The sequence below is a fragment of the Variovorax pasteuri genome (assembly GCF_051216435.1).
GTDB lineage: Bacteria > Pseudomonadota > Gammaproteobacteria > Burkholderiales > Burkholderiaceae_C > Variovorax.
Map to the genome: position 1 here is coordinate 1,007,455 of NZ_JBPJZS010000001.1, position 55,053 is coordinate 1,062,507.

Sequence of the window (55,053 nt, forward strand, 5' to 3'; positions counted from 1 at the left end):
GCCGACCCGGCCATGGTGCGCAGCCTGTTCGAGCGCGCCCTGCGCATCGCGGGCGACCGCCTGTGGTGCGGCCATTTCCACGACACGCGCGGCATGGGGCTGGCGAATGTGTACGCGGCGCTGGAGGTCGGCATCACGCGCTTCGACGCCTGCCTGGCCGGCATCGGCGGCTGCCCGCATGCGCCCGGCGCCAGCGGCAACGTCGACACCGAAGACCTCGTCTTCATGCTCCAGAGCATGGGCGTGGCCACCGGCGTCGACCTGCCGAAACTGCTCGACCTGCGCCGGCGCGTGGCCGGTTGGCTCGACGGCGAGACGCTGCAGGGCACGGTGTGGCGCGCGGGCTTTCCGAAGACCTTCGCGGTTGCGCAAGGGGTCGCGGCATGAGCACGGCAACCAACGAGGAAAAACGCCTGCCGCTGGCCGGCGTCCGCGTGGTGGAGTTCACGCACATGGTCATGGGCCCGACCTGCGGCATGGTGCTGGCGGACCTGGGCGCCGAGGTCATCAAGGTCGAGCCCATCGACGGCGACCGCACGCGGCACCTGCTGGGCGCGGGCGCGGGCTTTTTTCCCATGTTCAACCGCAACAAGAAGAGCATCGCCCTCGACCTGCGGCACCCGCAGGGCCTGGAAGCCGCGCTGCGCCTGTGCGCCACGGCCGACGTGGTGGCGCAGAACTTCAAGCCGGGCACCATGGACAAGTACGGCCTGGGCTACGCCGCACTCGGCAAGCTCAACCCGCGCCTCGTCTATGTGAACCACACGGGCTTCCTGCCCGGCCCGTACGAGCACCGCACGGCGCTCGACGAGGTGGTGCAGATGATGGGCGGGCTGGCCTACATGACGGGCCGGCCGGGCGACCCGCTGCGCGCGGGCACCAGCGTGAACGACATCATGGGCGGCATGTTCGGCGCCATCGGCGCCATCGCCGCGCTGATGCAGCGCGCCGAGACCGGCAAGGGGCAGGAGGTGCAGTCGGCGCTGTTCGAGAACAACGTGTTCCTGGTCGGCCAGCACATGCTGCAGTACGCCATCACGGGGCAGGCCGCAGCGCCGATGCCCGACCGCATCTCGGCCTGGGCGCTGTACGACGTGTTCACCGTGAAGGACGGCGAGCAGATCTTTCTGGCCGCGGTGAGCGACGCGCAGTGGAAGACCTTCTGCGACGCGCTGGGCTTCGCCGACCTGAAGGCCGACCCGGCGCTGCTCACCAACAACGACCGCGTGCGGATGCGCCCGACGCTGCTGGCCGACCTGCGCGCGCGCCTGGCGGACCGGTCGGCGGCGGAACTGTCGGCGATCTTCGAGGCCAGGGGCCTGCCCTTCGCGCCGATCGTGCGGCCGCAGGATCTGTACGACGATCCGCACCTCAAGGCCACTGGCGGGCTCGCGGACATCCGCCTGCCGGACGGCGAGCGTGCCGGGGAAATGGCGCAGACCACGCTGTTCCCGATCACGCTGGGCGGCGACCGGCTCGGCGTGCGGCTGCATCCACCGACGCTGGGCGAGCACACGCGCGAGTTGCTGGCCGAGCTGGGCTATGCACGCGAGCAGGTGGACGCCCTGCACGCCGATTCAGCCGTGGCCTGAGCTGCGCGCCACGATTCTTCCGAACACAAATAAAGAGAGACAAGACCATGAATCCCACACTTCCCTCGATGAACCGCCTGAACCGTCGCACGGTACTCGGCTTCGGCGCGTGCGCCGCCGCCGTGGCCGCCTGCCCCGCGCTGGCGCAGGGTTCGGACAAGCCCATTCGCTTCATCCTGCCGATCAGCGCGGGCTCGGGCGTCGACACCATCGTGCGCGCCGCCTCGGTGGCGCTCGGCAAGGCCTTCGGGCAGCCGGTGGTGATCGAGAACCTGCCCGGCGCGGGGGGCATCACCGGCGCGGCCGCCATCGTCAAGGCGCCGCCCGACGGGTTCACGCTGGGCATGGTGTCGAACAACCACGTGATCAACCCGGCGGTGTTCAAGAAGATGCCCTTCGACGCCATCAACGACATCACGCCCATCAGCGTGGTCGGCGCCACGCCGCTGGTGCTGGTGGCCAACCCCAAGCTGCCCGCGAAGAACGTGCCCGAGCTGGTGGCGCTGCTGCGCGCCAGGCCCGGCGGCTACAACTACGCGTCGTCGGGCAACGGCACCATCATTCACCTGGCCGGCGAGATGTTCATGGACGAGGCCGGCGTGAAGGCGCGGCACATTCCCTACAAGGGCACGGGCCCGATGGTGACCGACATGATCGGCGGGCAGGTCGAAATGGGCGTTGTGGCCCTGCCGGCGGTGCAGCCGCACATCAAGAGCGGCGCGCTGCGCGCCATCGGCCTGTGCGGCGCCACACGCTCGCCGGCCGCGCCCGACATTCCGACGATCGCGGAGCAGGGGCTGCCGAACTACGCGGTCGAAGGCTGGTTCGCTGTGATCGGCCCGCCGAAGATGCAGGCGGCGGACATCCAGCGCGTGCACGATGCCGTCGCCGCTGCGTTCACGAGCGCCGAAGTGAGCGAGGCGATGGACAAGCAGGGGAACGTCATCAAGCCGACGACGGCGGCGCAGGCGGCGGCGTATTTCCGCAGCGAGGCTGCGCGCTACGCGGCGTTGGTGAAAAAAGCGAACGTGGTGCTGGAGTGAATGCCTTGCTCCTTCCCCTCCCGGGGGAAGGCTGGGATGGGGGCAAGCGGCCTTCGATTAGGCGCAGTGTTGTCGCGGAAGCCGTCGTGCCCCCACCCCAGCCCTCCCCCGGGAGGGGAGGGAGAAACACAGGCGCTTGAAGGTTCTGGGTCTTGCTCCTTCCCGGGGGAAGGCTGGGATGGGGGCAGGCGGCCTTCGATGAGGCGCTGCGTTGTCGTGGAAGCCGTCGTGCCCCCACCCCAGCCCTCCCCCGGGAGGGGAGGGAGAAACACAGGCGCTTGAAGGTCCTGGGTCTTGCTCCTTCCCCTCTCGGGGGAAGGCTGGGATGGGGGCGAGCGGCCTTCGATGAGGCGCAGTGTTGTCGTGGAAGCCGTCGTGCCCCCACCCCAACCCTCCCCCGGGAGGGGAGGGAGAAATACCAAAGGCCCTATGCCGGGCCTACCGCGCGGTACAACGCCCGCACGAAATCCGACTGCGTGATCATTCCCGTCAGCCGCTTCTCGCCGTCGATGATGGGAATGTGGTGGTGTCCGCCCTCGGAGAACAGCGGCACGAGGTCGACCACGGGCCGGTCGGCGCTGGCCACGCGCACCTGGCGCGTCATGATCTGGCCGACCACCTCGGGCTTGTCTGACATCACGGTGCGCGTGGCGCGGATCAGGTCGCGCAGCTTGCCCGCAATGCCTTCGTGGTGCTGCAGGTCGAGCTGCCGGAAGAAATCGGCCTGCGTGACGATGCCGACCACGCGGCGCGTGCGGTCGGTGACGGGCAGGGCCTTGATGCGGCGCTCGTGCATCATCGCCCAGGCCTCCTGCAGCGGCGTGCCGAACTCCACCGACACCGGCGCCGGCGACATGATGTCGGCGCAATGCAGCGTGCCCAGGCGGCGCTTGTACGACTCCAGCTCGGTCTGCTGGATCAGCGACTCGAGGTCGTCGCGGCTGATGTCCAGCACCTGGTTGTAGCGGGCCAGCACGGCATCGATGTCTGCCTGGCTGAAGCGCGCGTCGGCCGCCGGTGCGCGTGCCACCTGCACGTGCGGATAGCGGCGCCCCGTGAGCGAGTTGTAGGCCACGCCCGCCAGCACCAGCAGGAGCGAGTTGGTAAGGACGGGGAAGAGGGCGGACGAGAACTGCGTGGTGTGCGTCAGCACCGCCAGCAGCGCCGCCGCACCGCCGGGCGGGTGCAGGCAGCGGGCGCCGAACATGAGGCCGATGGCCAGGGCCACGGCCACCGCGCCCGCCGTGGCGGGCTCGGGAATCCAGTTGGCGCAGGCGATGCCGACCAGCGCAGACAAGGTGTTGCCGCCGATCACCGCCCAGGGTTGCGCGAGCGGGCTCGCCGGCACCGCGAACACCAGCACCGCGCTGGCGCCCAGCGGCGCGATCAGCCAGACGCTGGCATGCAGCGGACCCGCCAGCCAATGCGACAGCAGCGCCGTGACCAGCAGGCCGAGCCCGGCGCCAGCAACGGCGCGCACACGTTCACGCGCATCGACGGTGGTGCGGCCCGGCAGCCAGGCGCGGGCATGGGCCAGGAATGCATCGAACCGCATCGCCGCGTGCCCTCCGTTGTCAGCCTTCGTGGGCCACCCGCCGCCCGATCTCGGGCCAGCGGCCGTGCAGCCACACCCAGGCGACCAGGCCGATGACCAGCATGCTCAGCGAGGTCAGCGCCAGCGCGAGCGTCGAATGCATCACCAGCGGCGCAATGGCACCGGCCACCACGCCGTTGGCGGTGGAGCCGATCACGGCCTGCAGCGACGAGGCCATGCCGCGGCGCTCGGGATGCAGGTCGAGTACCAGCAGCGTGACCACCGGCACCATCAGCGCCCAGCCGAAGGCGAACACCGCCAGCGGCCACAGCGCCCACGCCACGTGCGCGTCGAAGAAGAAGTTGGCCACCACGTTGACCACCGAGGTCACCAGCATGATGAGGAAGCCGTCGCGGATCTGCCGCTTGGGCGCCACCTTGCCGGCCATGCGCCCGCTGGCGCGCGCGCCCAGCATGATGCCGCCGATGGTCAGCAGGAAGAACCAGAAGAACTGCTGCGGCTGCAGCGCCAGGTGGTCGCCCAGGAACGCGGGCGCGGCCAGCACGTAGAGGAACATGCCGTTGAAGGGCACGCCGCTCGCAAAGGCCAGCAGCAGAAAGCGCGGGTCGGAGCACAGGTCGCGGTAGCCGCGCATCAGGTGGCGCACCTGGAACGGCTGGCGGTGGTCCTTGTGAAGGGTTTCGGGCAGCAGCTTGTAGTTGGCCGCGAACAGCACCACGCCCACCGCCACCAGGAACCAGAACACCGCGTGCCAGCCCGCATGCACGAACAGGAAGCCGCCCACGATGGGGGCGATGGCCGGCGCCACGCCGAAATAGATCGTCACCTGGCTCATGACCCGCTGCGCCTCGGCGGGCGGGAACATGTCGCGGATCACCGCGCGCGAGACCACGATGCCGGCGCCCGTCGACAGGCCCTGCAGGCCGCGGAACAGCACCAGCTGCGTGATGTTCTGCGACAGCGCGCAGCCCAGCGAGGCGATGGTGAACACGGCCAGGCCCCACAGCACCACCGGCCGGCGCCCGAAGCTGTCCGACAGCGCGCCGTGGAACAGGTTCATGAACGCGAAGCCGAACAGGTAGGCCGAGAGCGTCTGCTGCATCTCGGCCGGCGTCGCGCCGATCGACTGCGCAATGCCCGAGAAGGCCGGGATGTAGGTGTCGATGGAAAAGGGCCCGAGCATGCCCAGCACGGCCAGCAGCACGGCAAGCGCCCAGCGCGGGGCCTTCCAGAGTTTGTCTGCGTCGGGATTCATGGAAAGGCAGCTCCGTTGTACGTGTGGTTGTGTCGTCTGCAAAAAAGAGAGCGCCCGCCGCCCGTGTGAGGGGCAAGGCGGGCGCTTTGGCTTCAGCGAACCCGGATTACAGGGTGTCGATGAAGCTGCGCAGCTTGTCGCTGCGGCTCGGGTGCTTCAGCTTGCGCAGCGCCTTGGCTTCGATCTGGCGGATGCGCTCGCGGGTCACGTCGAACTGCTTGCCGACTTCTTCCAGCGTGTGGTCCGTGCTCATCTCGATGCCGAAGCGCATGCGCAGCACCTTGGCTTCGCGCGGCGTGAGGCTGTCCAGGATGTCCTTGACCACGTCGCGAAGACCGGCCTGCATCGCGGCTTCGATGGGCGCCGTGTTGCTGCTGTCTTCGATGAAGTCGCCCAGGTGCGAATCGTCGTCGTCGCCGATGGGGGTTTCCATGGAGATCGGCTCCTTGGCGATCTTCATGATCTTGCGGATCTTGTCTTCCGGAATCTCCATCTTCGCGGCCAGGATGCCGGCGTCGGGCTCGAAGCCGAACTCCTGCAAATGCTGGCGCGAAATGCGGTTCATCTTGTTGATCGTCTCGATCATGTGCACCGGAATGCGGATGGTGCGCGCCTGGTCGGCAATCGAGCGGGTGATGGCCTGGCGGATCCACCACGTGGCGTAGGTCGAGAACTTGTAGCCGCGACGGTATTCGAACTTGTCGACCGCCTTCATCAGGCCGATGTTGCCTTCCTGGATCAGATCGAGGAACTGCAGGCCGCGGTTGGTGTACTTCTTGGCGATGGAGATCACGAGGCGCAGGTTGGCCTCGATCATTTCCTTCTTGGCGTCACGCGAAGACGATTCGCCTTCGTTCATGCGCTTGTTGATGTCCTTCAGCTGGGTCAGCGGCACCACCACACGCGACTGGATGTCGGCCAGGCGCTGCTGCAGTTCCTGCACCGGCGGAATGTTGCGCGCGAGCACGGCGCTCCAGGGCTTGTTGGCCGCGGCCTGCTTCTCGACCCACTTCAGGTTCAGCAGGTTCGACGCGATGCGGTTGCCGTTCTTGTCGTAGCCGCTGAAGTCGCGGATGAACTCGTCCTGCGGGAAGCCGCACTTGTCCACGATGATGCGGCGCAGTTCGCGTTCCTTCTTGCGCACGTCGTCGACCTGCGTGCGAACCAGGTCGCACAGCTTCTCGATGGTCTTGGCCGTGAAGCGGATGGTCATCAGCTCTTCGGACAGGGACTCCTGGGCCTTGACGTACGCGGGCGTGCCGTAGCCTTCCTTGTCGTAGATCTTGTGGACCTTCTCGAACATGCCGGCGATGCGGTCGAAACGCGCGAGCGCCTCGTTCTTGAGTTCTTCGAGCTTCTTGGTCAGGGCCTTGGAGCCGCCCTTGCCGTCGTCGTCGTCTTCCTCGTCGAACTCGTCGAAGTCTTCTTCGGCCACGTAGTCGTCGGCCTCGTTGGGGTTCGAGAAGCCGTCGACGATGGTCGAGATGACGACCTTGCCTTCGCGGATTTCAGCAGCCAGGCGCAGGATTTCGGCGATGGTGGCGGGGGAGGCCGAAATGGCTTCCATCATGGCCATCAGGCCGCCTTCGATGCGCTTGGCGATTTCGATTTCGCCTTCGCGCGTCAGCAGCTCGACCGTGCCCATTTCGCGCATGTACATGCGAACCGGGTCGGTGGTGCGGCCGAATTCGCTGTCCACCGTGGACAGGGCCGCTTCGGCTTCTTCCTCGGCTTCTTCCACCGTGGTGGCGGTGGGCGCGGTGTTGTTCAGCAGCAGGGTCTCGGCGTCGGGCGTCTGCTCGTACACCGCCACGCCCATGTCGTTGAGCATGGTGACCACGACTTCCATGGTCTCGGCGTCGACCAGCTTGTCGGGCAAGTGGTCGGAAATTTCGCCGTGCGTGAGGTAGCCGCGGGTCTTGCCCAGCGTGATCAGGGTCTTCAGGCGCGAGCGGCGCTTGGCCAGGTCTTCTTCGGAGAGCACGGTCTCGTCGAGGCCGAACTCCTTCATCAAGGCGCGTTCCTTCGCCTTGCTGATCTTCATGCGCAGCGGCTTGACCTTCTCTTCGGTCGTCGTGGCCGCGACGGGCTCGTCACCGGCAATGTCTTCTTCGATGTCCGACAGGTCGATGTCGTTCTCGGGCGCGTCCTTGTCGGCCTTGGGCTTGCGGCCGCGCTTGGCGCCGGTGGCGGGCGCGGCGGCGCCGGCGGCCTTGGGCGGGCGGCCGGCTTTCTTGGCGGCTGGGGCGGCTGCCTTCTTGGGATCGTCGAGAGAGGTCGATTTCGTGGGCACGGTTTTCACTTTCGTTGCGGCTGCCGCTTTGGATGCGACGGCACCCGTCTTAGTTGCTGGCTTGGCGCCGGCTTTCAACGGTTTTTCTGCTGCGGGCTTGGTGGCGACGCTTTTGGCAAGTGAAGGAGCAGGCTTCTTTGAACTGGGCATACGACCTCGTTACGGAAAGAAAAGACAAGCGAAATCACAGGCGCACCGTCACACGGACGGCGCCACCACAGCCCGTGCACAGGCACGGACTAAAACAATTGGGAAAGAGGAATTAATTCCTCAACAGGCAAGATGTCGGGCGAACATTTGGTGTGCAGTCCTTGCGGTTATTGACCCTTTCCGCCGGAATTTACCGGTGGAGTGCGTTGCGCTGAGGGTCGGCCCGGAGGTGCTGCTGTCGCTCTTGCCTAATTTCGCCAGTTGCGAAGCCCTACATTATAGCCCGTTGCGAAAATTTCAAGTGGTTTCTGCACCGGAAGAGCGAATGCGTGCCCGCAATTCGAGCCGCCGGGTCTCCAGCGCCTTGTAGCGCTCCAGGGCTTTCGGGTCCTTGCCGACGGCGGCGATGGCCTCGCTTTGCTGGGCCTTGAGGCGGTCGTCGAGCATGAAATCGAGCACGCTGGCGAGCTCGCGCGCGGCTTCGGCCAGGTGTTGGGCCTCCTCGCCCTCGGGCGCGGGGCCGGCCTCGGACACCGACATCAGCCGCTCGGCCAATGCTTCGAAATCCATCTCGCGCATGCCTTCGCGCAGCGCCGCCCACGGCTGCACGCCGTGTTCGTGCAACTGGCTGTCCAGCCAGGTGAAGAGCGCGCCGTGCGCGCCGGGCAACTCGCACAGCATCACGTGGAGCTCGTGCGACAGCGCATCCCACTGCGCCATGTTCGACAGCAGCAGCCGCACCGCGACGTCCGGGCGGCTCGGGGGGGCGCCGCGCCCGCGCAGGGGTTCGATGGGCTCCTCGAACTTGCCGCCCCAGCGCTTGCCCTTGACGAACTTGCGCTGCTGGAACTTGGGCTTGCTATCGCTTTCATAGCGCGACGGGTCGTACTCCTGCGGCGGCGGCATGTCGGGGTAGTGGTCGTCGCCGCTCCCGCCGTCGTAGCCGCCGGGCTCGTTGTGGCGCTGCTGCGCGGGCGCGCCGCCGGCCTTGCGCGGGCCGGGCGTGGACGCCCACAGGTCCGACAGTGCCGGCGCGTCGAGCTGCACCAGCGTTGCGATTTCGCTCAGCAGTTGCCGCTTGAGCGCGCCGTCGGGCATGGCGCTCCACAGCGGACGCACGTTGCTGGTCATGTGCGCGCGGCCTTCGGCGGTGGTCAGGTCGCAGCCTTCGCGGGCGGCCTCGAGCATGAAGCGCGACAGCGGCGTGGCCTCCGCGACGAAGCGGGCGAAGGCCTCGGCGCCGTGTTCGCGAATGAAGCTGTCGGGGTCGTGCTCGGCCGGCAGGAACAGGAACTTGATGCTGCGCACGTCGGTGGCGTAGGGCAGGGCGCCGTCGAGCGCCTTGCGCGCGGCGCGGCGGCCGGCGGCGTCGCCGTCGAAGCTGAACACCACCGACTCGGTGAAGCGGAAGAGCTTTTGCACATGCTCCGTCGTGCACGCGGTGCCCAGCGTGGCCACCGCGTTCGGAAAGCCGAGCTGGGCCAGCGCCACCACGTCCATGTAGCCCTCGGTCACCAGGGCATAGCCGCGGTCGCGGAAGGCGGCGCGCGCCTCGTACAGGCCGTAGAGTTCGCGGCCCTTGCTGAAGACGGGGGTTTCGGGCGAGTTCAGGTACTTGGGCTTTTCGTCGCCCAGCACGCGGCCGCCGAAGCCGATGCATTCGCCCTTCACGTTGCGAATGGGGAACATCACACGGTCGCGGAAGCGGTCGTAGCGCTTGGCCTCGGCTTCGCTGAGCTGGCCTTCCTCGTTGTTGACGATCACCAGCCCGCTTTCGGCGAGCAGCGGATCGTCGTAGTCGGGGAACACGCTGGCCAGCGAGCGCCAGCCGGCCGGCGCGTAGCCGATGCCGAACTGCTTGGCCACCTCGCCCGAGACGCCGCGGCCCTTGAGGTATTCGATGGCGCCCGGCGCCTGGCGCAACTGCTTGCGGTAGGCCTCGCCGGCCTTTTCGAGCACGTCGGTCAGCGTGGCCTGCTTCTGGCGCTGGGTGGCGGCGCGGGCGCGCTCGGCGGGGGAGGCGTCGTCCTCGGGCACCTGCAGGCCGTACTGGCCGGCCAGGTCGTGCACCGCTTCGACGAAGCCCATGCCCGCATGCTCGATGAGAAAGCCGATGGCGTTGCCATGCACCCCGCAGCCGAAGCAGTGATAGAACTGTTTGGTCGGGCTGACGGAGAAAGAGGGCGATTTCTCGCCGTGGAACGGGCACAGCCCCATGAAATTGGCGCCGGCCTTCTTCAACTGCACATAGCGGCCGACGATTTCGACCACATCGGCGCGCGCGATGAGTTCCTGGATGAATGAAGCGGGGATGGTCATGTAGGCGAAGAGCGGCAAATCATACGCAAGCGGCGGCATGCCTGCGGGCCGACGGCATACTGAAAGCGTCCGAAATCCACGCAAGACGATGCCCAACCCCCTGCAACACGCCGCGCCGCTGCTGCGCCACCCCCTGCGATTCGGCTGGGAGGCGCTCAAGGAATTTCGCGCCAACCAGGGGCTTTTGCTTGCGGGCGCGGTGGCCTACTACGCCTTGCTGTCGATCGTGCCGCTGCTGATCGTGAGCGTGATTGCGCTGTCGCACGTCATCGACCAGGCCGAGTTGCTTCGCACCATCGGGCAGTACCTCGGGTGGCTGCTGCCGGGCCAGTCGAAGGCCATCGTGGCCGAGCTGTCGAGCTTCCTGGACCACCGCGACGTGCTCGGGCCGGTGTTACTGGTGACCATGATCTTCTTCAGCTCGCTGGCCTTCAGCGTGCTCGAAAGCGCGATGGCGGTGATCTTTCACCACCGCAAGGCCGACCACAAGCGCCACTTCCTGGTGTCGGTGGCCATGCCCTACGTCTACATCCTGTGCCTGTGCGTCGGGCTGCTGCTGGTCACCTTGGTGTCGGGTGCGCTGCAGCTGGTGGGGCGGGAAAGCGTCGACCTGCTGGGGCGCAGCTGGTCGCTGTCGGGCATTTCGGGCCTGTTGCTGTACCTGCTGGGGCTGGGCGGCGAGGTCTTCATGCTGACCTCGCTCTACCTCGTGATGCCGGCCGGGCGCATGTCGCTGCGCCACGCCCTGCTGGGCGGGGTGACGGCTGCGCTGCTGTGGGAGCTCACGCGGCGCGTGCTGATCTGGTACTTCTCGACGCTGTCGCAGGTGAACGTGGTCTACGGCTCGCTCACCACGGCCATCGTGGTGCTGCTCAGCCTGGAGATCGCGGCCACGCTGGTGCTGCTGGGGGCCCAGGTGATCGCGAACTACGAGCGCCTGGACCGCACCGGCAGCGTGAAGCCACCGAAGGGTGAGCTCAGCGGGGAGCCAGTCGAATCGCTCCGTCCAGACGAATCACTTCGCCGTTGAGCATGTCGTTCTCGATGATGTGCTTGGCCAGCTTGGCGTAGTCCTCGGGCGTACCCAGGCGCGAAGGGAAGGGCACGCTGGCGGCCAGTGCGTCCTGCACTTCCTGCGGCATGCCGAACAGCATGGGCGTGCCGAAGATGCCGGGGGCGATGGTCATGTTGCGGATGCCGCTGCGAGCGAGGTCGCGCGCGATGGGCAGTGTCATGCCGACCACGCCGCCCTTGGAGGCGCTGTAGGCGGCCTGGCCGATCTGGCCGTCGTAGGCCGCGACCGAGGCGGTGGAAATGAGCACGCCGCGCTCGCCGGTGGATTCGGGCTCGTTCTTGCCCATGGCGTCGGCCGCCAGGCGGATCATGTTGAAGCTGCCGATCAGGTTGACCGTGACGGTCTTGCTGAACACCGCCAGCGCGTGCGGGCCGTTCTTGCCCACGGTCTTCTCGGCCGGGGCGATGCCCGCGCAATTGACCAGGCCCACCAGCTTGCCGAGTTTCTGCGCGGCGGCCACCACTGCCTGGCCGTCGGCCTCCTGGCTCACGTCGCACTTGACGAAGACGCCGCCGATGTCCTTGGCAACGGCTTCGCCCTTGTCAGCCTGCATGTCGGCGATCACCACCTTGGCGCCGTTGGCGGCCAGCATGCGCGCCGTGCCTTCGCCGAGGCCCGAAGCGCCACCGGTCACGATAAAAACCTTGCCGTCGATCTGCATTGAAAGTCTCCTGAGATGAGGCCGTCATTATCGAAGACGAAAAAAAGGCCCCATCCGAGGATGAGGCCCTGAATTGGATCCGTGAGGACCCAAGGAGACAACTGGTGGTGGTCGGCGGCTCAGCGCTTGCGCGAAGCGGTCGCGGTCTTCGCAGCGGCAACGGCTTGCGACGACACGGCATTGAAGTTGGCTTCGGCGACGTCCGACGCTTGCTTGACGGCCTTTTGAACCGATTCGAAAGCGTTGTTGGCGGCAGCCACGGCGCTCTTCATGACGGCGACGGCGGTTTCCGAACCGGCGGGGGCGTTCTTGGAAGCGCTGTCGACCAGGCCGACGAAGGCTTGCTGGGCTTCAGAGGCCTTGGCTTCGAAAGCCTTGGAGAATTCGGCACCGGTGCCTTGGGCGATGTCGTACAGGTGACGGCTGTAGGCGGCGGTCTTTTCGGCCAGGGGCTGGAACAGGCTGGCTTGCAGCGTCAGCAGTTCTTGTGCGTCCTTGACGCTCAGGGCGGCCTGGGCGGTGCTCTGGGCTTCGGCCAGGGCGGCCTTGGAAGCGGTCACATTCAGTTCGACGAGCTTCTCGACGCCTTCGAAAGCCTTGGTGGTCAGGCCGAACAGGGTTTCGAGGTTTGCTTTTTGGGCGGCGAGGATTTGGTCAGCGGTCAGGGCCATTTGGTATCTCCAGAAGGGATTGAGTGGTCGGGTCACGTTGCGCTGTCTCGCCGTCTATGTTGCGCTGCAGCATGCCTCAAGTATAGGCAGCTGAGTTTTGCGATCAAGGGTTTTTTGCTGCTGTGCAGCAATTTAGAAGCCTTCTTCTAAATTTGGCCGCGTGGCCCAAAAAGGGCGCTGCGCGGGGGTGTCCGGCTGTCTTCAAGGTGGCCCATCCGGCGCAGCCGCCGCTGGCAGAATGCCGCGCGATGAGCGCCACCACCAAACCCACCCCGCACGCGCGCAGCAGCTACCGCGCGTTCCGCAGCATCCCCACGCGCTGGGCCGACAACGACATGTACGGCCATGTCAACAACGTCGTGTACTACAGCTGGTTCGACACCGCGGTGAACGCGTTGCTCATCGAACGCGGCGCGCTCGACATCCACCAGGGCCAGACCATCGGCTTCGTGGTGGAGACACAGTGCAACTACTTTGCGCCGCTCGCCTTTCCGCAGACCGTGGAGGCGGGCATTCGCGTGGCGCAGGCCGGCCGTTCGAGCGTGCGCTACGAAATCGCGCTGTTCGCCGAAGGCTCCGACGTGGCCGCAGCGCAAGGCCATTTCATCCATGTGTACGTGGACCGCGCCACGCAGCGCCCCGTACCGCTGCCCGACGCGCTGCAGCAGGTGGTCGACTCGCTTTGGGTCTGACCGACGCCCCATGACAAACGGCGCCCGAGGGCGCCGTTGTTCTTTTCCGAGGCTTCAGACCCTTACATGGTCTTCTTCATGGCCTTGATGTCGGCCTTGCCCTGGGCCTCGTCGGCCTTGGCCTGCTTCTCGCAAGCCGACTTGGCGTCGCCCTTCTGGTCGTCGCACTTTTCCTTCGCGACTTCGTAGGTGGCCTTCACCTTCTCTTCGGCCACCTTCCGGGCGTGGCTGTCGCTCGGCTGGTATTGCTGCTCGAGCTCGGCCTTGGCGACGTCTTCCTTGCCCTTGGCTTCCTTCTGGCAGACGTCCTTGGCGTTGTCCTTCATCGTGTCGCACTGGGCCTTGGCGACCTTGTAGTCGGCCTCGACCTTTTCCTTGGCGACCTTGTATTCGTCCTTGGTCATGGCGCTGGCTTGCGTGGCCATGAAGCAGGTGGAGGCAAGGGCCATCACGAGGAGATGTTTTTTCATGAGAGTGAGTCCTTCGGGAATTGGATGGAGTTCAGTGGGTCAGGATTGCAGGCGGGGGCGGTGCGCTCAATAGCGCTCGAACCACAGCGCGTCGGGTGTGCGGCCATCGCGCGATTCCCACGCCTTGACCTGCGTTTCAGCTTCGTCGCGGCTGATGCCGTGGCGTTCCTGGATGCGGCCGAGCAGCTGATCGCGCTTGCCCGCAATGACGTCGAAGTCGTCGTCCGTCAACTTGCCCCATTGCTCCTTGACCTTGCCCTTGAGCTGTTTCCAGTTGCCTTCGATGGTGTCCTTGTTCATGAGAATCTCCTTGGTTCAGTGGATTTCCGGCGCTGCGCTTTTGCCGCCGTGAAATCACTGTCGCCAAGTGGATTCACCCTGACGGTAGGACGTGCAGTTCAGCCCCCGTAGGCACAGGCCGACGCGCCCCGCGATAATCCAGCGGCCGCCGAAAGTTTGAGACTCCGCATCGCCTGCGCACAGCGCCCAGCACCATGATCATTCACAGCCTGCTCGACACCGACCTCTACAAGTTCACGATGATGCAGGTGGTCCTGCATCACTTCCCGGGGGCCCGCGTCGAGTACCGCTTCAAGTGCCGCAACCCCGGCGTGAACCTGGCGCAGTTCGCCGGGCAGATCCGCGACGAAGTCCGCAGCCTGTGCTCGCTGCAGTTCCGCGACGCCGAGCTTGCCTACCTGCGCTCCATGCGCTTCATCAAGAGCGACTTCGTCGACTTCCTCGGCCTGTTCAGGCTCAACGAGAAGTACATCAACATCATTCCCCAGCCCTCGGGCGAACTCGAGATCCGCATCAAGGGCCCGTGGCTTCACACCATCCTGTTCGAGATTCCGGTGCTGGCCATCGTCAACGAGGTGTACTTTCGCAATACGCAGAAGAAGCCCGACCTCGAAGAAGGCCGCCGCCGCCTCGAGACCAAGATCTCGCAGCTGCAGGACGAAGGCCTCACCGACCTGAAGATCGCCGACTACGGCACGCGCCGCCGCTTCTCCAAGGACTGGCATGAAGAGGTGCTGCGCACCCTGACCGGCCGGCTCGGCGCCGTGACCTCGCCCGCGGTGCAGTCCGCGCCGGGCACTCGGCTGCCGCAGCTTGCGGGTACCAGCAACGTGCTGTACGCCATGAAGCTGGGCCTGATTCCGCTGGGCACCATGGCGCACGAGTACCTGCAGGCCTGCCAGGCGCTCGGCCCGCGGCTGCGCGACAGCCAGATCTTCGGCTTCGAGAGCTGGGCGCGCGAGTACCGCGGCGACCTGGGCATCGCGTTGTCGGACGTGTACGGCATGAACGCCTTCCTGCGCGACTTCGACCTTTACTTCTGCAAGCTCTTCGACGGCGCGCGCCACGACAGCGGCGACCCGTTCCAGTGGGGCGAGCGCATGCTGGCGCACTACGTCGCCAACCGGGTCGACCCGCGCACCAAGACGCTGATCTTCAGCGACGGCCTCACGGTGCCGCGCACCATCGAGCTCTACCAGCAGTTCCGCGGTCGTTGCCAGCTGGCCTTCGGCATCGGCACCAACCTCACCAACGACCTGGGCTACGAGCCGCTGCAGATCGTCATCAAGATGATCCACTGCAACGACCAGCCGGTGGCCAAGCTGTCGGACACGCCGTCCAAGAACATGTGCGAAGACGAAAAATACCTCGCCTACCTGCGCCAGGTCTTCGAGATCGAACAACCTGCCAGCTGACGGCTGTACTGCCCCGCACCTCCCCGGTCTGGTACGGTACGGCCCCCATGCAAAAAACCATTCGACTGAGTGCGGCCGCCGCGCTGGCGCTGCTTCCCGTCCTGGCTTCGGCCGCTGATTTCGACGGCGGCAAGCTCTCGCCGCTGTGGGGCGCGCCGTTTGCCGGCATCCTGCTGTCGATCGCACTGTTTCCGCTTCTTGCGCCCACGTTCTGGCATCACCACTACGGCAAGATTGCCGCCGCCTGGGCGCTGGCTTTCCTGCTGCCGTTTGCGGCGACCTACGGGTTTGCGCTGGCCGGCACGCAGCTCGTGCATGCCCTGGTGGAGGAATACATCCCCTTCATCATCCTGCTCACGGCGCTGTTCACCGTGGCGGGGGGCATTCACATCCGCGGCAACCTGCGGGGCGCGCCCGGGCTCAATACCGGCATCCTGGCCATAGGCGCCGTGCTCGCGAGCGTCATGGGAACCACGGGGGCGTCGATGCTGCTGATCCGCCCGCTCATTCGTGCCAACGACAACCGCCTGCATCGGGTGCACGTGGTCGTTTTCTTCATCTTCATCGTCTCCAACGTGGGTGGCTCGCTCACGCCGCTGGGCGATCCGCCGCTCTTCCTGGGCTTCCTGAAGGGCGTCGATTTCTTCTGGACCGCGAAGAACATCCTGCCCGATACGCTGTTCATCGTGGGGTCGCTGCTTGCGCTGTTCTACGGCATCGACCGTTACTACTACCGCAAGGAAGGCGTGCTGCCGGTGGACCCGACGCCCGACACGCGGCGCATCGGCTTCGATGGCGCCGTCAATTTCTGGCTGCTGGGCGGCGTGGTGGCGTTCGTGCTCGTCAGCGGTTTCTGGAAGTCGGCGGTGAGCTTCGACGTCTTCGGCACACAGGTCGGCCTGCCGGGCCTGGTGCGCGACGCGGGCCTCATCGCGATCACGCTGCTCTCGCTCAAGATCACCGCAGCCAAGGTGCATGCCGACAACCAGTTCGAGTGGGGCCCCATGGCCGAGGTGGCCAAGCTGTTCGCCGGCATCTTCCTGACCATCGTCCCGGTGATCGCGATGCTCAAGGCCGGCACGCAAGGCCCGTTCGGCGCCATCGTCTCGGCCGTGACGCGCGCCGACGGCCAGCCCGACCCGGCGATGTACTTCTGGGCCACCGGCCTGTTGAGCTCGTTCCTGGACAACGCGCCGACCTACCTGGTGTTCTTCAACACGGCAGGCGGCGACCCGGCCGCCCTGATGACCACCTACGCCAGCACGCTGGCCGCCGTCTCGGCCGGCGCCGTGTTCATGGGCGCCAACACCTACATCGGCAACGCGCCCAACCTCATGGTCAAGGCCATCGCCGAGAGCCGCGGCGTGCGCATGCCGAGCTTCTTCGGCTACATGGCGTGGTCGGTGTCCATCCTGGTTCCGCTGTTCGTCGTTGCCACCTTCCTCTTCTTCCGCTGATCCACTTTTCGAGCTGAGACAACACCATGAGCAAGCCCAAGATCCTGGTCGCGCGCGCGATCTTCCCCGAGACCCTCGAGCGCCTGTCGCAGCATTTCGAGGTCGAGTCGAACCAGGCCGACGAAGGCTGGAGCAAGGAGCAGCTGATTGCCAGGCTGCAAGGCAATCAGGGCGCCTTCACCACCGGCAGCGAGCGCATCGACGCTGCGGTGCTCGACGCCTGCCCCGACCTGAAGATGTGCGCCAACATGGCCGTGGGCTACAACAACTTCGACGTCGACGCGATGGCCGCCCACGGCGTGCTGGGCACCAACGCGCCCGACGTACTGACCGAGACCACGGCCGACTTCGGCTTTGCGCTGCTGATGGCCACCGCGCGCCGTATCACCGAGAGCGAACACTTCCTGCGCGCGGGCAAGTGGCAGAAGTGGAGCTACGACATGTTCGCCGGCTCCGACATCCACGGCTCCACGCTCGGCATCATCGGCATGGGGCGCATCGGGCAGGGCATTGCGAAGCGCGGCGCGCACGGCTTCGGCATGAAGGTCATCTATCACAACCGCTCGCGGCTCGACGCCTCGCTCGAGGCCGAGTGCAAGGCCAGCTACGTGAGCAAGCAGGAGCTGCTCCAGACGGCCGACCACGTGGTGCTGGTGGTGCCGTACTCGGCGGCGTCGCACCACACCATCGGTGCGGCCGAACTCGCGCTGATGAAGACCAGCGCCACGCTCGTCAACATTGCGCGCGGCGGCATCGTCGACGACGCTGCGCTGGCCGTGGCCCTGCGCGAGAAGCGCATCGCCGCCGCGGGGCTGGACGTGTTCGAGGGCGAGCCCAAGGTGCATCCCGACCTGCTGAGCGTGCCCAACGTGGTGCTCACGCCGCACATCGCGAGCGCCACCGTGCCCACGCGCCGCGCCATGGCCGACCTGGCGGCGGACAACCTCATCGCGTACTTCGGCGGCAAGGGTCCCCTGACCCCTGTGACGCCCGTTCCGCCGGCAAGCAAGTAAAACCACAGCGCGCAGCATCACCGCACCACGACCTTGGATTCCTATTCCGACCTGATCCTCATCGGACTGGCCGCACTCGCGGTCATCCAGCTGGTGCTGGTGATCTGGCTGCTCGCACGCCGGCAGCCCACCCCCGACCACAGCGACCTGCTGCGCGTGCTGGCCACGATGGGCGCCGCCAGCGAACGCACCGAGCGCGAACTGCGCCACGAAATCGCCGAGAGCTCGCGCGGCGCGCGCCAGGAAACCGCGCAGGCCTTCGCCACCTTCCAGCGCTCGCTGGTGCAGCAGGGCGCCGAAGCCACGCGCACGCAGAACGCGCAGCTCGACGCGTTCTCGCTGCAGCTCGCGTCGCTGCAGAAGACGCTGGCCGACACGCTCAACACGCAGCTCCAAGGCCTGAGTGACTCGAATGCGCGCCGCCTGTCCGAAGTGCGTTCGACCATGGAGACCCAGCTCGCGCAGCTGCAGCAGAGCAACGCCGCCAAGCTCGACGAGATGCGCAAGACCGTCGACGAGAAGCTGCAGAGCACGCTCGAAGCGCGGCTCGGCGAAAGCTTCAAGCAGGTGGCCGACCGGCTGGAGCAGGTGCACAAGGGGCTCGGCGAAATGCAGACGCTGGCCGTGGGCGTCGGCAACCTGCAGCGCGTGCTGACCAACGTGAAGACGCGCGGCGTGTTCGGCGAAGTGCAGCTCGAAGCCTTGCTCGAACAGGTGCTCACGCCCGACCAGTACGCCAAGCAGGTCGAGACCAAGCCGCGCAGCGGGCAGCGGGTGGACTTTGCGATCCGCTTTCCGGGTCGTGGCGACGACGGCGCGCCGGTGTGGCTGCCCATCGACGCCAAGTTTCCGCGGGACGACTACGAGCGGCTCATCGATGCGCATGAACGCGCCGACGCCGCCGGCGCCGAGCAGGCCGCCAAGGCGCTGGAGGCGCGCATCCGCACCGAGGCCAAGTCGATCGCCGACAACTACCTGGCCGCGCCGCACACCACGGACTTCGCCATCCTGTTCCTGCCGGTCGAAAGCCTCTATGCCGAGGTGCTGCGCCGGCCAGGACTGATGGACGCCATCCAGCGCCAGCATCGCGTGACGCTGGCCGGCCCGACCACCTTGCTGGCCATGCTCAACAGCCTGCACATGGGCTTTCGCACGCTGGCGCTGGAGCGGCAGGCCTCCGAAGTCTGGAAGGTGCTGGGTGCGGTCAAGACCGAGTTCGAGCGCTACGGCGAATGGGTCGCGCGCATCAAGGAGCAGGTGGCCAAGGCCTCCGACACGCTCGACAAGGCCGACACGCGCGCCAAGCAGATGCGCCTGGCGCTGCGCAAGGTCGAGGCCCTGCCCGAGGCGCAGTCGCAGGCGCTGCTGCCGACCACATCCGGCACCGATGCCGACACCGATACCGAGGGCGAAGACACCCCGTGAAAGGCTCCGAACTGCTGCGTGTGATCGGCGCCCAGGTGTGCCTGCACGCGACCATGGCCGGCATGCGCCTGGCCACGCCGCTGCTGGCCTTGCAGCAGGGCTACAGCGCGGCGGCGGTCGGCGTGCTGATCTCGCTGTTCGCGCTGACCCAGGTGTTCCTGGCACTGCCCGCCGGGCGCTTTGCCGACCGGTACGGCTTCAAGCGGCCGCTGTGGTTGTCGGTGATTGCGGCGGTGACGGGCGCGGGGCTCGTGGTGATCTTTCCCATCTTCCCGGTGATGTGCCTGGCGGCCTTGCTGACCGGTGGCGCGACAGGCGCAACGGTCATCGCGTTGCAGCGGCATGTGGGGCGCTCGGCGCACGACCCGACGCAGCTCAAGCGCGTGTTCAGCTGGCTGGCCATCGCGCCCGCAGTGGCCAACTTCGTCGGGCCGTTCCTGGCCGGCATGCTGATCGACCATGCGGGGCGTGCGCCCGCGGACATGCTCGCCTTTCGCATCTCGTTCGCGGTGATGGCGGCGTTGCCCATCCTGTGCTGGTTGCTCGCACGCGGTGCGCACGAACCGCCGCCCACCCCGCCCGTCGCGGGCGCCGCGCCCACGCGCGCCTGGGACCTCCTGCGCGAGCCGATGTTCCGACGCCTGCTGTTCGTGAACTGGCTGCAGTCGTCGAGTTGGGACGTGCATGCCTTCGTGCTGCCGGTGCTGGGGCACGACCGGGGCATCAGCGCCTCGGTGATCGGCTCGATCCTCGGCGCCTTCGCCATTGCGGCGGCCCTCATTCGCATCGTGCTGCCGGTGATCGCCTCGCGCGCATCGGAACGCAGCGTGATCCTGAGTTCGTCGATGGTGACGGCGCTGGTGTTCTCGATCTACCCGCTGCTCGATTCGGCCCTGGCCATGGGCGTCTGTTCGGTGGTGCTGGGCTTTGCGCTGGGCGCGGTGCAGCCGATGGTGATGAGCATGCTGCACCAGATCACGCCGCACGCGCGCCACGGCGAGGCGCTGGGCTTGCGGCTCATGACCATCAATGCATCGAGCGTCGCAATGCCGATGCTGTTCGGCTCGCTCGGCGCGGTGATCGGCATCGGCGGCGTGTTCTGGGTGGTGGGCGGCGTGGTGGCACTCGGCGCACGCGCCACATGGGGCCTGAAGGTCTGACAGGGCCCCGGGCTGGCGCTGCGTCCGGCCGAGGACGTCAGCGCCGACCGAACTCAGCCCTGTTTCAGAGCTTGTAGAAGCGCTTGATGGCCGTCCATGCATCTTCGGGCGCGTCCACGTATTCGAAGAGCTTCACGTCGCCGGGGGAGATCACGCCTTCGTCGACCAGGAAGTCGAAGTCGATCATGCGCTTCCAGTAGTCCGAGCCGAACAGCACGATCGGCACCGGCTTCGACTTCTTCGTCTGCACCAGCGTGATCACCTCGAACAGTTCGTCGAGCGTGCCGAAGCCGCCCGGGAACGCCACCAGCGCCTTCGCACGCATCATGAAATGCATCTTGCGAATGGCGAAGTAGTGGAACTTGAAGCTCAGCGCCGGCGTGACGTAGGGGTTGGCTTCTTCTTCCATCGGCAGCGCGATGGCCAGGCCGACCGAGAGGCCGCCGCCCTCATGCGCGCCGCGGTTGGCGGCCTGCATGATGCCGGGGCCGCCGCCGGTGCACACGAAGAGCTTGTCCTGCGGCTCCTTGTCGTTGCTGTACTGCGCGACCAGCTTGCCGAAGGCGCGCGCCTTCTCGTAGTAGTGCGAGTTGCGCGCCAGCCGGCGCCAGCGCTCGGACGCCACGGTGTCGCCGGCGGCGTCGGCCTGCGCGATCATGGCGGCCGAGTCTTCTTCGCTGCGGAAGCGCGCGCTGCCGAACACCACCACCGTGTTCTCGATGCCATGGGCGCGCTGCTCGAGGTCGGGTTTCATCAGCTCCAGCTGCATGCGGATGCCGCGCGTTTCGCGGCGCAGCAGGAATTCCGGATCGGCGAAGGCGATGCGCGACGGGTCGGGGTCCAGCGGCAGGCCCTTGTCGGCATGGGAGTGCAGCGTGGCCCAGGCGTCGGCCAGGCGTTTGTCGTGAAGGTTGTGCGTGTTGTTCATGAGGAAACCAGACAGAAGTACACGAGTGATTGTGCAGCGTTGCAAACCGCGTGCCCAGACAACGAAAAAGGCTCCTTGCGGAGCCTTTTTCGGGGGGAGCGGTGAGGCCGCAGCCTCAGGGCCTCAGACGCGCTTGCGGTATTCGCCGGTGCGCGTGTCGATTTCGATCTTGTCGCCTTGCGCGACGAAGAGGGGAACGGGCACTTCGAAGCCGGTGGCGATCTTGGCGGGCTTCATGACCTTGCCCGAGGTGTCGCCCTTGACGGCCGGCTCGGTCCAGGTGATTTCGCGTTCGACGCTGGTCGGCAGTTCGACCGAGATGGCCTTGCCGTCGTAGAACACCACTTCGACAGCCATGCCGTCTTCGAGGTAGTTCAGGGCGTCGCCCATGTTCTCGGCTTCGACTTCGTACTGGTTGTACTCGGTGTCCATGCACACGTACATCGGGTCGGCGAAGTAGGAGTAGGTGCACTCCTTCTTGTCGAGCACGATCTGGTCGATCTTGTCGTCGGCCTTGAAGACCACTTCGGTGTTGAAGTTGGCGATCAGGCTCTTGAGCTTCATGCGCACGGTGGCGGAGTTGCGGCCGCCGCGGCTGTATTCGGTCTTCAGGACGACCATCGGGTCCTTGCCGTGCATGATGACGTTGCCGGCGCGGATTTCTTGAGCGATTTTCATAACAGGGTCTCTGGATGTTGGCCGCTCGGTGCACGGGGCCATCGGCGACGTTTCGACATTTGCCGGTTTGTCTGGCCCCGCGGTACAGGTCTAACGGCGGGTTGAGCAGGTTTCGCGGAGAGCATCTCGGATCGTCGAGATCCGGGCCGAAATCCGCAAAGCCCGCTATTTTAGCTTTTTTGGGCGATCAATTCCCGCAGTTGCGTGACCAGGTCGCTCTGCGCGAGCAGCCGCGTGCGGGCCGTCAGCACCGTTTCGTGCCATGGGCCCTGTGTTTGCGGCGGGGGCAGGGCGGTGTTGTCGACGCCATTCCACGCGTGGTGAAAAAGCCGCAGCGAGGGCGGGGCGCCCAGCCAGTCGAGCCAGGCGTTCAGCTTGGCGTGGTGCGCATCGTCGTCCTGCGGATAGATCTGCCAGACGAACGGCGCGCCCGCCCAGAGCGCGCGCACCCACGAATCTTCCCCGCGCACGAAGTTCAGGTCGCAGGCCCACAGAAGGTGGTCGTAGTCGGCCTGGGTCAGGTACGGGAGGTATGAAATTGATAGCGCACCGCGCAAGGTGGATGCGCGTACTGGCAGTTTTTCATCTGAAAAAACAGCCTGGACCGCCTGCGTGGCACGACCCGCCGTCACGAGCAGGCGGGTAGGTTCGGGGCCTTGCGCCAACTGCTCCAGCAGCGCCGCCAGCGCGGGTGGCTCGTAGCAGAACAGCGAGACCAGCCGTTCGGTGCCCGTCCATGCGATCTGCTGCGCGGCCAGCCACTGCGCGCGGTCGAAGCGCGCCCGCCGTTCCATCAGGCCGGGTTCGCGCAGCAGGCCGCCGGTGGCGGGCGTGAAGCCCGGATAGAAGAAGCGCTTGCTCAAGCCTGCGCCCGGACCCTTGAAGACCGGCGAAGGCAGCCCGTGCAAGCGCTCGACATACGGCTCGGCCGACAGGTATTCGAGGTTGATCCAGGCCTGGCCCGGCGCTTCGGCGAAGCGTGCAACCAGCTCTGGCGCCGGCTCGCAGCCGAAGCCCTCGACCAGCACGTCAGGCGCCGGCGCTGTCACGGCTGCGTGCACAGCCGCCGCATCGCACCAGTCGATCACCTGCACGCCGTCGTGGCCCGAAGGCGCCATCCAGCGCAGCGCCGCCGGGTCGTCGATCCACAGGCGCACGCGCTCGCCGAGCATGGCCAGCTGGCATGCGAGCCGCCAGCAGACGCCGAGGTCGCCGTGGTTGTCGATGACCTTGCAGAAGATGTCCCATCGCCTGGATTGCATGGCCGCGAGTGTGCCCGTGTTCCGGTCGGTGCCAGCTATGCTGGCCGGCACAACAACCATCGGAGAGAGACAGACCATGAAGACGCAGAACCCGCTGCTCAGGACCGCACGATGAGCGACGCTTGCGAGCACACCTTCGTCCAGGCCAACGGCCTTCGTTTTCATGTGGTGCAGGCCGGCCCGGTCGACGGTCCGGTGGCACTGCTGCTGCACGGCTTTCCGGAGTTCTGGCGCGCCTGGGCCGGCCAGATCGACGCGCTGGCCGCGGCGGGCTACCGCGTCTGGGTGCCCGACCAGCGCGGCTACGGCGAAAGCGACAAGCCGCAGGGCGTGGACGCCTACGACCTCGAGACGCTGGCCGACGACGTCTGCGCGTTGATCCGCAGCACGGGCCGCGACACGGTGACGCTGCTAGGCCACGACTGGGGCGGCGCGGTGAGCTGGCGCGTGGCGGCGCGCAACCCGGAACTGGTCGAGCGGCTGGTCATCGTCAATTCGCCGCACCTGGCGGTGATGCTGCGACACATGTCGACCGGGCGGCAGCGCCTGCGCAGCTGGTACATGCATTTTTTCCGCATTCCGCGCCTGCCCGAAAGGCTGTTGAGCCGCCACGACTTTCGCGGGCTGGCGCGGGTGCTGACGAAGAGCAGCCGGCCCGGTGCCTTTTCCGACGCCGAACTGGCGCTGTACCGCGAAGCATGGCGCCGGCCCGGTGCGCTGACCGCCATGCTCGACTGGTACCGCGCGCTGATGCGCAGCCGTTCGCGCATCCATGCCGGCGCGCGCATTCCGATGCCCACGCTGCTGCTGTGGGGCGTGCAGGACGAGGCGCTCGGCATCGAGATGGCCGCGCCCAGCATCGCGCTGTGCGACCAGGGCGAGCTGCAGCGCATCGAGGGTGCGGGGCACTGGGTGCTGCACGAGGAGGGCGTCGACGTGAGCCGGCGCATCCTGGCGTTCATGGGCCGCGTCACCGACGCCGTGGGCGCCCCCGCCGAAGCTGTCAAGGCGTGACGGTCCCGCGCGGCGCCAGGCCTTCTCGCTGCGCGCCACAATAGCCGCCATGTCAGACGTGCATTCCGATCAATTGCTCAGCGAAGTCGCGGCCCTGCCGCAACTGCCGGGCGTCTACCGCTACTTCGACGCGGCCGGCGCGGTGCTTTATGTGGGCAAGGCGCGCAACCTCAAGAAGCGGGTTGCCAACTACTTCCAGAAAAGCCACGGCGGCACCCGCATCGGCCACATGATCTCGAAGATCGTGCGCATGGAGACCACCGTGGTGCGCTCCGAGGCCGAGGCGCTGCTGCTCGAGAACAACCTCATCAAGACGCTCAAGCCGCGCTACAACATCCTGTTTCGCGACGACAAGAGCTACCCCTACCTGAAGATCGCCTCGCACACGTTCCCGCGGCTGGCCTACTACCGCGGGGCGGTCGACAAGAAGCACCGCTACTTCGGTCCGTACCCGAGCGCCTGGGCGGTGAAGGAGTCGATCCAGCTGCTGCAGAAGGTGTTCCGCCTGCGCACCTGCGAGGACACGGTGTATGCCAACCGCACGCGGCCGTGCCTGCTCTACCAGATCAAGCGCTGCAGCGGACCCTGCGTGGGTCACATCGCGCCCGACGACTATGCGCACGACGTGGCCGGTGCCGAGGCCTTCCTGATGGGCGACACGCAGCTTGTGCTGTCCAAGCTCGAACAGCGCATGACCACGCACGCCGAGAAGCTCGAGTTCGAGCAGGCGGCCGAGCTGCGCAACCAGATGTCGGCCATCTCGCGCGTGCTGCACCAGCAGTCGATAGAGATCGCATCCGACAAGGACGTGGACATCCTGGCCGTGCAGGTGCAGGGCGGCAAGGCCTGCGTGAACCTGGCCATGGTGCGCGGCGGACGGCACCTGGGCGACCGGCCGTACTTTCCGGTGCACGTGGAAGACGCGGCGCAGATCCATCACGGCGAGCTGGACGACGACGACGGCGGGACGCCCGCTGCCGACGACCCGATCGAGGTGCAGGTGCTCGAGGCCTTCATCGCCCAGCACTACATCGACGTGCCGGTGCCGGCCACGCTGGTGTTGAGCCAGCAGGTGAGCCGCGAGCTGATCGAGGCCATTTCGACGCAGGCCGGCGCGCGCGTGACGGCGGTGTTCCAGCCGCGCGAGCAGCGCCGGCACTGGCTCGAGATGGCCGAGACCAACGCCAAGCTGCAACTCGCCCGGCTGCTCGCCGAAGAGGGCTCGCAGCAGGCGCGCACGCGCGCGCTGGCCGATGCGCTGGAGCTGGCGTCGGACGACCTGGACGACCTGCGCGTGGAGTGCTTCGACATCTCGCACACCGCGGGCGAGGCCACGCAGGCCTCCTGCGTGGTGTTCGAGCACCACGCGATGCAGAACCGCGAGTACCGCCGCTACAACATCGAGGGCATCACGCCCGGCGACGACTACGCAGCCATGCGCCAGGTGCTGCACCGCCGCTACGGCAAGCTGGCCGAGGCGATGGCCGCCGAGACCGAGGCCTTGCCGCCGGGCGACGCCGAGAGCGAAGGCAGCGACGCGCCGCCGAAGGCGCGCACCTTGCGCATGCCCGACCTGGTGCTGGTGGACGGCGGCAAGGGCCAGGTGTCGATGGCGCGCGAGGTGTTCAGCGAACTGGGCCTGCCGCTGTCGCTGATCGTCGGCGTCGAGAAGGGCGAGGGCCGCAAGGTCGGTCTCGAAGAACTGGTGTTCGCCGACGGCCGCGAGAAGGTCTACCTGGGCAAGGACTCCGCCGCGCTGATGCTGGTGGCGCAGATCCGCGACGAGGCGCACCGCTTCGCCATCACCGGCATGCGGGCCAAGCGCGCGAAGGTGCGCGTGGGCGGCAGCCAGCTCGAGGACATTCCGGGCATCGGGCCCAAGCGGCGCGCGCGCCTGCTTCAGCGCTTCGGTGGCATCCGGGGCGTGGCGGCGGCGAGCGTGGAAGACATCGCGTCGGTGGAGGGAATCGCCTCCGAGCTTGCGGAAGAAATCTACAAGGCGCTGCACTGACCGGCGACGGGGCAAGACCTGCTGCCGAGGGGTAATGCCACCATGACACAATCAAGAGATGTTCTGGACCCTACCGACCATCATGACCTGGACGCGCATCGTCGCGATCCCTTTGATCGTCGGCGTGTTCTACCTGCCGATCGCCGAGCCGATGCGCAACCTGATCGCCACGGTCATGTTCATCGTCTTCGCCGCCACCGACTGGCTCGACGGCTACCTGGCGCGCAAGCTCAACCAGACCTCGGCCTTCGGCGCCTTCCTCGATCCGGTGGCGGACAAGTTCCTGGTGTGCGCCTCGCTGCTGGTGCTGGTGCACCTGCAGCGTGCCGACGTGTTCGTGGCGTTGATCATCATCGGCCGCGAAATCGCCATCTCGGCGCTGCGCGAATGGATGGCGCAGATCGGCGCCGGCAAGAGCGTGGCGGTGCACATGATCGGCAAGGTCAAGACGACCGTGCAGATGGTGGCCATTCCGTTCCTGCTCTATGACGGGCATTTGTTCAAGGTGATCGACACCGGCCTGTGGGGCCAGTGGCTGATCTGGATCTCGGCGGTGCTCACCGTCTGGTCGATGGTCTATTACCTGCAGAAGGCCATTCCCGAGATTCGGGCCCGCACCAAATGACCGCCGCCGCCGAGGCGCGCCACGCAGGCTGGCTGCGTGCGATGCCGGCGGTGTTCGTGCTGATCTGGAGCACCGGCTTCATCGTCGCGCGCTACGGCATGCCGTATGCACCACCCCTCAAGTTTCTTGCCGTGCGCTATGCGTTGTCGCTGGCGTGCTTCGGCCTGTGGGTCGCGCTGGCCCGGGTCGCGTGGCCGAAGGCACGCGCGCAATGGGGGCACCTGGCGGTCACCGGCGTGCTGATGCAGGCGGGTTACCTGGGCGGCGTCTGGGCCGCGGTGCATGCGGGCATGGGCGCGGGGCTGGTGGCATTGCTGGTCGGCATCCAGCCGGTGCTGACGGCGGTGTGGCTGTCGTTCAATGGCGGGCGCATTGCAGGTCGGCAGTGGGCCGGGCTCGCGCTGGGCTTCGCGGGGCTGGTCCTGGTGGTGTCGCGCAAACTCGGGCAGGGCGCCGAGGTCAATGCGTTGACGATGGGGCTGGCGGTGATGGCGCTGGTGTCCATCACGGCGGGCACGCTCTACCAGAAGCGCTTCGTCGCGCCCTGCGATGTGCGCAGCGCCAGCGCGGTGCAGATGGCGGCGGCCCTGCTGGTCACGCTGCCTTTCGCGGCGATGGAGTCGCAGGGCATCGAATGGAACGTCTATTCGGGCGGCGCGATGGCGTGGTCGGTGCTGGCGCTGTCGCTGGGCGGCAGTTCGCTGCTCTACATGCTGATCCAGCGCGGCACGGCCACCGCCGTGACCAGCCTGCTGTACCTGGTGCCGCCCTGCACGGCCGTGATGGCCTGGCTGCTGTTCTCGGAGCCGATCACGTGGATCACGGTGCTGGGCATCGCGCTCACCGCCGCGGGCGTGAGCCTGGTGGTGCGCAGCGCCCGCTGAGCGGCCGCTGTCATGGCCTGCGTCTGATCAGCGCGCGCCGGCCTTGCCCGGTTTCCAGGGCTCGCCGCGAAACTGTTCCACGAGGTGGTCGACCAGCAGTCGCACGCGGCGCGGTGTCTTCGGGCGCCAAGGAGCAACCCAATGGATGTCCGCTTCCGGCATGGCGTAGTACGGCAGCACGCGCACCAGTTGGCCGGTCGCGAGCTGCGGCGCGATGTCCCACAGGCTGCGCAGCATGACCCCGTGCCCGGCCAGGCACCAGTCGCGCACCATCTCGCCCGAGTTGCTGGCCAGCGGGCCCTGCACGCGCACCCGCGCCGTGCTGCCGTCGCGCGCATGGCGCAGGGTCCAGAGCGCGTGCCGGCGCGGGCCGGCGTCGCCGTTCTCCTGCGCGACCAGGCAGTCGTGCGAAGCCAGCGCCTCGACGCTGGCCGGCGTGCCGCGGCGCTCCAGGTAGCCGGGCGAGGCGGCCAGCACGCGCTGGTTGCGCGCAATGCGCCGCGAGACCCAATCGGCCGCATGGCGCTGCTGCACGGCCCAGAGCCACACGGCCCCGTCGTAGCTCTCGACGCCGAGATCGGGCAACTGCTCCGTGAGCACCAGGTCGATCTGCAGGGCAGGGTGGCGCGCCTGGAAGGCGGCCAGCGCCGGCCCGAGCCAGCGCCGGCCGAAGCCGAAGGTGGCGGCCAGGCGCACGGTGCCGCTCAATTCGTTCTGGCGCTCGCCGAGCTCGCTTTCGAGCGCGGCAAAGCCGTCGAGCAGCGTTCGCGCATGCAGGCAGACCGCCTCGCCCTCGGCCGTGACGCTGAGCCGGCGCGTGGTGCGATCGAACAGCCGCTGGCCCAGCCGTGCCTCCAGCGCGCCAAGCCGCTTGGTGACGACGGAAGGCACCACGTCGAGCGTTGCGGCCGCGCCCGCGAGGCTGCCTTGGTCGCGAATGGCGACCACCAGGGCCAGGTCACCGCGGTCCATCGAAGGAGGATTCATGCCGGAATGGAAAGTATGAATTGGCCGATTGTTGCTTGATGATCGCCGAGGTGCAACGCACAATCGTCGTCGTGACAGCCTCCTTTCTTTCCTTTCCCACCTTTGACATCGAGCGCAGCGGTGTGCGCATCCATGGCCGCATCGGCGGCCGCGGCGCGCCCCTGCTGTTGTTGCACGGTCACCCGCAGACGCATGCGATCTGGCACCGCGTGGCGCCGGCGCTGGCCGAGCGCTTCACCGTGGTCGCTGTCGACCTGCGCGGCTACGGCGACTCGGGCCGCCCGGCGGCCGATGCCGAACACGCGGCGTACAGCAAGCGGGAGATGGCGCTCGATGCGCTCGCTGCCATGCGGCACCACGGCTTCGAGCGCTTCGGCGTGCTGGCGCACGACCGCGGCGCGCGCGTGGCGCACCGGCTGGCGGCAGACCACGCCGACGTTGTGGAGCGCATGCTGCTGCTCGACATCGCCCCGACGCTCGCGATGTACGAACAAACATCAGAGGCCTTCGCCAAGGCCTACTGGCACTGGTTCTTTTTGATCCAGCCGCCGCCGCTGCCCGAAGCGTTGATCGCGTCCGACCCGGTGCGCTACGTGCGCAGCGTGATGGGCGGCCGGCATGCGGGGCTCGCGCCGTTCGCGCCCGAGGTGCTGGCCGAATACGAGCGCTGCGCGAGCATCGCGGGCACCGCCGAATCCATCTGCGAGGACTACCGCGCCTCCGCCACCATCGACCTCGTGCACGACCGCGCCGACATCGCCGCCGGCCGGCAACTGGCGCAGCCGCTGCGCGTGCTGTGGGGCGAACATGGCGCGGTGGGAAAGGCCTTCGACGTGCTGGCGCTGTGGCGCGAGCGCGCGGCCCATGTGTCGGGCCGTGCCTTGCCGTGCGGCCACTACGTTCCCGAAGAAGCGCCGGACGAACTGCTCGCCGAGGCGCTGGCCTTCTTTTCATCTCCCTCACAAGCACACGCAGGAGCCACACCATGAGCACCCAGAAGAGCACTCAGAGAATTGCAGTCATCGCCGGCGACGGCATCGGCAAGGAAACCACGCCGGAGGGCCTGCGCGTGCTCGAAGCGGCGGCCAGCAAGTTCGGCATCGACCTGAAGTTCGACCACTTCGACTTCTCGAGCTGGGACTACTACGAGAAGCACGGCCAGATGCTGCCCGACAACTGGAAGGACCAGATCGGCGGGCACGACGCCATCTTCTTCGGCGCGGTCGGCTGGCCCGAGAAGATCGCGGACCACGTGTCGCTGTGGGGCTCGCTGCTGATGTTCCGCCGCGAGTTCGACCAGTACGTCAACCTGCGTCCCGCGCGCCTGATGCCCGGCATCATCGCGCCCGTGGTGCGCCGCGACGGCACGCCGCGCGAGCCCGGCGAGATCGACATGTACATCGTGCGCGAGAACACCGAGGGCGAGTACTCGAGCATCGGCGGGCGCATGTACCAGGGCACGCCGCGCGAGATCGTGGTGCAGGAAACCGTGATGTCGCGCGTGGGCGTCGACCGGGTGTTGAAGTTCGCCTTCGAGCTGGCGCAGTCGCGGCCGAAGAAGCACCTCACGAGCGCCACCAAGTCGAACGGCATCTCGATCACCATGCCCTACTGGGACGAGCGGGTGGTGGAGATGGCCAAGAACTATCCGGGCGTCACGCTGGACAAGTTCCACATCGACATCCTCACCGCGCACTTCGTGCAGCGGCCCGACTTCTTCGACGTGGTGGTGGCGAGCAATCTGTTCGGCGACATCCTGTCCGACCTGGGCCCGGCGTGCACCGGCACCATCGGCATCGCGCCCAGCGCCAACCTGAACCCGGAGCGCACCACGCCATCGCTGTTCGAACCGGTGCACGGCTCGGCGCCCGACATCGCGGGCAAAGGCATCGCGAACCCGATCGGGCAGATCTGGTGCGGCGCGATGATGCTGGAGTTCCTGGGCCACAAACAGGCGCACGATGCCATTCTTTCGACCATCGAGCGGGTGCTCGCGCCCCAAAGCGGAGCACCGCGCACCCCGGACATCGGTGGGACGGCCAGCACCAGCGACCTCGGCAAGGCGATTGCCCAGGCACTCTGAACCGCATGGAGCCGCTGCGAAAAAGCGCTTCACGAAACGCCCCTAGAATCGCGCGCTCCGCTGATCTGCATGGCCTCGTGTCTTATTGACACCCTGCAGACCAGTGGTTGTAATCCTCGATGGCAGTGCGCTGCCGAGGCGTCAGGCCTGCCAGGCTCTCGAGTCGCACACGTCGCGGCCAGGTCGCAGCTGACGGAAGCCGACCAACTTTTTTTCTACAAGGGGCCCTTGTGAACAAGACCGAACTGATTGAGCACATCGCAAAGAACGCCGATATTTCCAAAGCAGCAGCAACGCGTGCGCTCGAATCCACCATCGGCGCTATTCGTACCACGCTCAAGAAGGGCGGCTCGGTTTCGCTCGTCGGTTTCGGCACTTTCGCAGTAGGCAAGCGCGCGGCCCGCACCGGCCGAAACCCCCGTACCGGCGAGGCGATTAAAATCAAGGCCGCCAAGATTCCGAAGTTCCGTCCGGGCAAGGCGCTGAAAGACGCGCTGAACTAAGACGTTAGACTCGGAGAGTATTCCCGGTGGGGTGCTTAGCTCAGTTGGTAGAGCGGCGCCTTTACACGGCGTAGGTCGGGGGTTCGAGCCCCTCAGCACCCACCACCCACCCGATGCAAAGGCGAACCGCAAGTTCGCCTTTTTTATTGCCGTCCGACATCCGTCGAAAAAGAGTGTTCAAGCATGTTTGATTTCTTCCGCAAGTACAACAAGATCGTCATGATTTTCTTGTTCTTGCTGATCATTCCCTCGTTCGTGCTCTTCGGTGTCGAGCGCTACCAGGGCGGCAGCGAAGAGAAGGTGGCCCGCGTCGACGGCCAGCCGATCACCAAGCCCGAGTGGGACCAGCAGCACCGCGTGGAGACCGACCGCATTCGCCAGCAGTCGCCCAACGTCGACCCGACGGTGCTCGACTCCGACGCCCTGCGCTACGCCACGCTGGAGCGCATGGTGCGCGACCGGGTGCTGGCCGCTGCGGCCGCCAAGGCGAACATGTCGGTGTCCGAAGATCGCCTGTCGCGCATCTTCGCGCAGGACCCGGGCCTGGCGGCGTTCCGTACGCCCGACGGCAAGTTCGACCGCGAAGCCTTCCAGCGCGTGACCGGCCGCACCCCCGAGCAGTACGAAGCGGGTGTGCGATCGGAGATGGCCACGCAGCAGGTGCTGCTGGGCGTTTCGGGCACTGCCTTCACCACGCCCGCGCTGGCCGCCACCACCATCAACGCGTTCTACGACAGCCGTGAGATCCAGGTGGCCCGCTTCAGCCCCGAGAGCTTCGCGTCGAAGGTGACGGTGAGCGACGCCGACGTCGAGGCCTACTACAAGGACCATGCGGCCCAGTTCCAGGCGCCCGAGCAGGCCAGCATCGAGTACCTCGTGCTCGACCTGGAGGCCGCCAAGAAGAACCTCGTCGTGAGCGACGCCGATCTCAAGGCCTACTACGACCAGAACACCGCGCGCTTCGGCACCAAGGAAGAGCGCCGTGCGAGCCACATCCTGATCACCGCGCCGTCCAGCATGCCCGCCGCCGACCGCGAAAAGGCCAAGGCCAAGGCCGAGCAATTGCTGGCCGAAGTGAAGAAGACGCCCGCCAGCTTTGCCGACGTGGCGCGCAAGAACTCGCAGGACCCGGGTTCCGCCGAGAAGGGCGGCGACCTCGACTTCGTCACGCGCGGTGCGATGGTCAAGCCTTTCGAGGACGCGATGTTCTCGCTCAAGAAGGGTGAGATCAGCGGCATCGTCGAAACCGAATTCGGCTACCACATCATCCAGCTGACCGACATCAAGCCCGCCGTGGTGCCGCCTTTCGAGAAGGTGCGAGCCACCATCGAGAACGAGGTGCGCGCGCAGCAGGCCACGCAGGAATTCGCGAAGGCCGCGGAGGTTTTCACCGATGCCGTTTACCAGACGCCCGACAGCCTCAAGCCGGCGGCCGAGAAGCTCAAGCTCACGATCCAGACGGCCACCAATGTGCCGCGCACGCCCGCACCCGGCGCCACCGGCCCGCTGGCCAGCCGCAACTTCCTGAACGCGCTGTTCGCGCCCGACTCGCTGCAGCGCAAGCAGAACACCGAGGCGATCGAGGTCGGCTCCAGCCAGCTCGCATCGGGCCGCGTGACGCAGTACACGCCGGCGCATCCGGTGCCGCTGGCCGACGTGAAGGACAAGATCCGCGCGCAACTCGTGACCGAGCGCGCCGCGGTGCTTGCCAAGACCGAGGGCGAGGCGAAGCTCGCGGCGTGGACGGCAAAGGCCGACGGTGCGACCTTCGGCGCGCCGATGACGGTGTCGCGCCGCGAAGCGCAATCGCAGCCGCTGCCGGTCATCGACGCTGCGCTGCGTGCCGACGCCGCCAAGCTGCCCGCGCTCGTGGGTGTGGATCTCGGCGCGCAAGGCTATGCCGTGGTTCGCGTGACCAAGGTCGTGCCGCGCACGCCCCCGGCGCCGGACCTCGCGAAGCAGGAGCAGGCGCAGGTCGGCCAGTCGGTGGCCGCCGCGGAGGACGCCGCGTACTACAGCATGCTGAAGGATCGCTTCAAGGCAGAAATCCTGGTGCCGAAGCCGGCGGACACGCTGCCTGTTGCCGCAGGCCGCTGATCCAGCGCTTCCTTTGCGAAAAAGCCCGGGCCATCGGCTCGGGCTTTTTTCATTTGGTGCGCCCGAACCGGTCGCCCGAGGGACAAGCCAGGCCAGCGCTTCTTGCCAGAATCGCCCGCATGGGAACCCTCTATCTCGTGCGCCACGGGCAGGCCAGTTTCGGCGCTGCGGACTATGACAACCTGAGCGAGCTCGGGCACCGGCAGGCGGTGCGCCTCGGCGAATACTGGCGCGAGCGCGGCATGACCTTCGATGCCGTCATCACCGGCACCTTGAAGCGCCATCGGCAGACATGGGAGGGCATTGCCAAGGGCATGGGCCTGGCGCGCGACGATGTGCTGCCATGGCCCGGACTCAACGAGTACGACAGCGAGGCGGTCATCGCCGGCATCCACGAGGGCAAGCTCGAAAAGCCCGATTCGCCCGAGATGTACCGTCATCACTTCCGCCTGTTGCGAGAGGGCCTGGGTGCATGGATGAACGGCCGCACGGCGCCGGTCGGCATGCCCAGCTATGTCGATTTCCTGGCGGGCGTCACGACAGCCCTCGACCATGTGCGCGACAAGCATCACGGTGCAAAGGTGCTGGTGGTGTCGAGCGGCGGGCCCATCAGCACAGCGGTCGGGCACGTGCTCGGCACCACTGCGGAGACGACGATCGAGCTCAACCTGCGCATCCGCAATTCGTCGGTGACGGAGTTCGCTTTCACTCCCAAGCGGCACATGCTCGTCACCTACAACACCTTGCCGCATCTGGACGGCCCGGCGTACGAGGACTGGGTCACCTACGCCTGACGGCCTCAGGCCTGCCACACGCCGTAGCCCGCCTTGCGCAACGCAATGCCGAGGTCGACCTCCATCAGGCGTGCGTCCTCGTAGGTCAACGGGTTGTAGCGTTCGTACAGTGCGGGGAGCAGGTGCAAGCCGAAGGCCTGCACGAAGCTGTTGGCTTGAATGCCGGCCTTGTGCTTGTCGAAACGGATGTCAGGGTCCAGGCCGGTCATGCCGACATAGACGAAGGGCTTGCCGAGCTGGTAGTCCGGGTTGGCGCGACGGAAGCGGCCATTGTTCCAGACGCGGTCGTCGAGCTCGACCACATACACGTGATGCCTGGCGCGCGCTTTGCGAGGCAAGGCGTCTGTGGCGGCCGCCCGTTTGATGCGGCGCGGCACTTCATCCGTAGCGGTTGCCCGCTTGACGCGGGGCGGCACGTCATCCCTAGCGGTCCCCCGCTTGACGCGGGGCGGCCGCGAGGCCATCAGCTCTTGCGCTTGATGAGGCCGTAAAGCACCAGCAGCACGATCGCGCCCAGCACGGATGCAATGAAGCCCGCGCCCTGGCCCGCGGTGTACCAGCCCATGGATTGCCCGACGTACGTGACGATCAAGGAACCCGCGATGCCGATGAGGGTGGTGACGATGAAGCCCGCGGAGTCGTCGCCCGGCTTGACGGCGCGCGCCACAAGACCCACGACGAACCCGATCAGGATGGTCCAGACGATGCTCATGAAGAAATTCCTTTGGTGGTGAATTGGAAGTAGCGGCAGGCCATGCCTCATCGGTTTTTGATGATAGCGGAGCGATTTTGGCGCACATGTCCGCCAATGCGGATGAAAAAGCGGGTCGGATGTTGTGCATGTCTGCGTGGCTCCGAGACTGCGTGACCATGAGGCTGCGCGGCGTCCTACAGGCGCATTTGCGGTGCGGGGTTAAACCCTGAACATGCTTGAAAAACTGCCTGATGTCATTGGTCACGCGCTGCACGGCGTGCGTGCCGGTCTGGACGAGATCGTCTTCAACACGCTCGGCATGCGCGAAGGCATGGCGTCGATCGAAATCACGAGCGCTGCCTTCGTCGACCACGGGCCGCTCCCGACTCGGTGTACCGCCGATGCCCCCGATGGCGAAGGCGTTTCGCCGCCGTTGCGCTGGACCGGGTTGCCTGCAGGAACCGCGTCGCTTCTGTTGATCGTCGAGGACGCCGATTCCCCGACACCCAATCCGCTGGTGCATGCGATCGTGGTCGATCTCCCGCCGGCGGATGGCTTGCTGGTCGAGGCGTCGATTCCGAGTCCAGGCAATGAAGGTACGGGTTTGAACATCGGCCGGAACTCGGCATTGCAGGCCGCCTGGCTGCCACCCGATCCGCCGCCTGGTCACGGTGTGCATCGCTATGCATTCCAGTTGTTCGCATTGGGGCAAGCGCCGGATTTCTCCGATTCGCCGGGGCGGGACGAGGTCGTCGAAGCGCTTCGCAAACATGCCATTGCCAGCGGGCTGCTGATCGGCACGCATGAGCGGCCCGACGGTTCGATCAAGATCCAGGATGCAGCGACCTCCGGCGGCCCCTTGGCTGCGGCTGCTGGTTGATGTGGCGTTCAAACCGCGTCTTTTGACGAGAGATGTCGAAATCCGGATTTTTAACGCTATAATCTGAGGCTCTATGGTGGCTGTAGCTCAGCTGGTAGAGTCCCAGATTGTGATTCTGGTCGTCGTGGGTTCGAGTCCCATCAGCCACCCCAAAAGATATTTCCTTCAGGCTATTGCTCAATAGCATTCGAGGAATCGCACCGCCGGGCTAGTCCCGGCGTTGTCATTTCCGGACCGCGCTTTTTGGGTTGCGTGCTCCTTCAGTCTCTCCCTTCTTTACCTGCATATAAGCGCCCAAAGTGGTGCACTCGTGTTGCGAGTTGTTGCATTGATGCAATGCGGATTCCTTTTTTTTGTTCGACTCTACGCTTGTGCCAAAAGTAAACTGAATTAGAATCCGCTCGTTTTCAATTTCTGGAGTCCAACAAATGGCTTCGACACTCGCCGATATCAATTCCCAGATCAAGAAGCATGACGAGCAGATTGCGCAATTGCGCAAGCAAGCCGAAGACATGCGCAACCAAGAACGCGCTGGTGTGATCGAAGAGCTTCGCAAGAAGATTGCCGAATACGGATTGACGGCTTCCGACTTGAAATTGGGCGGGCGCGTGGGTGCCGTCAAACGCGCAGCAGGCGCTGCACCGACCAAAGCTGCGGCCAAGTACCGCGGCCCGACGGGCGAAACCTGGTCGGGTGGACGTGGCCGCAAGCCGCGTTGGGTGACCGAGGCATTGGCCGCCGGCAAATCGCTGACCGATTACGAAATCAAGTAAGTGCCTGTCGGCCTCCCTGGGCAAGTGCCCAATAAAAAAGCCCGCTCATGCGGGCTTTTTTATTGGATGCCGGCTTGGGCGTACTCAGTTCACCATCACGAGTTTTCCCTTGACGCCGCGTGAACCCATGTGGGTGTACGCAGCCTTCAATTCGGCCATCGGCATCGTGCTGTCGATCACTGGCTTGATCTTTCCCTGGCCGTACCACTGGGCCAATTCAGCCATCATCTGCGCATTGGCCTTGGGCTCACGCCGGGCGAAATCGCCCCAGAACACGCCGACGAGGGACGCGCCTTTCAGCAGCGTCAGATTCAATGGCAGCGACGGAATGGGGCCGGACGCAAAACCGACGACCAAATAGCGCCCGCGCCAACCAATCGAGCGAAACGCCGGCTCCGCAAAGTCACCACCGACCGGGTCGTAAATGACATCCGGTCCTTTGCCGTCGGTCGCGGCTTTGACGGCATCGCGAAACCCATTGGGCAGCGCGTGCGTGGTGTAGTTGATCGTCGTGTCAGCGCCAATGGAGCGGCAAAGTTCGCATTTCTCGTCGGTGGAGGCTGCCGCAATGACCTTGGCGCCGGCGGCCTTGGCAATCTGGATGGCTGCGGTGCCCACGCCGCCGGCCGCGCCGAGCACGAGCACGGTTTCACCGGCCTTGAGTTGTGCGCGGTCCATCAATGCATGCCACGAAGTCGCGTAGATCATGATGAACGCGGCCGCATCGACGTGGCCGAATCCCTCGGGCAGCGGCATGCACAGTGCGGCGGGGGCCAGCGTATGCGTGGCGAAGCCGCCAGTGCCCGACAGGCAGGCCACGTTCTGGCCGACCTTGAGGTGCGTCACGCCTTCGCCGACTGCCTGGATGACGCCGGCATATTCAGAGCCGGGCACGAAGGGCAGGGGCGGCTTCATCTGGTACTTGTTCTGCACGATCAGCAGATCGGGGAAATTCAGGCTCGCCGCCTTGATTTCGATCAGCACCTGGCCCGGGCCCGGCGTCGGTGTCGGCAGTTCCTTCCAGGTCAGCGCGTCGACGCCGGTGGGGTTTTCGCAAAGCCATGCGTGCATGCTCGAGTCTCCTTCGTGTGAGTCGGGTGGGGGCAATGAATGCGGGCGATGATAGGCGGCGCGCCGAGGCGGGCTTGTCCCTGCTGCGACGCACCCGACGCCTACAATCCGAGCGATCCAGGACACCATGAAGATACTCATTTCCAACGACGACGGCTTCCAGGCGCCGGGCATCGTCGCATTGCACGACGCACTCAAGGACATCGCCGATGTCGAGGTGATTGCCCCCGAGCACAACAACAGCGCCAAGTCGAACGCGCTGACCCTGGCCGCACCTCTCTACGTGCGCGAAGCCCACAACGGTTTTCGCTACGTGACCGGCACGCCGGCCGACTGCGTGCATATCGCGCTCAAGGGCCTGCTCGGCTACCGGCCCGACCTGGTGGTTTCCGGCATCAACAACGGCGCCAACATGGGCGACGACACCATCTATTCGGGTACCGTCGGCGCGGCCATGGAGGCCTACCTGTTCGGCATTCCGGCCATTGCGTTCTCGCAGATCGAAAAGGGCTGGGCCCACGTGGATGCGGCTGCTCAGGTGGCGCGGCGTCTGGTGCAGCAGATCGAGCGCGAGCGCATGCTGGGCGGCAACGCATTCCTGCTCAACGTGAACGTGCCGAACAAGCCCTTCGATGAATTGAAGCCCGTCAAGGTCTGCCGGCTCGGTCGCCGTCACGCCGCCGAGAAGGTGATCACGCAGGACAGCCCGCGCGGCGAGACCATGTACTGGATCGCCGGCGCAGGTGGCGCCAAGGACAGCGGCGAGGGCACCGACTTCCACGCCACCGCGGCTGGCCATGTTGCGTTGACGCCGTTGCAGATCGATCTGACCGACCACGCCAACCTCGGCCAATGGCGCGAGACCGTGGCCCGGTTCGGCAATTGACATGGCCACACAGCGGCCCAGTTTTCCCGTTCGCCTGACACCCACCGCCTCGGCCGCCACGCGCGGGCGCATGCCTGCCGTGCCGGCCAAGCCGATGGTGCCGTCCACGCCTTCGATGGCCTCGGATGCGGTGCGCGCGCGCATGGTGCAGAAGCTCGCTGCACAGGGCATTTCCGATCCGCGCGTGTTGCGTGCGATGGGCGCGGTGAGCCGGCACGGTTTTGTCGACAGCGCGCTGGTCAACCAGGCGTATGAAGACACGAGCCTGCCGATCGGGCTCGGGCAGACCATCTCCAAGCCCAGCGTGGTGGCCCGCATGATCGAGCTCCTGCTCGGCGCGCCCGCGTTGGCCGGAAAACCGCAAGACAAACTGGGGCGCGTGCTCGAAATTGGCACCGGCTGCGGCTACCAGGCCGCTGTGCTGAACCACGTGGCCTCCGAGGTCTACAGCATCGAGCGGCTGCGCGGCCTGCACGAGCGCGCCCGCCTGAATCTTCGGCCCTTCCGCCTGGCCACGGTGCACCTGATGCTGGGAGACGGAATGATCGGCTACGCGAAGGGCGCGCCCTACGCCGGCATCATCGCTGCCGCGGGCGGCGAAGCCGTGCCGCAAGCCTGGATCGATCAGCTCGCGGTGGGGGGCCGCATCGTGGCTCCGACACATTCCGCCAGCGGTGGCCAAGCCCTCGTCGTCATCGACAAGACCCCCCGGGGACTGGAGCGTCTCATTCTTGAGGCGGTTCACTTTGTCCCCCTAAAATCAGGCATCGCTTGAAGGAATAACACATGCAGGGTTTTGGCAATCGGAGTTGGTTCGCTGGCGTCACGTTGGCCTTTGTGCTCGTGATCGCGGGCTGTTCCACACCGCGTGGGCCGGCACCGGTCGAAGACCGCGGCACCATGACGCGCGCCCCCAGCGCCACAGTGCCCGGCGGTCCGCCCATTACCACGGATGCCAACGGCAAGCCGCTGGCAGGCATCGAGAATTACGGCAAGCCCGGCTACTACGCGGTCCGCCCCGGCGACACCATCCGCCGCATCGGCGCGGACACGGGTCAACGCTGGCAGGACATCGTTCGCTGGAACAACATCGACAACCCCGATCTCATCGAAGTCGGCCAGGTGCTGCGCGTGATCCCGCCGGGTGGAACGGCCGTAGCCGTGGCGCCGCCGGTCAGTGCGCCTTCTTCCGAAAGCGCCACGACCAAGCCGGTCACGCCGCCTGCAGTCCTGGCGCCTGTGGCACCGGCCAGCAGCCCGGTCAAGCCACCGGTCACGGCGTCGCCGTCGGCGCCAGGCACAGGCAATTCGGGGGATGAAGACCTTGGCTGGATCTGGCCCGCGAGCGGCTCGCTGATCGCGGGCTTCGACGAAGCCAAGAACAAGGGCTACGACATCAGCGGCAAGGCGGGCGACCCGGTGCTGGCCGCCGCCGACGGCCGTGTGGTCTATGCGGGGGCCGGCCTGCGTGGCTACGGCAACCTGATCATCCTGAAGCACAACAACACCTACCTCACGGCGTATGCGCACAACCAGACGCTGCTCGTGAAGGAAGACCAGTCGGTTCAGAAGGGCCAGAAGATCGCCGAGATGGGCAACAGCGACGCCGACCGTGTGAAGCTGCATTTCGAGATTCGCCGCCAAGGCAAGCCCGTCGATCCTTCGCGTTACCTCCCCGGCCGGTGATGCCATGGCTGCCCCCCGCTCCCGTCGCACACTGCCTGTGCGCGGGTTGGCGGGCAAGGGCAGTCGCCGGGACCCGTCCGACGAGAACGCATCTGCCGCCGACACGGCGGCCGATCCGTTGGGCACTGACATTGCACCGCCTCGCGATGCCTCGAGCGAGTCGATAGGCGGCGAAGGCGCGGATGCGCTGACCATCTACCTGCGCCAGGTCCGGCGCACAGAGCTCTTCACACCCGCGCAGGAGTACGAGGCCGCATGCGCCGCGCGAGCCGGCGATTTCGCCGCCCGGCAATCGATGATCGAGCACAACCTGCGGCTCGTGGTGAATATCGCCAAGAGCTACCTGGGACGTGGCGTGCCGCTGTCGGACCTCATCGAAGAGGGCAATCTCGGGTTGATGCATGCCATTGGCAAGTTCGAGCCCGAACGCGGCTTTCGTTTTTCAACGTACGCGACCTGGTGGATCCGCCAGTCCGTCGAACGTGCGGTCATGACGCAGGCCCGGGCGATCCGGCTGCCGGTGCATGTGGTGCGAGAGCTGCACCAGGTACTGCGCGCGCGCCGCACCCTGGAGGGCGACGCCGAATTCCTTGCGAATCGGCCCGACGGCGTGCGCGTGGAAGACATTGCTGCGCTGCTGGGACGCGACGTGCAGTCCGTGGCCGATCTGCTGGCCCTGTCCGAAGCGCCGCGCTCGCTGGACGCAGGTGATGCGCGCAGCGACGATGGCTTCACGCTGGCCGACACCGTGGCCTCCGAGGACGAGCAGGGCAACCCGACCGGCGTGACGCACGCACACGAGGTGGAGCGCCTGCTCGACCAATGGGTGCATGCCCTCGATGCGCGCGAGCGCGAGGTGCTGGAAGGCCGCTACGGCCTGCACGACCGCGAGCCCGAAACGCTGGAGGTGCTGAGCGTGCGCCTGGGCCTCACACGCGAGCGGGTCAGGCAGATCCAGAACGAGGCACTGGCCAAGATGCGCCGCCAGCTCACGCGCTCGGGCGTCGGGCGGGACGCGTTGTTCTAGCGAGGCTGTCCACGCTGAGACAATCGGGGGATGACGGAACCCATCGAAGAAAACAAAACGCCCGCGAAAGTCCCCGCGAATCCTGGTGAAGAGTGGTTGCAGGTCGAGTCGCTCGACCTCGACGCTCAGGGCGTTGCCCATAAGGCCGACGGCATGGTCGTGTTCATCGAAGGCGCATTGCCCTTCGAGGAAGTGCAGTTCAATGTGCACCGCCGCAAGAACAACTGGGAGCAAGGCACGGTCACGGCCATCCGCCGCGAATCGTCGCAGCGGGTGCGTCCCGGCTGCCCGCATTTCGGCCTGCACACGGGTGCCTGCGGCGGCTGCAAGATGCAGCACCTCGACGCGGCCGCCCAGGTGGCCGTGAAGCAGCGCGCGCTGGAAGACAACCTGTGGCATCTGGGCAAGGTGAATCCCGAGAACGTGCTGCGACCGCTCGAGGGGCCGGCATGGCACTACCGCTACCGTGCGCGACTCTCGGTGCGCCACGTGGTCAAGAAGGGCACGGTGCTCATCGGCTTCCACGAGCGCAAGAGCCGCTACCTGGCCGACATGCAGGTGTGTCCGGTTCTGCCCAAGCAGATCAGCGAGATGCTGATGCCGTTGCGCGCCTTGATCGGCTCGATGGACGCGCGCCAGACCTGCCCGCAGATCGAGCTGGCCTGCGGCGACGCACCCGACTCCACGAAGCTCGGCACCATCGCGCTGGTGCTGCGGCACCTCGAACCGCTGTCGGACGCCGACGTCGACCGGCTGAAGGCCTTTGCGGCCCGCAACGAGGGAGTTCAGTGGTGGCTGCAGCCCAAGGGTCCGGACACCGTGAAGTTGCTGGAAGAGGGCGGCGCGCCGCTGGCGTATCGACTGCCTGAGTTCGGCGTCACGATGCCGTTCAAGCCCACTGATTTCACACAGGTCAATCCGCACATCAACCGGGCGCTGGTCGGCAAGGCGCTGCGCCTGCTCGACGTGCAGCCCGACGAGCGCGTGATCGACTGGTTCTGCGGCCTGGGCAATTTCACATTGCCGCTGGCGAGCCAGGCGCGCGAGGTGCTGGGCATCGAGGGGAGCGACACGCTGGTGGCGCGCGCCACCGACAACTTCTTGCGAAATCAGCCCGCAACGCCCGCCCGCCGTGCGTTGTCACCTGCAACTTTCGTAGCGCGCAACCTTTTCGAGATGACACCGGCGATGCTGGTGGCCGACGGCAGTGCCGACAAGTGGCTGGTCGACCCGCCGCGCGAAGGCGCCTTCGCCCTCGCCAAGGCTCTGGCCGACCTGCACCTGCAGCCCGAGCTGCGCACCGACGGCTGGACGCCGCCCAAGCGCATCGTGTACGTGAGCTGCAACCCGTCGACGCTGGCACGCGACGCCGGCCTGCTGGTGCACCAGGCGGGCTACCGCTGCACGTTCTCGGGTGTGGTGAACATGTTCCCGCACACGGCGCACGTCGAATCGATCGCGGTCTTCGAGCTGGAATGAAAAAAGAGCCCCTCGGGGCTCTTTTTACGGGTGGGCACGGATCCGCTCAGTCGCGTTCGCCGCCGAAGATGCCCAGCAGGGCCAGCAGGCTCTGGAACACGTTGAACAGGTCGAGGTACAGCGCGAGCGTGGCGGTGATGTAGTTGGTCTCGCCGCCGTCCATGATCTGCTTCAGGTCATAGAGCATGTAGGCCGAGAAGATGCCGATGGCGGCCACCGAGATCACCAGCATGCCGGTGCTCGAACCGACGAAGACGTTGATGATGGCGCCGAACATCAACACCATCGCGCCGACGAACAGGAACTTGCCCATGCCCGACAGATCGCGCTTGATGACCGTGGCCAGCGAGGCCATCACGAAGAACACGCCGGCGGTGCCGCCGAAGGCCGTCATGATGAGTTCTGAGCCGTTCTTGAAGCCCAGGACCATCGCGATCAGGCGCGACAGCATCAGGCCCATGAAGAAGGTGAAGCCCAGCAGCACCGGCACGCCGGCGGCGGAGTTCTTGGTCTTTTCGATGGCGAACATGAAGCCGAATGCGCCGCCGAGGAAGACGATGAGGCCGAGTCCGCCGGTGAGCGAGCGCGTGAGGCCTGTGCTCACACCGACCCATGCGCCGAGCACGGTGGGCAGCAGGCTCAGCGCGAGCAGCCAGTAGGTGTTGCGCAGCACGCGCTGGCGTTCCGCCTGCGCCAGCGGCTGGCCGTAGCCAGTGGATGTGTCTAGGGTGGTAACGCGGTCGTTCATGGCCGGAGCTCCTGTGGTTGCTGCGAAGACGCAGTTGGGGCGCATTCTAGGGGGCTGCAAGAGCGGGTGCCGGTAAAGACCGCGTGCAGCTTGTTTCCGAGCTTGGCACCGCCGCGAAGGCACTGCTGGCGGCGTGGCCGTTATGCTGTCGGGTTTTTACGCAACCCGAGCACACCATGAAGACCAAATCATTCCTCGAACTCGCCGACGTCAAGGCCGTTGCCGCCGCGGCCGAAGCCGAGGCCCTGAAGAACAACTGGGCCGTGACCATCGCCATCTCGGACGACGCCGGCAACCTGCTGTGGCTGCAGCGCCTGGACGGCGCCGCTGCGCTGTCCTCGCACATCGCGCCCGCCAAGGCGCACACCGCCGCCATGGGCCGTCGCGAAAGCAAGGTCTACGAAGACATCATCAACGGCGGGCGCACCGCGTTCCTGACGGCGCCCGAAGTGCAGGGCCTGCTCGAAGGCGGCGTGCCGATCGTGAAGGACGGCCATGTGATCGGCGCCGTGGGCGTGAGCGGCGTGAAGTCGAACGAGGATGCGCAGATCGCCAAGGCAGGCATTGCCGCACTCGGCCTCTGATCCTCCTGTCGCCCAAAGCAAAACGCCGACCTCGAGGTCGGCGTTTTCTTTTGGGTGCTTCAGCGTGAAAAAAAGCTTGGCTAGTCGGCGAACCGTTGGCTAGCAAAAAACGACCCTTCGGAGATGAATCTCCTTGAGTCGCCCCACGATGAAACTTGCTCGGGAGGGGCGAACTGAACGACCTATTTGGTCAGGATCAGCTTGCCAAGTTTGGTGGCTTGCAGCCGGTACAGGGAACCGTTGTGCATGATGCCAACGGTCTTGCTTCCCTTCAGGAGCTCCGCGCTTTCGACCAGCGGCGCCGGACGCGTTGCCTGGATGGACGCATGGCCGCCACCCGATTGGTCGAGCGAAGGATGGTTCAGAACAGAAAAGGCATTCGGAGTGGCTGGCATCTGGAGTTCCCTTGTCGAAGCGATGACTGAATGATAATGATTCGCAATAAAAAGTCAATCACCGCGATTGATTTTTTTCAATCGCGAATCAGGTCACTTCGCGTCGGGCTCCGTGATGAAGCCGATCTTGCGCACACCGGCTTCGCGGGCTTCGGACATGGCCTTGGCCACGCGCTCGTAGCGCACGGCCTTGTCGCCGCGGATGTGCAACTCGGGCTGCGGGTCCTTGGCGGCCTCGGCGGCCAGGCGGGCGGGCAGCGCGCTGTCGTCGATCTTGTCTTCGTTCCAGTAGTAGCTGCCGTCTGCCGTGATGCTGAACAGGATGTTCTGCGGCTTCGGCTGTTCGGGCTCGCTAGTGGCGCGCGGCAGGTCGATGTTGACGGCGTGTTTCATCACCGGCACGGTGATGATGAAGATGATGAGCAGCACCAGCATGACGTCGACCAGCGGCGTCATGTTGATCTCGTTCATCACCTCATCGGGTTCGTCTTGTGTTCCGAAAGCCATGATGCTCAGCCCTTCTTGAGCGGAACCACGATCGCTTCGTTGCCGCCGCTTTGCACGCGGGCACCGGTCACGAAGTAGGCGTGCAGGTCGTGCGCGAAGGCATTCAGCTTGGTCAGCACGAACTTGTTGCCGCGCACCAGCGCGTTGTAGCCCAGCACCGCCGGAATGGCCACGGCCAGGCCAAGCGCGGTCATGATCAGTGCTTCACCGATCGGGCCGGCCACCTTGTCGATGGTCGCCTGGCCGGCCGAACCGATGCTCATGAGCGCGTGGTAGATGCCCCAGACCGTGCCGAACAGGCCGATGAAGGGGGCGGTGGAGCCCACCGACGCCAGGATGGCGAGGCCGGTCTGCAGGCGCGCGGTGAATGCGTCGATGCCGTTGCGCAGGGAGCGCGTGATCCAGTCGCTCACGTCCAGCGTGTCGTGCAGGTGGACCTTCGTGTTGCGGTGGTGCGCTGCGGCTTCGCGGCCTTCGAGTGCCAGCGCGCGAAACGGGTTGCTGTCGTCGGTGCCGAGCTTGTTCAGCGCGGTGGCGAAGTCTTCGCTGTGCCAGAAGTCTTGCGAGTGCTTGGCGAGGCGCTTGTAGCGAATGACGTCGAGCGCCTTGACGATGATCACGATCCACGACGCGAGGGACATGCCGATCAACAGCACCGCCACGGCCTTGGTCACGAAGTCGCCCTGGTTCCAGACGTTCATCAAGCCAAATTGGGAATCCATACGAAGTTGCTCCAGAGAAAAATTAGTTCAGTACGTAGTTGACCGGGGCGTCATAGGACATGGCCTGCACCACACCGTTGACTTTGCCGGGCACGAACCGGCATTTCATGATGTATTCCACGGCGGCTTCGTCGAGCCGATCGAAGCCGCTGGATTTCTTGACTTCCGCGCCCCTGGGCATGCCGTCGACGCCCACGAGCACCCGCACGATGACCTTGCCCTGCTCGCCGAGCCGCCGGCTCATGGCGGGGTACACCGGCTTCGGGTTCTGAAGGTAGTCGGCGTTGCTCGACGGCAGCGACACCGCAGGGGGGGCTGGAGGCGAAGGCGGCGGCGCGGGTGGGGCTGGCGGCGCGGGCGGTGCCGGCGGGGCGGCAGGCGGCGGAGGTTCCGTGACGCCCACGGGTGCTTGCGGCGCCGGTGTCGGTTTCGGCTCCCGGATGGCTTGCGGCCGCGGCGGAGGTGGCGCCTTGGCAACCTTGGGTTGGGGCGGCGGTGGGGGCGGAGGCGGCGGATCGGCCTTCGGTTTCGGCGGCTCGACGAACTGGCTCAGTATCTCGACCGGAATCACCACTTCGGCGGCGCGGCGCAGCAATCCGCTTTGCAGCGCCCAGAGCGCGGCCCCGTGAAAAAGGATGACGCCGCCCGCAATGACCACATTGCGGGACAGGCCGAGGAAGGAGGGGGGAGGGGCAAAGCGGTCAGACACGATCAACCATTCGAGTGCGGGCACCGTGAAAGGTGCCCCGATTGCAGCAAAACCGCTACGAGGACGCGGCGTGCATCGCCTTCATCACTTGTGAAAAATCCACCAGACCGAGCCGGCGACCAGGATCAGGCTGCCGCCGAGTGCCGAGACGAGTTCCATGCCTTGCTTTCCTTGATGGAGTTGGCAAGCTGGATCGCCCTCGGGCCCGTTTCGCAGTTCAAGGCGGCAACCGGGTGAGAGGCGCTGCATTGCGCGACGATGTCGCGCGCACAACCTTCACACTGACCACACTGGGTGGCCACGCCGAGTTCGAACTGGACTTCGTCGAATGTCATGCCCGCGCGCACGTGACGTGCGATTTCGCGGTCGGAGACTCGGCGGCAGACGCAAACGATCATGGCGGTGAAAGCGGCAGTTGGCTGGCTGTTGGAAGTGACCGATTATAAATAAGAATCCATCGCATTTGCAATAACTATGCTGTTACTGGATCCTGCAATGGCGTTCACGGCCGGCCGGCCGCGCGCTCAGACCTCCGACCAGAGCCGCAGCAGATTGTGATAGTGGCCGGTCAGCGCCACCGTTTCGTCGCATTCCCCCAGGCGGGCGCGCAGTTTCTGGATGTTCTGGTCGAGCTCGAAAAGCATGCTGCGCTGCTGGTCGTTGCGCACCATGCTCTGCAGCCAGAAAAACGAGCACACCCGCGCGCCGCGTGTCACGGGGTGCACGCGGTGCAGGCTGCTTGCCGGATACAGGACCAGGTCGCCGGCCGGCAGCTTCACTTCGTGGGAGCCGTAGGTGTCGATCACCTCCAGCTCGCCGCCTTCATAGTCGTCGGGGTCGCTCAGGAAGAGGGTGCACGACAGGTCGGTGCGCAATTGCTGGCCGCTGCCGGGCAGCGTGCGCACCGCGCCGTCGACATGCAATCCGTAGTGCTCGCCGCCTTCGTAGCGGTTGAACAAAGGCGGCACGAAGCGCAGCGGCAATGCCGCCGAAAAGAAAAGCGCGTTGCGCGCCAGCGCGGCGAGCACGGTGGCGCCGAGTTCGCGGCCGACGTGCGATTGCTCGGGCAACTGCCGGTTGCGCTTGACCTGCGCGCCCTGGTCGCCGACCGTCTCCCGGCCATCGATCCAGTTCGTCGCGTCGAGCGCGGCGCGCATCTCGCGCACCTGGGCGGGACTGAGCACATCGGGCACATGCAGCATCATTTTTCAGGGACTCCGAAAACAGAAAAGCCCCGGCGCGGGCCGGGGCTCGAGTGTGGCACCGCCCCGGGCGGGAACGGTGCGCGCGACGCTCAGAACGCGAAGTTCGCGGTGACCTTGTACGAGCGGGGCGTGCCCGGCGTGTAGCGGTAGCCGCTCTTGTTGATGGCTGCCACGTAGTCCTTGTCGAACAGGTTGTAGACGTTGAACTGGATGTCGACGTTCTTGTTGATGCGGTAGGAGGCCATTGCATCGAACACCCAGTACGAGTCGACGTACGCCGGCGTGCCGACCGCGCCGTCGCTGCCGCGCTGCAGCTTGCCGTTGTATCGGGCACCGCCGCCGAGGGTCAGGCCGAACGGAAGCTGGTAGGTGGTCCAGAGCGTGAAGGCTTTCTTCGGCGTGTAGGCGAGGGCGGTCGAGCCGTCGGCCAGCACCGAGGGGCCGCTCAGCACGCGGGTGTTCATGGTCGTGAACCCGGTGCTCACGCCCCAGTTTTCGGTCAGCGCACCCGACGCGCCGAGCTCGACGCCCTGCACGCGCTTCTTGCCGGTCTGGTAGTAGTTGGTGGTCACGCTGTCCTGCACGACTTCATTGCTGACGTCGGTGCGGTACAGCGCGGCGGTCAGGGCCACGCGCTTGTTCAGCACGTCCCACTTGGTGCCGAGTTCGTAGGTCTTGGCCTTCTGCGGCAGGAAGTCGGTGCGCGCGGCGCTGTTGCCGGTGCCGCCCGCTGCGAGCGCGAAGTTCGCACCGCCCGGGGGCTGCGCGGCGGTGCCGTAGGCGGCGTAGACGCTGCTGTTCTCGGTCGGCTTGTAGACCAGGCCGATCTTGCCGGACAGCAGGTTGTCCGACAGTTTCAGGTTGGTCGGCGTGATCGTCGTGGTCTGCGGGCCGTTGCCGGTGCGTGCCAGCGTCAGCGCGGTGGCGTTGTAGGTGGTCGAGTAGTGGTCGTAGCGCAGGCCGGCGGTCAGTTGCCACTGCTCATTGAACTTCAGGGTGTCGAAGGCGTACAGGCCGATGGTGTCGGTGCTGCCGTCCGAGCCGGTGCCGTTGGGGATGCGGTTGTAGCCGCTCACGTACGGATTCGGGTTGTACAGGTTGGCGGCCGGCCAGGAACCGGCCGCGGCCAGCGTGGTGCCCACGCTCGCGAAGCCCTGGCCATAGAAGTTGTTGGCGCGCTGCGTCTCGCGGATGAATTCGACGCCACCATTGAACGAGTGGCTGATGCTGCCCGTGTTGAACTTGGCCGACACGCTCGTCTGGTTGGTGAAGATCGTGTTTTCCTGGTCCTTGTTGGTCGGCAGGTTGCGCGTGACGGTCCAGCTTGCCGGGAGCGTCGGAATGACCGTGTTCAGGAAGCCCGCGGTGGCCGCCGGCAAGGTGCCGACGCCGTTCGTGGACGTCAGGCCGCCGCCCATGAAGGCCGTGAGCATGTAGTCCTGCGAGGTCTTGCCGTAGCGCGTGGTGTTGCGCAGCGTGACGTCGGGAGTCAGGTCGTGCTCGATGCGCGCGGTGAACATGTCCGCGGTCACGTTGTCGAAGTCCGAGCTCGTGCCGTAGAAGTTGCTCGAGTCCACGCGTGCCGCGGAGTTCAGGTAGGTGCGGCGAGCCAAACCTCTGTTGATCGCCGTTGCGTCCGGCGTCGAGTAGCCCGGCAGGCCGATGGTGGGCACGCCGCCGTCGGGCACGTTGTTCTGCTTGACGTGCAGGTAGTCCAGGAAGATGCGCGTCGGGCTGTTCAGGCCGAGCGCCAGCGACGGTGCGATGGCCGTGCGCTTGTTCTTCACCATGTCGCGGCCGGCCACGCCGCCGTCTTCGGCCACGGCGTTCAAGCGGAATGCCGCCCCGATGCCGTTGGCGCCGCTGAGCGACTTGTTCCAGTCGACGCTGCCGCGCTTGAAGTCCGCGCTGCCGTAGCTCAGCGAACCCAGAAAGCTGTCCTCGAGCTTGGGCTTCTTGGTCACGAGGTTGATGTAGCCGGTGGGAGAGGTGCGGCCCACGTCGGTGCCCGACGGGCCCTTCACGACCTCGATCTGTTCGATGTTGAACACGTCGCGCGACACCGAGCCCAGGTCGCGGATGCCGTCGACAAAAATCGCGCTGGAGCTGTCGAAGCCGCGCATGTAGACGGCGTCGCCCGTGTTCGTGTTGCCGTTTTCCCCGAGGAAGAACGTGCCCACGCCGGGGGTGTTGCGCAGCGCTTCGGTCAGCGTGGTCGCGCCCTGGTCGCGAATGATCTGGTCCTTGATGACTTGGATGGTTTGCGGCGTGTTCACCAGCGGGGCCGTGAACTTGGGGTTGGCCGACGTGTCGGTCTTGTAGTCGTTGGTGACGGCGGAGTCCTGCACCCGGACCTCCGGCAACGCGTTGGACGACTGGGCGAAGGCGCCTGGAGCCGCAAGGGCCATCAGCGTGGCGGCAGCAGCGCCGGAAAGGTGTGGAACTGCGCGCGCAACGGCGTGTTTGCGGCTCTTGATGTAGGCCATGAAGTTTTCTCCGGAAAGGGCGGCGGCTAGGACTCGACTGGCGATGTCTCGACGGCGGCGTTCTCGCGGGAGAAGCGGGCGGACTGGCTGGGTGAGTCGATCTACAAAGCTTTTGTAAATCGGTGCGAATGATATTGTTTCTCAATACCAAAGTGCACGGCAACGTTGTATTAATCCAAAAGTTAAGCCCTGTTTGTTGCTGACGCGCAACTGACCTGATGCTTCCCGGCTCAGTAGACGTCGCGCCGATAGCGGCCGCTGGCCGTCAGGTCTCTCACGAAAGCTTCCCCTGCAACCTGCCGCAGGGCCGCATCCACGCCGGAAGCCATGCCCTGCAGACTGCCGCAGACGTAGATGGCCGCGCCATCGCGCAGCCACTGCAGCAAGGCGTCGGCGGACTGCAGCAGCCGGTGCTGCACGTACAGACGCTCCGGCTGGTCGCGCGAGAACACCATGTCCAGCCGTTGCAGCACGCCGTCGGCCTGCCAGGCTTCGATTTCTTCGCGGTACAGGAAGTCATGGGCCGCCTGGCGTTCGCCGAATACAAGCCAGTTGTCGTGCCTGGCCGCAGCGGCACGTGCGCGCAGATGCGCTCGCAGGCCGGCCAGCCCGGTGCCGTTGCCGATGAGGATCAGCGGCCGCGTCTCGTTGCCGCCCAGGCGGAACCCGCGATGCGGCCGCAGGCGCAGGGCGACGGTGTCGCCCATGGCGAGCGTGGACGTGAGCAGGCCCGAGGCCGCACCCAGGGTGCCGTCCGGATGCTGCTCCTGCCGAACGAGCAACTGCAACTCGCCGTCGGCGTGCAGCGACGCGATCGAGTAGTCGCGCGGACGCGTGGGGTCGCTGGCCACGCTGACCTGCACCAGGTCGCCGGAGGCCCAGTGCGGCATGGCTCCGACCTGTGGCACCAGCCCCAGGTGAAAGGCCGGTGCGCCCGTGCTGCCGGGATTGAGCTGTTCGCGCGCAACGAGGCGCCACTGCGTGAATGCGGTGGCCGCCGCTTCCTGCGTGCCTTCCCCCGGCGTGCCGCCCCATCGGGCCTGCCAGGCCGCCAACGCAGCCGGGTCGCTGTTGTCGACTTCGATGCGATCGAACTCGCGCACCGCCCCCGTTGCCTGCAGCCACTCGTCGAGCGCTCGGCCGAAGCCGCAGAAGTGGGCGTACTGGCGGTCGCCCAGTGCCAGCACGGCATAGCGAAGCGAGGGCAGCGCGGGTGACGCCCCCATCAACTGCTCGGCGAACACGCTGGCGCCGTCCGGCGCGTCGCCTTCGCCGTAGGTGCTGGCGATGAACAGCGCGCGCCTCGCGCGCGCCAGCGTGGCGGCGTCGAGCGCGTTCAGTTCCATGACGCGCGCGGGCGTGCCGGCGGCGCTCAGTTGCCGGGCGGTCTGCCAGGCGATGGCTTCGGCCTGGCCGGTCTGGCTGGCAAACAGCACCAGCGCCGGAGGTTCGTCGCCGCCTGCCGAGAGTTCGGCGGCGTCGCGCACGGCGGCGGCTCGCTGCCTGCGCGCACGCGCATAGACCGACGCGCAAAGCGCCGCGTAGGCCACCAGGGTCGAGCTCGCGCCCAGTGCGCGCCACGCGGTGTCGTTCATGCCTCGGCGGGCGCGGGCCACGCGCGCGTGGCGCGTGCCGGGGGCGATGCGTCGTCCCGGCTCACGAACAGTGCGGCGATCTCGTGGCGCTGCGCAAAGTCGAATCCGGCCTGCGGGCCCAACACCGTCAGCACGGTCGCCAGTGCATCTGCCTGCATGCACTCCGCGTGCAGCACCGTCACGCTGGCCAGCGCATGCGCGGCGGGCTCGCCCGTGCGCGGATCGATGGTGTGCGACCAGCGGCGTCCCTCATGCGAACGCTGGTGCCACCGGTCGCCCGAAGTGGCGATCGCCATGTCGGCCAGGGCGATGCGTTGTGACGAAGCTGCATCGCCGTCGACCAGCACTTGCCATGCCTGGCCGCCGGGGCGGCGCCCGACGCCCCGCAGTTCCCCGCCGATCTCGAAGAGCAGGTCGGTAAGGCCGAGCGCGCGCAACGCCTCGACGCCATGGTCGACCGCGAAGCCCTTGGCGATGCCTGACAGGTCGAGCGTGAAGCCGCCCGGTTGCAGCAGCGAGCCGTCTGCCGCATCGAAAGCCAGTCGCGGCCAACCGGTGCGCGTGCGGGCTGCGGCCAGCGCCTGTGCATCGGGCAGGCCGCCATCTTGCGCCTCGGGGCCGAAGCCCCAGCAAGCGACCAACGGACCGACGGTGGGGTCGATGGCGCCGTCGCTCGCTTCTGCCCAGCGGGCTGCGCAGCGCATCACTTCGGCGAACTCCGCCGGCAGCACGTGGCGCGAGCCGCCCGGCGCACGGTTGAAGCGGCCGATGTCCGAGTCCGGCTCCCAGTGGCTCATCTGCGCCACCACGCGCGCCAACGCTGTTTCGACGCTGCCGCGCACGTCCGCCAGCGGCAACATGCGCGGGTTGTCGAAGCGCAGCGACCACGTGGTGCCCATGGTCGGGCCGCCCAATTGCTGCAGGGTGGCGGGATCGGCGGGGCGCGGAACGGCCGCGTTGGCATAGCCGCCCGCGCGCCAGGTGCTGAACGAAAGGCTCAAGGTGCGCGGCTGTCTCAGGGCATCACTTCAAGGGTGGCCGCGTAGCTCAGGCGGCGCTCCTTGGCTTGCGGCACCGTGGTCTTGGTGTCCTTGGTGCTGGCGTCGAGCCAGTACATGCCGGCGGCCGGCCAGGTCACGCTGAACTGGCCCTTGTCGTCGGTCTTGATCTTGACCTCTTCGAGCTTGTCGCGATATTGCGTGTTGCCTGCAGTCACGGTCACTTCGAGGTCCTTGGCGGGCTGGCCGTCGAGGTTCAGCGTGAAGGTCGCCTTTTCGCCCTTGACCAGGTCGGTAGGGCTGCCTGTGGCGATCAGTTCCAGGCCCTGGCCGATGGGCTTGAGCACCGACGGCTTGCCGACCGTGACGAAGGTCTCGACGCGGCCGGACGACTGGCTGATCGTCACGTCCTGCGCGTCGGGCGGAACTTCCCTGGCGATGGTCTCGGCCGTGCCGCGCGCGCGCTTGGGCTGGCCGGTGGCCTTGTCTTTCCAGCTCGCGAACGCGCCGGCGTTGATCACCGCGATGCGGTAGGTGCCCGGTTGCGCGACGCTCACGTCGAACACGCTGCGCTGCTTGAGCTTGGCTTCGGTCTCGGGCTTGACGGTGCTGCCATCGGGCGCGGTGATCTGCAGGCCGTCGAGCCGCATGGCCGCGTGGTTGGCGACGAAAAGGTCGTTGGAGATCGCGGCATCGACGCTCACGGTGTCGGCCTTGGAGAAGACCGTGGACGAGGGCAGCAGCCAGGCGTTGTGCGCCTGCGCTAACGAGGCGGCCGACAGGGCGATGGCGAGGGCGGCGGCACGCAGGGGGAAGTGGTTCATGGCAGGGGTCCTTGGTGTGGCGGGCTGTGGCGGGCGGTTGAGGGCGTTCGGCGAAAGGGCGATCAGGGCTTGAGTTCGAGCTTGATCTCGCCGAGCTCTTCCTTGCCGGTCGCGGTCGGTTGCGCAGCGGCGGTCGGCGGCCACTGGAAGGGGATGCTCACGACTTCGCGGCCACCGACTTCGCGCGCGGCTTCCACCACCAGCTTGTAGGCGCCGGGCGCGAGCTTGGGCATCGGCGCCGTGCCTTCGGTGAAGCTCAGCTGGTGCTTGCCCGCGGGCTTGGTGGCACCCGTGACGCCGTCCACCGGCACCGCGAGTTCACGCCCGCCGCGGCGCCACCACTGGCGCATGTCCTTCAACCACTTCGTGCCTTCGCCTTCGGGGTTGTTGGTCTTGGTGCGCACGTCGTACCAGACGGCCAGCGTGCCGGCGACCGTGTTGTCGGCGCGCTCGATCCAGGCGGCCACGTAGGGGCGGTGGTACTCGGACGCGTTCAGCCGCGGAATCTCGATGTTGACGGCCAGGCCAGCCGCGAAGGCCGGTGCTGCGAACAGCGCCGACATGGCCAGCGGCGCGAGGGAATAGCGAACGTGCACGGGAAACCTCTTTCCTGGATCGATGAATCAATGAATGAACAGCAGCGCGAGCAGCACCGGGATGACCAGGCCCATGCCCACCATCGGCCAGGTGAACGGGCGGTTGCCCGCGTGCATCTTGAGAATGAACAGCCCGGTGATCGAGAAGACCAGCGCGGCGCCCGCGAAGATGTCGATGAACCAGCTCCACGCGGTGCCGGTGTTGCGGCCCTTGTGCAGGTCGTTGAAGTAGGAGAGCCAGCCGCGGTCGGTGCGCTCGTATTCGATCTCGCCGTCGGCCAGGCTCAGCCGCAGCCAGGCATCGCCGCCGGGGCGGGGGAGCGAGAGATAGATTTCGTCGTCCGACCATTCGGCCTCGCGCCCGGCGGTGCCGATGTCCCAGTGCTTTTGAACCCAGGCCTGGAGCTCGGAGGGCAGGGGGGCCTTGCCCTTCTGGGCCTTGGCTGCGGGCAGCTGCTCTTCGAGTACCGCGCGAAGCGATTCGTCGATCGTGCCGCTCAGCTTCGTGATGGCGGGCTTGGCCTCGATCTGTCCCGCGTGGTTGAGGGTGAAGCCCGTCACGCTGAACAGGATCATGCCGATCAGGCAGATCGCCGAGCTGACCCAATGCCATTCGTGCAGGGTCTTGAGCCAGTAGGAACGGCGGCGGTTGTCGGTGCGGGCGGCAGTCATCGAAGGCGCGGATTCTATCCGCGCGAATGAGAATGACTGTTATTCGCGGAGCGTTAAGTTACGTAAAGCAATAAAAAACGGGACCGAAGTCCCGTTGCGCTGGC

Annotated in this window: 55 protein-coding genes and 2 tRNA genes (1 of these 57 only partly in view); 29 read left to right on the plus strand and 28 right to left on the minus strand. The window is 66.4% G+C overall.

Annotated features, from left to right (window positions below; translation table 11 throughout):
• The 3 genes in view from ACSFBM_RS04700 to ACSFBM_RS04710 are tightly spaced (at most 47 nt apart) and all read left to right on the plus strand, a layout consistent with a single transcriptional unit that may run on beyond the window.
• On the plus strand, window positions 1-387 hold the 3' end of the coding sequence (locus tag ACSFBM_RS04700) for a hydroxymethylglutaryl-CoA lyase (protein WP_435483344.1). It extends 561 nt beyond the left edge of the window; 387 of the gene's 948 nt are visible here — the last part of the coding sequence; the start codon falls outside the window, past its left edge; its stop codon occupies window positions 385-387.
• Window positions 384-1,592 carry a CaiB/BaiF CoA transferase family protein gene (locus ACSFBM_RS04705; RefSeq protein ID WP_435483345.1) on the plus strand — a complete coding sequence of 403 codons (1,209 nt, stop codon included), beginning with the start codon at window positions 384-386 and terminating at the stop codon, window positions 1,590-1,592. The genes ACSFBM_RS04700 and ACSFBM_RS04705 overlap by 4 nt, the downstream gene beginning before the upstream one ends.
• 47 nt (window positions 1,593-1,639) lie before the next feature.
• Window positions 1,640-2,635 carry a tripartite tricarboxylate transporter substrate binding protein gene (locus ACSFBM_RS04710; RefSeq protein WP_435483346.1) on the plus strand — a complete coding sequence of 332 codons (996 nt, stop codon included), beginning with the start codon at window positions 1,640-1,642 and terminating at the stop codon, window positions 2,633-2,635.
• Window positions 2,636-3,062: 427 nt separating this feature from the next.
• On the opposite strand, the gene ACSFBM_RS04715 is transcribed toward ACSFBM_RS04710, so the two are convergent.
• From ACSFBM_RS04715 to dnaG, 4 genes are all read right to left on the minus strand, one after another.
• Complete coding sequence (locus tag ACSFBM_RS04715) at window positions 3,063-4,190, minus strand: HPP family protein (RefSeq protein ID WP_435483347.1); 1,128 nt, start codon at window positions 4,188-4,190, stop codon at window positions 3,063-3,065.
• Between the two features lie 19 nt (window positions 4,191-4,209).
• Window positions 4,210-5,445, minus strand: coding sequence for a multidrug effflux MFS transporter (locus tag ACSFBM_RS04720; RefSeq protein ID WP_435483348.1), 1,236 nt, complete (start codon window positions 5,443-5,445; stop codon window positions 4,210-4,212).
• A gap of 106 nt (window positions 5,446-5,551) precedes the next feature.
• Window positions 5,552-7,888, minus strand: a complete 2,337-nt coding sequence (gene rpoD / locus ACSFBM_RS04725; RefSeq protein ID WP_435435575.1) for an RNA polymerase sigma factor RpoD — start codon at window positions 7,886-7,888, stop codon at window positions 5,552-5,554.
• A 297-nt stretch (window positions 7,889-8,185) separates the two neighbouring features.
• Complete coding sequence (gene dnaG, locus ACSFBM_RS04730) at window positions 8,186-10,207, minus strand: DNA primase (protein WP_435483349.1); 2,022 nt, start codon at window positions 10,205-10,207, stop codon at window positions 8,186-8,188.
• Window positions 10,208-10,295: 88 nt separating this feature from the next.
• Between dnaG and ACSFBM_RS04735 the strand changes: the two genes are divergently transcribed.
• On the plus strand, window positions 10,296-11,237 hold the full coding sequence (locus tag ACSFBM_RS04735; RefSeq protein WP_435483350.1) for a YihY/virulence factor BrkB family protein: 942 nt from the start codon (window positions 10,296-10,298) through the stop codon (window positions 11,235-11,237).
• On the opposite strand, the gene ACSFBM_RS04740 is transcribed toward ACSFBM_RS04735, so the two are convergent.
• On the minus strand, window positions 11,185-11,943 hold the full coding sequence (locus ACSFBM_RS04740) for a 3-hydroxyacyl-CoA dehydrogenase (RefSeq protein ID WP_435483351.1): 759 nt from the start codon (window positions 11,941-11,943) through the stop codon (window positions 11,185-11,187). The two genes, ACSFBM_RS04735 and ACSFBM_RS04740, sit on opposite strands and share 53 nt — an antisense overlap.
• 119 nt (window positions 11,944-12,062) lie before the next feature.
• Window positions 12,063-12,614 carry a phasin family protein gene (locus ACSFBM_RS04745; protein ID WP_435435580.1) on the minus strand — a complete coding sequence of 184 codons (552 nt, stop codon included), beginning with the start codon at window positions 12,612-12,614 and terminating at the stop codon, window positions 12,063-12,065.
• 248 nt (window positions 12,615-12,862) lie between these two features.
• Between ACSFBM_RS04745 and ACSFBM_RS04750 the strand changes: the two genes are divergently transcribed.
• Window positions 12,863-13,306 (plus strand): acyl-CoA thioesterase, encoded by a 444-nt coding sequence (locus ACSFBM_RS04750; protein WP_435483352.1) that lies wholly within the window; start codon window positions 12,863-12,865, stop codon window positions 13,304-13,306.
• 62 nt (window positions 13,307-13,368) lie between these two features.
• Here ACSFBM_RS04750 and ACSFBM_RS04755 read toward each other — a convergent pair whose 3' ends face one another.
• Together ACSFBM_RS04755 and ACSFBM_RS04760 are read right to left on the minus strand one after the other, a co-directional pair.
• Complete coding sequence (locus ACSFBM_RS04755) at window positions 13,369-13,776, minus strand: hypothetical protein (protein WP_435435582.1); 408 nt, start codon at window positions 13,774-13,776, stop codon at window positions 13,369-13,371.
• Between the two features lie 66 nt (window positions 13,777-13,842).
• Entirely contained in the window at window positions 13,843-14,076 is a 234-nt protein-coding gene (locus tag ACSFBM_RS04760) for a CsbD family protein (protein WP_435483353.1), read from the minus strand.
• A gap of 194 nt (window positions 14,077-14,270) precedes the next feature.
• On the opposite strand from ACSFBM_RS04760, the gene pncB reads away from it, so the two are divergent.
• The 5 genes from pncB to ACSFBM_RS04785 are packed head-to-tail and all read left to right on the plus strand — an operon-like array spanning window position 14,271 to window position 20,546.
• A complete protein-coding gene (pncB, locus tag ACSFBM_RS04765; RefSeq protein WP_435435584.1) occupies window positions 14,271-15,491 on the plus strand; it encodes a nicotinate phosphoribosyltransferase in 1,221 nt (406 codons plus the stop codon).
• Window positions 15,492-15,538: 47 nt separating this feature from the next.
• On the plus strand, window positions 15,539-16,948 hold the full coding sequence (locus ACSFBM_RS04770; protein WP_435483354.1) for a sodium:proton antiporter: 1,410 nt from the start codon (window positions 15,539-15,541) through the stop codon (window positions 16,946-16,948).
• 26 nt (window positions 16,949-16,974) lie between these two features.
• On the plus strand, window positions 16,975-17,961 hold the full coding sequence (locus tag ACSFBM_RS04775; RefSeq protein ID WP_435483355.1) for a 2-hydroxyacid dehydrogenase: 987 nt from the start codon (window positions 16,975-16,977) through the stop codon (window positions 17,959-17,961).
• Window positions 17,962-17,994: 33 nt separating this feature from the next.
• A complete protein-coding gene (locus tag ACSFBM_RS04780; protein WP_435483356.1) occupies window positions 17,995-19,386 on the plus strand; it encodes a DNA recombination protein RmuC in 1,392 nt (463 codons plus the stop codon).
• A complete protein-coding gene (locus tag ACSFBM_RS04785) occupies window positions 19,383-20,546 on the plus strand; it encodes an MFS transporter (protein ID WP_435483357.1) in 1,164 nt (387 codons plus the stop codon). The genes ACSFBM_RS04780 and ACSFBM_RS04785 overlap by 4 nt, the downstream gene beginning before the upstream one ends.
• Window positions 20,547-20,610: 64 nt before the next feature.
• Here ACSFBM_RS04785 and ACSFBM_RS04790 read toward each other — a convergent pair whose 3' ends face one another.
• The 3 genes from ACSFBM_RS04790 to earP all read right to left on the minus strand — a co-directional run bounded on the left by ACSFBM_RS04790 (window position 20,611) and on the right by earP (window position 23,414).
• A complete protein-coding gene (locus ACSFBM_RS04790) occupies window positions 20,611-21,474 on the minus strand; it encodes an LOG family protein (protein WP_435483358.1) in 864 nt (287 codons plus the stop codon).
• A 123-nt stretch (window positions 21,475-21,597) separates the two neighbouring features.
• On the minus strand, window positions 21,598-22,152 hold the full coding sequence (efp, locus tag ACSFBM_RS04795; protein ID WP_028258883.1) for an elongation factor P: 555 nt from the start codon (window positions 22,150-22,152) through the stop codon (window positions 21,598-21,600).
• A 170-nt stretch (window positions 22,153-22,322) separates the two neighbouring features.
• Window positions 22,323-23,414, minus strand: a complete 1,092-nt coding sequence (gene earP / locus ACSFBM_RS04800) for an elongation factor P maturation arginine rhamnosyltransferase EarP (RefSeq protein WP_435483359.1) — start codon at window positions 23,412-23,414, stop codon at window positions 22,323-22,325.
• Between the two features lie 111 nt (window positions 23,415-23,525).
• On the opposite strand from earP, the gene ACSFBM_RS04805 reads away from it, so the two are divergent.
• From ACSFBM_RS04805 to ACSFBM_RS04820, 4 genes are read left to right on the plus strand one after another with little or no spacing between them, the layout of a single operon-like run.
• Entirely contained in the window at window positions 23,526-24,428 is a 903-nt protein-coding gene (locus ACSFBM_RS04805) for an alpha/beta fold hydrolase (RefSeq protein ID WP_435483360.1), read from the plus strand.
• A 49-nt stretch (window positions 24,429-24,477) separates the two neighbouring features.
• A complete protein-coding gene (uvrC, locus tag ACSFBM_RS04810) occupies window positions 24,478-26,439 on the plus strand; it encodes an excinuclease ABC subunit UvrC (RefSeq protein ID WP_435483361.1) in 1,962 nt (653 codons plus the stop codon).
• A gap of 58 nt (window positions 26,440-26,497) precedes the next feature.
• A complete protein-coding gene (gene pgsA, locus ACSFBM_RS04815) occupies window positions 26,498-27,064 on the plus strand; it encodes a CDP-diacylglycerol--glycerol-3-phosphate 3-phosphatidyltransferase (RefSeq protein ID WP_435483362.1) in 567 nt (188 codons plus the stop codon).
• A complete protein-coding gene (locus ACSFBM_RS04820) occupies window positions 27,061-27,948 on the plus strand; it encodes a DMT family transporter (RefSeq protein WP_435483363.1) in 888 nt (295 codons plus the stop codon). The genes pgsA and ACSFBM_RS04820 overlap by 4 nt, the downstream gene beginning before the upstream one ends.
• A gap of 27 nt (window positions 27,949-27,975) precedes the next feature.
• Here ACSFBM_RS04820 and ACSFBM_RS04825 read toward each other — a convergent pair whose 3' ends face one another.
• Window positions 27,976-28,935, minus strand: coding sequence for a LysR substrate-binding domain-containing protein (locus tag ACSFBM_RS04825; protein WP_435483364.1), 960 nt, complete (start codon window positions 28,933-28,935; stop codon window positions 27,976-27,978).
• Between the two features lie 71 nt (window positions 28,936-29,006).
• Here ACSFBM_RS04825 and ACSFBM_RS04830 point away from each other — a divergent pair, with 71 nt between their 5' ends.
• The 6 genes from ACSFBM_RS04830 (at window position 29,007) to ACSFBM_RS04855 (ending at window position 34,412) form a co-directional block, all read left to right on the plus strand.
• Window positions 29,007-29,924 (plus strand): alpha/beta fold hydrolase, encoded by a 918-nt coding sequence (locus ACSFBM_RS04830; protein WP_435483365.1) that lies wholly within the window; start codon window positions 29,007-29,009, stop codon window positions 29,922-29,924.
• Window positions 29,921-31,018, plus strand: coding sequence for a tartrate dehydrogenase (locus ACSFBM_RS04835; RefSeq protein ID WP_435483366.1), 1,098 nt, complete (start codon window positions 29,921-29,923; stop codon window positions 31,016-31,018). Before ACSFBM_RS04830 ends, ACSFBM_RS04835 begins: the two co-directional genes overlap by 4 nt.
• A gap of 230 nt (window positions 31,019-31,248) precedes the next feature.
• Window positions 31,249-31,521: an HU family DNA-binding protein gene (locus tag ACSFBM_RS04840; protein ID WP_099796196.1), complete on the plus strand. Its 273-nt coding sequence runs from the start codon at window positions 31,249-31,251 to the stop codon at window positions 31,519-31,521.
• Window positions 31,522-31,550: 29 nt separating this feature from the next.
• Window positions 31,551-31,626: transfer RNA gene (locus tag ACSFBM_RS04845), tRNA-Val, on the plus strand.
• A gap of 78 nt (window positions 31,627-31,704) precedes the next feature.
• A complete protein-coding gene (locus tag ACSFBM_RS04850) occupies window positions 31,705-33,618 on the plus strand; it encodes a SurA N-terminal domain-containing protein (protein ID WP_435483367.1) in 1,914 nt (637 codons plus the stop codon).
• Window positions 33,619-33,737: 119 nt separating this feature from the next.
• Window positions 33,738-34,412, plus strand: coding sequence for a histidine phosphatase family protein (locus tag ACSFBM_RS04855; protein ID WP_435483368.1), 675 nt, complete (start codon window positions 33,738-33,740; stop codon window positions 34,410-34,412).
• Between the two features lie 5 nt (window positions 34,413-34,417).
• On the opposite strand, the gene ACSFBM_RS04860 is transcribed toward ACSFBM_RS04855, so the two are convergent.
• Both ACSFBM_RS04860 and ACSFBM_RS04865 read right to left on the minus strand, forming a co-directional pair.
• A complete protein-coding gene (locus ACSFBM_RS04860; protein WP_435483369.1) occupies window positions 34,418-34,750 on the minus strand; it encodes a hypothetical protein in 333 nt (110 codons plus the stop codon).
• A gap of 125 nt (window positions 34,751-34,875) precedes the next feature.
• Window positions 34,876-35,124, minus strand: a complete 249-nt coding sequence (locus ACSFBM_RS04865) for a GlsB/YeaQ/YmgE family stress response membrane protein (protein ID WP_435435604.1) — start codon at window positions 35,122-35,124, stop codon at window positions 34,876-34,878.
• 214 nt (window positions 35,125-35,338) lie between these two features.
• Between ACSFBM_RS04865 and ACSFBM_RS04870 the strand changes: the two genes are divergently transcribed.
• The 3 genes from ACSFBM_RS04870 (at window position 35,339) to ACSFBM_RS04880 (ending at window position 36,759) form a co-directional block, all read left to right on the plus strand.
• Window positions 35,339-35,986 (plus strand): YbhB/YbcL family Raf kinase inhibitor-like protein, encoded by a 648-nt coding sequence (locus tag ACSFBM_RS04870; protein ID WP_435483370.1) that lies wholly within the window; start codon window positions 35,339-35,341, stop codon window positions 35,984-35,986.
• 76 nt (window positions 35,987-36,062) lie between these two features.
• Window positions 36,063-36,138: transfer RNA gene (locus tag ACSFBM_RS04875), tRNA-His, on the plus strand.
• A gap of 276 nt (window positions 36,139-36,414) precedes the next feature.
• Window positions 36,415-36,759, plus strand: a complete 345-nt coding sequence (locus ACSFBM_RS04880; RefSeq protein WP_435483371.1) for an H-NS histone family protein — start codon at window positions 36,415-36,417, stop codon at window positions 36,757-36,759.
• A gap of 84 nt (window positions 36,760-36,843) precedes the next feature.
• Here ACSFBM_RS04880 and ACSFBM_RS04885 read toward each other — a convergent pair whose 3' ends face one another.
• On the minus strand, window positions 36,844-37,830 hold the full coding sequence (locus ACSFBM_RS04885) for an NADPH:quinone oxidoreductase family protein (protein WP_435483372.1): 987 nt from the start codon (window positions 37,828-37,830) through the stop codon (window positions 36,844-36,846).
• 127 nt (window positions 37,831-37,957) lie between these two features.
• On the opposite strand from ACSFBM_RS04885, the gene surE reads away from it, so the two are divergent.
• From surE to rlmD, 5 genes are read left to right on the plus strand one after another with little or no spacing between them, the layout of a single operon-like run.
• A complete protein-coding gene (gene surE, locus ACSFBM_RS04890; RefSeq protein WP_435483373.1) occupies window positions 37,958-38,716 on the plus strand; it encodes a 5'/3'-nucleotidase SurE in 759 nt (252 codons plus the stop codon).
• A gap of 1 nt (window position 38,717) precedes the next feature.
• A complete protein-coding gene (locus tag ACSFBM_RS04895) occupies window positions 38,718-39,491 on the plus strand; it encodes a protein-L-isoaspartate(D-aspartate) O-methyltransferase (RefSeq protein ID WP_435435609.1) in 774 nt (257 codons plus the stop codon).
• Window positions 39,492-39,502: 11 nt separating this feature from the next.
• On the plus strand, window positions 39,503-40,402 hold the full coding sequence (locus tag ACSFBM_RS04900; protein WP_435483374.1) for a peptidoglycan DD-metalloendopeptidase family protein: 900 nt from the start codon (window positions 39,503-39,505) through the stop codon (window positions 40,400-40,402).
• A 4-nt stretch (window positions 40,403-40,406) separates the two neighbouring features.
• Window positions 40,407-41,429: a sigma-70 family RNA polymerase sigma factor gene (locus ACSFBM_RS04905; RefSeq protein ID WP_435483375.1), complete on the plus strand. Its 1,023-nt coding sequence runs from the start codon at window positions 40,407-40,409 to the stop codon at window positions 41,427-41,429.
• A gap of 30 nt (window positions 41,430-41,459) precedes the next feature.
• On the plus strand, window positions 41,460-42,908 hold the full coding sequence (gene rlmD / locus ACSFBM_RS04910; protein WP_435483376.1) for a 23S rRNA (uracil(1939)-C(5))-methyltransferase RlmD: 1,449 nt from the start codon (window positions 41,460-41,462) through the stop codon (window positions 42,906-42,908).
• 46 nt (window positions 42,909-42,954) lie between these two features.
• Here rlmD and ACSFBM_RS04915 read toward each other — a convergent pair whose 3' ends face one another.
• A complete protein-coding gene (locus ACSFBM_RS04915) occupies window positions 42,955-43,656 on the minus strand; it encodes a Bax inhibitor-1/YccA family protein (protein ID WP_435435615.1) in 702 nt (233 codons plus the stop codon).
• A 176-nt stretch (window positions 43,657-43,832) separates the two neighbouring features.
• On the opposite strand from ACSFBM_RS04915, the gene ACSFBM_RS04920 reads away from it, so the two are divergent.
• Entirely contained in the window at window positions 43,833-44,240 is a 408-nt protein-coding gene (locus ACSFBM_RS04920; protein ID WP_007830736.1) for a GlcG/HbpS family heme-binding protein, read from the plus strand.
• Window positions 44,241-44,422: 182 nt separating this feature from the next.
• Here the strand turns inward: ACSFBM_RS04920 and hemP are convergent, their stop codons facing one another.
• The 12 genes from hemP to ACSFBM_RS04980 form a co-directional block, all read right to left on the minus strand.
• Entirely contained in the window at window positions 44,423-44,635 is a 213-nt protein-coding gene (gene hemP, locus ACSFBM_RS04925) for a hemin uptake protein HemP (protein WP_435483377.1), read from the minus strand.
• Between the two features lie 93 nt (window positions 44,636-44,728).
• On the minus strand, window positions 44,729-45,142 hold the full coding sequence (locus ACSFBM_RS04930) for an ExbD/TolR family protein (RefSeq protein ID WP_435435617.1): 414 nt from the start codon (window positions 45,140-45,142) through the stop codon (window positions 44,729-44,731).
• Window positions 45,143-45,147: 5 nt separating this feature from the next.
• On the minus strand, window positions 45,148-45,864 hold the full coding sequence (locus ACSFBM_RS04935; RefSeq protein ID WP_435435618.1) for a MotA/TolQ/ExbB proton channel family protein: 717 nt from the start codon (window positions 45,862-45,864) through the stop codon (window positions 45,148-45,150).
• Between the two features lie 22 nt (window positions 45,865-45,886).
• Window positions 45,887-46,576: an energy transducer TonB gene (locus tag ACSFBM_RS04940; protein WP_435483725.1), complete on the minus strand. Its 690-nt coding sequence runs from the start codon at window positions 46,574-46,576 to the stop codon at window positions 45,887-45,889.
• A gap of 122 nt (window positions 46,577-46,698) precedes the next feature.
• Complete coding sequence (locus ACSFBM_RS04945) at window positions 46,699-46,971, minus strand: (2Fe-2S)-binding protein (protein ID WP_124458680.1); 273 nt, start codon at window positions 46,969-46,971, stop codon at window positions 46,699-46,701.
• A gap of 126 nt (window positions 46,972-47,097) precedes the next feature.
• Entirely contained in the window at window positions 47,098-47,778 is a 681-nt protein-coding gene (locus ACSFBM_RS04950; RefSeq protein WP_435483378.1) for a Fe2+-dependent dioxygenase, read from the minus strand.
• A gap of 89 nt (window positions 47,779-47,867) precedes the next feature.
• Complete coding sequence (locus ACSFBM_RS04955; protein WP_435483379.1) at window positions 47,868-50,264, minus strand: catecholate siderophore receptor Fiu; 2,397 nt, start codon at window positions 50,262-50,264, stop codon at window positions 47,868-47,870.
• A gap of 230 nt (window positions 50,265-50,494) precedes the next feature.
• Window positions 50,495-51,859, minus strand: a complete 1,365-nt coding sequence (locus ACSFBM_RS04960) for a sulfite reductase subunit alpha (RefSeq protein WP_435483380.1) — start codon at window positions 51,857-51,859, stop codon at window positions 50,495-50,497.
• Window positions 51,856-52,860, minus strand: coding sequence for an FAD:protein FMN transferase (locus tag ACSFBM_RS04965; RefSeq protein ID WP_435483381.1), 1,005 nt, complete (start codon window positions 52,858-52,860; stop codon window positions 51,856-51,858). Before ACSFBM_RS04965 ends, ACSFBM_RS04960 begins: the two co-directional genes overlap by 4 nt.
• A 14-nt stretch (window positions 52,861-52,874) precedes the next feature.
• Complete coding sequence (locus ACSFBM_RS04970; RefSeq protein ID WP_435483382.1) at window positions 52,875-53,681, minus strand: DUF4198 domain-containing protein; 807 nt, start codon at window positions 53,679-53,681, stop codon at window positions 52,875-52,877.
• A 62-nt stretch (window positions 53,682-53,743) separates the two neighbouring features.
• Complete coding sequence (locus ACSFBM_RS04975) at window positions 53,744-54,244, minus strand: DUF2271 domain-containing protein (RefSeq protein ID WP_435483726.1); 501 nt, start codon at window positions 54,242-54,244, stop codon at window positions 53,744-53,746.
• 60 nt (window positions 54,245-54,304) lie between these two features.
• The gene (locus ACSFBM_RS04980) at window positions 54,305-54,949 is read right to left on the minus strand and encodes a PepSY-associated TM helix domain-containing protein (RefSeq protein ID WP_435483383.1); all 645 of its coding nucleotides are present in this window, start codon (window positions 54,947-54,949) and stop codon (window positions 54,305-54,307) included.
• Window positions 54,950-55,053 lie beyond the last annotated feature (104 nt).

Coding starts and splice junctions, on each gene's coding strand:
- ACSFBM_RS04705 (WP_435483345.1), top strand. CDS start 384: ATGAGCACGGCAACCAACGAGGAAAAACGCCTGCCGCTGGCCGGCGTC.
- ACSFBM_RS04710 (WP_435483346.1), top strand. CDS start 1,640: ATGAATCCCACACTTCCCTCGATGAACCGCCTGAACCGTCGCACGGTA.
- ACSFBM_RS04715 (WP_435483347.1), bottom strand. CDS start 4,190: ATGCGGTTCGATGCATTCCTGGCCCATGCCCGCGCCTGGCTGCCGGGC.
- ACSFBM_RS04720 (WP_435483348.1), bottom strand. CDS start 5,445: ATGAATCCCGACGCAGACAAACTCTGGAAGGCCCCGCGCTGGGCGCTT.
- rpoD (WP_435435575.1), bottom strand. CDS start 7,888: ATGCCCAGTTCAAAGAAGCCTGCTCCTTCACTTGCCAAAAGCGTCGCC.
- dnaG (WP_435483349.1), bottom strand. CDS start 10,207: ATGACCATCCCCGCTTCATTCATCCAGGAACTCATCGCGCGCGCCGAT.
- ACSFBM_RS04735 (WP_435483350.1), top strand. CDS start 10,296: ATGCCCAACCCCCTGCAACACGCCGCGCCGCTGCTGCGCCACCCCCTG.
- ACSFBM_RS04740 (WP_435483351.1), bottom strand. CDS start 11,943: ATGCAGATCGACGGCAAGGTTTTTATCGTGACCGGTGGCGCTTCGGGC.
- ACSFBM_RS04745 (WP_435435580.1), bottom strand. CDS start 12,614: ATGGCCCTGACCGCTGACCAAATCCTCGCCGCCCAAAAAGCAAACCTC.
- ACSFBM_RS04750 (WP_435483352.1), top strand. CDS start 12,863: ATGAGCGCCACCACCAAACCCACCCCGCACGCGCGCAGCAGCTACCGC.
- ACSFBM_RS04755 (WP_435435582.1), bottom strand. CDS start 13,776: ATGAAAAAACATCTCCTCGTGATGGCCCTTGCCTCCACCTGCTTCATG.
- ACSFBM_RS04760 (WP_435483353.1), bottom strand. CDS start 14,076: ATGAACAAGGACACCATCGAAGGCAACTGGAAACAGCTCAAGGGCAAG.
- pncB (WP_435435584.1), top strand. CDS start 14,271: ATGATCATTCACAGCCTGCTCGACACCGACCTCTACAAGTTCACGATG.
- ACSFBM_RS04770 (WP_435483354.1), top strand. CDS start 15,539: ATGCAAAAAACCATTCGACTGAGTGCGGCCGCCGCGCTGGCGCTGCTT.
- ACSFBM_RS04775 (WP_435483355.1), top strand. CDS start 16,975: ATGAGCAAGCCCAAGATCCTGGTCGCGCGCGCGATCTTCCCCGAGACC.
- ACSFBM_RS04790 (WP_435483358.1), bottom strand. CDS start 21,474: ATGAACAACACGCACAACCTTCACGACAAACGCCTGGCCGACGCCTGG.
- efp (WP_028258883.1), bottom strand. CDS start 22,152: ATGAAAATCGCTCAAGAAATCCGCGCCGGCAACGTCATCATGCACGGC.
- earP (WP_435483359.1), bottom strand. CDS start 23,414: ATGCAATCCAGGCGATGGGACATCTTCTGCAAGGTCATCGACAACCAC.
- ACSFBM_RS04805 (WP_435483360.1), top strand. CDS start 23,526: ATGAGCGACGCTTGCGAGCACACCTTCGTCCAGGCCAACGGCCTTCGT.
- uvrC (WP_435483361.1), top strand. CDS start 24,478: ATGTCAGACGTGCATTCCGATCAATTGCTCAGCGAAGTCGCGGCCCTG.
- pgsA (WP_435483362.1), top strand. CDS start 26,498: ATGTTCTGGACCCTACCGACCATCATGACCTGGACGCGCATCGTCGCG.
- ACSFBM_RS04820 (WP_435483363.1), top strand. CDS start 27,061: ATGACCGCCGCCGCCGAGGCGCGCCACGCAGGCTGGCTGCGTGCGATG.
- ACSFBM_RS04825 (WP_435483364.1), bottom strand. CDS start 28,935: ATGAATCCTCCTTCGATGGACCGCGGTGACCTGGCCCTGGTGGTCGCC.
- ACSFBM_RS04835 (WP_435483366.1), top strand. CDS start 29,921: ATGAGCACCCAGAAGAGCACTCAGAGAATTGCAGTCATCGCCGGCGAC.
- ACSFBM_RS04850 (WP_435483367.1), top strand. CDS start 31,705: ATGTTTGATTTCTTCCGCAAGTACAACAAGATCGTCATGATTTTCTTG.
- ACSFBM_RS04855 (WP_435483368.1), top strand. CDS start 33,738: ATGGGAACCCTCTATCTCGTGCGCCACGGGCAGGCCAGTTTCGGCGCT.
- ACSFBM_RS04865 (WP_435435604.1), bottom strand. CDS start 35,124: ATGAGCATCGTCTGGACCATCCTGATCGGGTTCGTCGTGGGTCTTGTG.
- ACSFBM_RS04870 (WP_435483370.1), top strand. CDS start 35,339: ATGCTTGAAAAACTGCCTGATGTCATTGGTCACGCGCTGCACGGCGTG.
- ACSFBM_RS04880 (WP_435483371.1), top strand. CDS start 36,415: ATGGCTTCGACACTCGCCGATATCAATTCCCAGATCAAGAAGCATGAC.
- ACSFBM_RS04885 (WP_435483372.1), bottom strand. CDS start 37,830: ATGCACGCATGGCTTTGCGAAAACCCCACCGGCGTCGACGCGCTGACC.
- surE (WP_435483373.1), top strand. CDS start 37,958: ATGAAGATACTCATTTCCAACGACGACGGCTTCCAGGCGCCGGGCATC.
- ACSFBM_RS04895 (WP_435435609.1), top strand. CDS start 38,718: ATGGCCACACAGCGGCCCAGTTTTCCCGTTCGCCTGACACCCACCGCC.
- ACSFBM_RS04900 (WP_435483374.1), top strand. CDS start 39,503: ATGCAGGGTTTTGGCAATCGGAGTTGGTTCGCTGGCGTCACGTTGGCC.
- ACSFBM_RS04905 (WP_435483375.1), top strand. CDS start 40,407: ATGGCTGCCCCCCGCTCCCGTCGCACACTGCCTGTGCGCGGGTTGGCG.
- rlmD (WP_435483376.1), top strand. CDS start 41,460: ATGACGGAACCCATCGAAGAAAACAAAACGCCCGCGAAAGTCCCCGCG.
- ACSFBM_RS04915 (WP_435435615.1), bottom strand. CDS start 43,656: ATGAACGACCGCGTTACCACCCTAGACACATCCACTGGCTACGGCCAG.
- ACSFBM_RS04920 (WP_007830736.1), top strand. CDS start 43,833: ATGAAGACCAAATCATTCCTCGAACTCGCCGACGTCAAGGCCGTTGCC.
- hemP (WP_435483377.1), bottom strand. CDS start 44,635: ATGCCAGCCACTCCGAATGCCTTTTCTGTTCTGAACCATCCTTCGCTC.
- ACSFBM_RS04930 (WP_435435617.1), bottom strand. CDS start 45,142: ATGGCTTTCGGAACACAAGACGAACCCGATGAGGTGATGAACGAGATC.
- ACSFBM_RS04935 (WP_435435618.1), bottom strand. CDS start 45,864: ATGGATTCCCAATTTGGCTTGATGAACGTCTGGAACCAGGGCGACTTC.
- ACSFBM_RS04945 (WP_124458680.1), bottom strand. CDS start 46,971: ATGATCGTTTGCGTCTGCCGCCGAGTCTCCGACCGCGAAATCGCACGT.
- ACSFBM_RS04950 (WP_435483378.1), bottom strand. CDS start 47,778: ATGATGCTGCATGTGCCCGATGTGCTCAGTCCCGCCCAGGTGCGCGAG.
- ACSFBM_RS04955 (WP_435483379.1), bottom strand. CDS start 50,264: ATGGCCTACATCAAGAGCCGCAAACACGCCGTTGCGCGCGCAGTTCCA.
- ACSFBM_RS04960 (WP_435483380.1), bottom strand. CDS start 51,859: ATGAACGACACCGCGTGGCGCGCACTGGGCGCGAGCTCGACCCTGGTG.
- ACSFBM_RS04970 (WP_435483382.1), bottom strand. CDS start 53,681: ATGAACCACTTCCCCCTGCGTGCCGCCGCCCTCGCCATCGCCCTGTCG.
- ACSFBM_RS04975 (WP_435483726.1), bottom strand. CDS start 54,244: ATGTCGGCGCTGTTCGCAGCACCGGCCTTCGCGGCTGGCCTGGCCGTC.
- ACSFBM_RS04980 (WP_435483383.1), bottom strand. CDS start 54,949: ATGACTGCCGCCCGCACCGACAACCGCCGCCGTTCCTACTGGCTCAAG.